At 71.5% G+C, this 41,863-nt stretch carries 38 protein-coding genes and 2 pseudogenes; 23 read left to right on the top strand and 17 right to left on the bottom strand.

The features are described 5' to 3' along the window. Positions 1–1,347: DUF885 domain-containing protein (locus tag VFO68_RS12075; RefSeq protein ID WP_325158326.1), on the top strand; the 1,347-nt coding region annotated here is incomplete at its 5' end. Here the strand turns inward: VFO68_RS12075 and VFO68_RS12080 are convergent. Together VFO68_RS12080 and VFO68_RS12085 are read right to left on the bottom strand one after the other, a co-directional pair. Continuing rightward, positions 1,344–1,913 carry a GNAT family N-acetyltransferase gene (locus VFO68_RS12080; protein WP_325158327.1) on the bottom strand — a complete coding sequence of 190 codons (570 nt, stop codon included), beginning with the start codon at positions 1,911–1,913 and terminating at the stop codon, positions 1,344–1,346. The two genes, VFO68_RS12075 and VFO68_RS12080, sit on opposite strands and share 4 nt — an antisense overlap. Beyond that, entirely contained in the window at positions 1,910–2,431 is a 522-nt protein-coding gene (locus VFO68_RS12085; protein ID WP_325158328.1) for a YbaK/EbsC family protein, read from the bottom strand. Before VFO68_RS12085 ends, VFO68_RS12080 begins: the two co-directional genes overlap by 4 nt. A 210-nt stretch (positions 2,432–2,641) precedes the next feature. Between VFO68_RS12085 and VFO68_RS12090 the strand changes: the two genes are divergently transcribed. From VFO68_RS12090 to VFO68_RS12100, 3 genes are all read left to right on the top strand, one after another. Continuing rightward, complete coding sequence (locus VFO68_RS12090; RefSeq protein WP_325158329.1) at positions 2,642–3,040, top strand: SAV_6107 family HEPN domain-containing protein; 399 nt, start codon at positions 2,642–2,644, stop codon at positions 3,038–3,040. Positions 3,041–3,187: 147 nt separating this feature from the next. Beyond that, the gene (locus VFO68_RS12095; protein ID WP_325158359.1) at positions 3,188–3,967 is read left to right on the top strand and encodes a maleylpyruvate isomerase family mycothiol-dependent enzyme; all 780 of its coding nucleotides are present in this window, start codon (positions 3,188–3,190) and stop codon (positions 3,965–3,967) included. A gap of 36 nt (positions 3,968–4,003) precedes the next feature. Beyond that, positions 4,004–4,768 carry a VOC family protein gene (locus tag VFO68_RS12100; protein WP_325158330.1) on the top strand — a complete coding sequence of 255 codons (765 nt, stop codon included), beginning with the start codon at positions 4,004–4,006 and terminating at the stop codon, positions 4,766–4,768. A gap of 5 nt (positions 4,769–4,773) precedes the next feature. On the opposite strand, the gene VFO68_RS12105 is transcribed toward VFO68_RS12100, so the two are convergent. The 3 genes and pseudogenes from VFO68_RS12105 to VFO68_RS12115 form a co-directional block, all read right to left on the bottom strand. Next, the gene (locus VFO68_RS12105) at positions 4,774–5,472 is read right to left on the bottom strand and encodes an SDR family oxidoreductase (protein WP_325158331.1); all 699 of its coding nucleotides are present in this window, start codon (positions 5,470–5,472) and stop codon (positions 4,774–4,776) included. Beyond that, positions 5,469–6,065 carry a Clp protease N-terminal domain-containing protein gene (locus VFO68_RS12110; protein ID WP_325158360.1) on the bottom strand — a complete coding sequence of 199 codons (597 nt, stop codon included), beginning with the start codon at positions 6,063–6,065 and terminating at the stop codon, positions 5,469–5,471. The genes VFO68_RS12105 and VFO68_RS12110 overlap by 4 nt, the downstream gene beginning before the upstream one ends. After that, a pseudogene (locus VFO68_RS12115) lies at positions 6,051–6,479 on the bottom strand (Clp protease N-terminal domain-containing protein); the annotation flags it as partial. The gene VFO68_RS12110 and the pseudogene VFO68_RS12115, both read right to left, overlap by 15 nt. Before the next feature lie 75 nt (positions 6,480–6,554). Here VFO68_RS12115 and VFO68_RS12120 point away from each other — a divergent pair. After that, positions 6,555–6,917: an excisionase gene (locus VFO68_RS12120; protein ID WP_325158332.1), complete on the top strand. Its 363-nt coding sequence runs from the start codon at positions 6,555–6,557 to the stop codon at positions 6,915–6,917. Positions 6,918–6,946: 29 nt separating this feature from the next. On the opposite strand, the gene VFO68_RS12125 is transcribed toward VFO68_RS12120, so the two are convergent. Continuing rightward, complete coding sequence (locus tag VFO68_RS12125) at positions 6,947–11,518, bottom strand: ATP-dependent helicase (RefSeq protein ID WP_325158333.1); 4,572 nt, start codon at positions 11,516–11,518, stop codon at positions 6,947–6,949. A gap of 108 nt (positions 11,519–11,626) precedes the next feature. Between VFO68_RS12125 and VFO68_RS12130 the strand changes: the two genes are divergently transcribed. The 4 genes from VFO68_RS12130 (at position 11,627) to VFO68_RS12145 (ending at position 15,676) form a co-directional block, all read left to right on the top strand. Continuing rightward, positions 11,627–13,546: an Hsp70 family protein gene (locus VFO68_RS12130; protein ID WP_325158334.1), complete on the top strand. Its 1,920-nt coding sequence runs from the start codon at positions 11,627–11,629 to the stop codon at positions 13,544–13,546. Positions 13,547–13,698: 152 nt separating this feature from the next. Then, the gene (locus VFO68_RS12135) at positions 13,699–13,893 is read left to right on the top strand and encodes a DUF3046 domain-containing protein (protein ID WP_325158335.1); all 195 of its coding nucleotides are present in this window, start codon (positions 13,699–13,701) and stop codon (positions 13,891–13,893) included. Between the two features lie 170 nt (positions 13,894–14,063). Beyond that, on the top strand, positions 14,064–15,104 hold the full coding sequence (recA, locus tag VFO68_RS12140) for a recombinase RecA (RefSeq protein WP_325158336.1): 1,041 nt from the start codon (positions 14,064–14,066) through the stop codon (positions 15,102–15,104). 35 nt (positions 15,105–15,139) lie between these two features. Beyond that, positions 15,140–15,676 carry a regulatory protein RecX gene (locus VFO68_RS12145; protein ID WP_325158337.1) on the top strand — a complete coding sequence of 179 codons (537 nt, stop codon included), beginning with the start codon at positions 15,140–15,142 and terminating at the stop codon, positions 15,674–15,676. A 79-nt stretch (positions 15,677–15,755) separates the two neighbouring features. On the opposite strand, the gene VFO68_RS34265 is transcribed toward VFO68_RS12145, so the two are convergent. Then, positions 15,756–16,184 (bottom strand): hypothetical protein, encoded by a 429-nt coding sequence (locus VFO68_RS34265; protein WP_414635490.1) that lies wholly within the window; start codon positions 16,182–16,184, stop codon positions 15,756–15,758. Between the two features lie 250 nt (positions 16,185–16,434). Between VFO68_RS34265 and VFO68_RS12150 the strand changes: the two genes are divergently transcribed. From VFO68_RS12150 to VFO68_RS12160, 3 genes are read left to right on the top strand one after another with little or no spacing between them, the layout of a single operon-like run. After that, on the top strand, positions 16,435–17,235 hold the full coding sequence (locus tag VFO68_RS12150; RefSeq protein WP_325158338.1) for a hypothetical protein: 801 nt from the start codon (positions 16,435–16,437) through the stop codon (positions 17,233–17,235). Positions 17,236–17,245: 10 nt separating this feature from the next. Further along, on the top strand, positions 17,246–19,156 hold the full coding sequence (locus tag VFO68_RS12155) for a fumarate reductase/succinate dehydrogenase flavoprotein subunit (protein ID WP_325158339.1): 1,911 nt from the start codon (positions 17,246–17,248) through the stop codon (positions 19,154–19,156). Between the two features lies 1 nt (position 19,157). Continuing rightward, entirely contained in the window at positions 19,158–19,919 is a 762-nt protein-coding gene (locus tag VFO68_RS12160; RefSeq protein WP_325158340.1) for a succinate dehydrogenase/fumarate reductase iron-sulfur subunit, read from the top strand. On the opposite strand, the gene VFO68_RS12165 is transcribed toward VFO68_RS12160, so the two are convergent. Beyond that, on the bottom strand, positions 19,911–20,984 hold the full coding sequence (locus VFO68_RS12165; protein WP_325158341.1) for a winged helix DNA-binding domain-containing protein: 1,074 nt from the start codon (positions 20,982–20,984) through the stop codon (positions 19,911–19,913). The genes VFO68_RS12160 and VFO68_RS12165 overlap by 9 nt on opposite strands. Positions 20,985–21,025: 41 nt before the next feature. On the opposite strand from VFO68_RS12165, the gene VFO68_RS12170 reads away from it, so the two are divergent. After that, a complete protein-coding gene (locus VFO68_RS12170; protein ID WP_325158342.1) occupies positions 21,026–21,607 on the top strand; it encodes a CGNR zinc finger domain-containing protein in 582 nt (193 codons plus the stop codon). Here VFO68_RS12170 and VFO68_RS12175 read toward each other — a convergent pair. The 5 genes from VFO68_RS12175 to VFO68_RS12195 form a co-directional block, all read right to left on the bottom strand. Beyond that, positions 21,604–22,023, bottom strand: coding sequence for a hypothetical protein (locus VFO68_RS12175; RefSeq protein ID WP_325158343.1), 420 nt, complete (start codon positions 22,021–22,023; stop codon positions 21,604–21,606). The genes VFO68_RS12170 and VFO68_RS12175 overlap by 4 nt on opposite strands. Positions 22,024–22,143: 120 nt before the next feature. After that, positions 22,144–23,040 carry an amino acid ABC transporter permease gene (locus VFO68_RS12180; RefSeq protein WP_325158344.1) on the bottom strand — a complete coding sequence of 299 codons (897 nt, stop codon included), beginning with the start codon at positions 23,038–23,040 and terminating at the stop codon, positions 22,144–22,146. Then, positions 23,037–23,687 (bottom strand): amino acid ABC transporter permease, encoded by a 651-nt coding sequence (locus VFO68_RS12185; RefSeq protein ID WP_325158345.1) that lies wholly within the window; start codon positions 23,685–23,687, stop codon positions 23,037–23,039. Before VFO68_RS12185 ends, VFO68_RS12180 begins: the two co-directional genes overlap by 4 nt. A gap of 72 nt (positions 23,688–23,759) precedes the next feature. Further along, entirely contained in the window at positions 23,760–24,647 is an 888-nt protein-coding gene (locus VFO68_RS12190; protein ID WP_325158346.1) for a glutamate ABC transporter substrate-binding protein, read from the bottom strand. Positions 24,648–24,700: 53 nt separating this feature from the next. Further along, positions 24,701–25,429 (bottom strand): amino acid ABC transporter ATP-binding protein, encoded by a 729-nt coding sequence (locus VFO68_RS12195; RefSeq protein ID WP_325158361.1) that lies wholly within the window; start codon positions 25,427–25,429, stop codon positions 24,701–24,703. Between the two features lie 187 nt (positions 25,430–25,616). Between VFO68_RS12195 and miaB the strand changes: the two genes are divergently transcribed. Then, positions 25,617–27,047, top strand: a complete 1,431-nt coding sequence (gene miaB / locus VFO68_RS12200; RefSeq protein WP_325158347.1) for a tRNA (N6-isopentenyl adenosine(37)-C2)-methylthiotransferase MiaB — start codon at positions 25,617–25,619, stop codon at positions 27,045–27,047. Then, complete coding sequence (locus tag VFO68_RS12205) at positions 27,044–27,517, top strand: hypothetical protein (protein WP_325158348.1); 474 nt, start codon at positions 27,044–27,046, stop codon at positions 27,515–27,517. Before miaB ends, VFO68_RS12205 begins: the two co-directional genes overlap by 4 nt. Positions 27,518–27,541: 24 nt before the next feature. Here the strand turns inward: VFO68_RS12205 and VFO68_RS12210 are convergent, their stop codons facing one another. Continuing rightward, positions 27,542–28,996, bottom strand: coding sequence for a DUF349 domain-containing protein (locus VFO68_RS12210; RefSeq protein WP_325158349.1), 1,455 nt, complete (start codon positions 28,994–28,996; stop codon positions 27,542–27,544). 238 nt (positions 28,997–29,234) lie between these two features. On the opposite strand from VFO68_RS12210, the gene VFO68_RS12215 reads away from it, so the two are divergent. Genes VFO68_RS12215 through dapF form a run of 3 tightly spaced genes read left to right on the top strand, consistent with a single transcriptional unit; the run spans position 29,235 to position 31,730 of the window. Beyond that, complete coding sequence (locus VFO68_RS12215) at positions 29,235–29,975, top strand: hypothetical protein (RefSeq protein WP_325158350.1); 741 nt, start codon at positions 29,235–29,237, stop codon at positions 29,973–29,975. Further along, entirely contained in the window at positions 29,972–30,865 is an 894-nt protein-coding gene (miaA, locus tag VFO68_RS12220; RefSeq protein WP_325158351.1) for a tRNA (adenosine(37)-N6)-dimethylallyltransferase MiaA, read from the top strand. The genes VFO68_RS12215 and miaA overlap by 4 nt, the downstream gene beginning before the upstream one ends. A 4-nt stretch (positions 30,866–30,869) precedes the next feature. Beyond that, on the top strand, positions 30,870–31,730 hold the full coding sequence (gene dapF, locus VFO68_RS12225; RefSeq protein ID WP_325158352.1) for a diaminopimelate epimerase: 861 nt from the start codon (positions 30,870–30,872) through the stop codon (positions 31,728–31,730). Here dapF and VFO68_RS12230 read toward each other — a convergent pair. Both VFO68_RS12230 and VFO68_RS12235 read right to left on the bottom strand, forming a co-directional pair. Continuing rightward, the gene (locus VFO68_RS12230; protein ID WP_325158353.1) at positions 31,677–32,534 is read right to left on the bottom strand and encodes an SWIM zinc finger family protein; all 858 of its coding nucleotides are present in this window, start codon (positions 32,532–32,534) and stop codon (positions 31,677–31,679) included. The genes dapF and VFO68_RS12230 overlap by 54 nt on opposite strands. Before the next feature lie 2 nt (positions 32,535–32,536). Then, entirely contained in the window at positions 32,537–35,431 is a 2,895-nt protein-coding gene (locus VFO68_RS12235; protein ID WP_325158354.1) for a DEAD/DEAH box helicase, read from the bottom strand. Between the two features lie 123 nt (positions 35,432–35,554). Here VFO68_RS12235 and hflX point away from each other — a divergent pair, with 123 nt between their 5' ends. Continuing rightward, positions 35,555–36,997: a GTPase HflX gene (hflX, locus tag VFO68_RS12240; protein WP_325158355.1), complete on the top strand. Its 1,443-nt coding sequence runs from the start codon at positions 35,555–35,557 to the stop codon at positions 36,995–36,997. 32 nt (positions 36,998–37,029) lie between these two features. Then, the gene (locus VFO68_RS12245) at positions 37,030–38,061 is read left to right on the top strand and encodes an LPXTG cell wall anchor domain-containing protein (protein ID WP_325158356.1); all 1,032 of its coding nucleotides are present in this window, start codon (positions 37,030–37,032) and stop codon (positions 38,059–38,061) included. Here the strand turns inward: VFO68_RS12245 and lexA are convergent. Next, positions 38,058–38,738, bottom strand: coding sequence for a transcriptional repressor LexA (lexA, locus tag VFO68_RS12250; RefSeq protein WP_325158362.1), 681 nt, complete (start codon positions 38,736–38,738; stop codon positions 38,058–38,060). The genes VFO68_RS12245 and lexA overlap by 4 nt on opposite strands. Before the next feature lie 265 nt (positions 38,739–39,003). Between lexA and VFO68_RS12255 the strand changes: the two genes are divergently transcribed. From VFO68_RS12255 to VFO68_RS12265, 3 genes and pseudogenes are all read left to right on the top strand, one after another. Then, the gene (locus tag VFO68_RS12255) at positions 39,004–39,420 is read left to right on the top strand and encodes a LysM peptidoglycan-binding domain-containing protein (RefSeq protein WP_325158357.1); all 417 of its coding nucleotides are present in this window, start codon (positions 39,004–39,006) and stop codon (positions 39,418–39,420) included. A 1,048-nt stretch (positions 39,421–40,468) separates the two neighbouring features. After that, the gene (gene nrdR, locus VFO68_RS12260; protein ID WP_325158358.1) at positions 40,469–40,918 is read left to right on the top strand and encodes a transcriptional regulator NrdR; all 450 of its coding nucleotides are present in this window, start codon (positions 40,469–40,471) and stop codon (positions 40,916–40,918) included. Between the two features lie 53 nt (positions 40,919–40,971). Next, a pseudogene (locus VFO68_RS12265) lies at positions 40,972–41,863 on the top strand (vitamin B12-dependent ribonucleotide reductase); the annotation flags it as partial.

The raw sequence follows: 41,863 nt of genomic DNA on the forward strand, positions 1-41,863 counted from the left end.
CCGACCGAGACCGCCGAGCAGTGGGCCGCCATCGCGGCGCGGCTGGCCGCCGTGCCGGCCGCGGTCGCCGGCTACCAGGCGGCGCTTTCGCACAGCGCCGACCGGGGGCTGGTCGCCGCGCTGCGGCAGGTGGAGAAGGTGGCCGAGCAGTGCGCGGGCTGGGCCGGGGGCAACGGCGGCGGCTCGTTCTTCAGCACGCTGGTCGCCGGGGCCGACCAGGTGGCCGGAGTGGATCAGTCACTGCGGGCCGAACTGGACGCCGGGGCCCGCTCCGCGGGCGAGGCCTACGCCGGGCTGGCCGCGTTCCTGCGCGAGCGGATCGCGCCGCGGGCTCCGGCCGAGGACGCCGTCGGGGCGGACTCTTACCGGCTGCACTCGCGGTTGTACCTCGGCGCCGAGATCGACCTGATCGAGGCCTACGAGTGGGGCTGGGCCGAGTTCACCCGGATCGAGGCGGAGATGAAGGAGGTGTCCGGCCGGATCAAGGCCGGCGCCACGCTGGCCGAGGCGGCCGCGTTCCTGGACACCGACCCGCGGTATCGGCTGTCCAGCCAGCGCGAGCTGACCGACTGGATGCAGCGGCTGTCCGACCAGGCGCTGGCCGACCTGAGCGGGGTGCACTTCGAGATCCCGGCCGAGCTGATGCGCCTGGACTGCCGGATCGCCCCGCCCGGCGGCACCCTCGGCGCCTACTACACCAGCCCCGCCGACGACTTCAGCCGGCCGGGCACCATGTGGTGGTCGGTGCCGGCGGACAAGGCGGAGTTCCTGACCTGGCGCGAGACCAGCACCGTCTACCACGAGGGTGTGCCCGGCCATCACCTGCAGGTCGCCACTGCCGTGTACGAGGCCGCCCGGCTCAACCGGTTCCAGCGCCTGCTCGCCTGGGTGCCCGGCTACGGCGAGGGCTGGGCGCTCTACGCCGAGCGGCTGATGCGGGAGTTCGGCTACCTCGACGACGACGGCGACCTGCTCGGCATGCTGGACGCGCACCTGTTCCGGGCCGCCCGGGTGATCATCGACATCGGGATGCACCTCAAGCTGGCGATTCCGGCCGGTACCGGGTTCTACGAGGGCCGGCGCTGGACGCCCGAGCTGGGGCTGGAGTTCATGACCACCCGGACGATCACCGACCCGGACCAGGTGCGCTCCGAGATCGACCGGTACCTGGGCTGGCCGGGCCAGGCCCCGGCGTACAAGCTCGGCGAGCGGCTCTGGCTCAGCGCCCGGGACGACCTGCGTGCCCGGCACGGCGCCGGGTTCGACCTGAAGCGGTTCCACATGGAGGCGCTGCGCATGGGCCCGATGGGTCTGGACACCCTGCGGGAGAACCTCGCCGCGCTTTAAGGATCCAGCGGCAGCGCGCGGCCGAGCACCCCGAACGGGCGGGGGTCGCCGGTGAACCGGTAGTGCCGCAGCACGTCGACGAAACCCATGCGGCCGTAGAGGTTCCAGGCCCGCGACGGCCCTTCCGGCGTGGACAGCAGCACGTTGGTCGCGCGCACCCCGGCCAGCAGGCGCCGTAACAGCTCCTCGCCGATGCCGCGGCCCTGGGTGTCCGGGCGCACGTGCACCTCGGTCAGCTCGAAGTAGTCGTCGAGCCAGGACTGCGCGGCGGCCGGTCCGGAGCGCTCGATGATGCCGCGCCGGACCTGCTCGTGCCACCACTGGCCGGACGCTCCCCGGTAGCCGTAGGCGATCCCGACCAGTCGTTCGTCGGTGTCCACCGCGGCGCAGCACCGCCAGCCGGCCCGCAGCATGTGCGCCAGCCACATCGGGGCCCGCTGTTCGGCCGTTCCCTTGGGGTAGCGCATGGCGGTGACGTACAACGCGAGCGCCTCATGCAGCCGGGCCCGCAACTCGTCGGCGGACAGCTCGACAAACCGTTCGACGCGGGGCGGCACGGACGTCACGGAAGTCCATCCTCCTCTTCGAGGCAAACCCGCGCAGCCACGCCCCCCGTCAGCGCGACCAGATCGTCGAACGTGGTGGGAAATATGGACTTCGGGTGACCGGCCGCGGCCCACACCACCGGGTGCCTGGCCAGCCACACGTCGACCAGCGTGCGCACCGGGCGCGGATGCCCGACCGGAGCGACCCCGCCGATGGCCTGCCCGGTGTGCTCCCGCACGAACGCCGGGTCCGCCTTGGTCACCCGCTCGGCGCCGACCAGTTCGGCCAGCCGCGCGGGATCGGCCCGGTGCGCCCCGGAGGTGAGGGCCAGCAGCGGCAGGTCCCGGTCACCGTAGGTAGCCCGGAACACCAGGCTGTTGGCGATCGCGCCGACCTCGACGCCGAGCGCCTCGGCGGCCAGCGCCGCGGTGCGCACGTCGTCGTCGAGGATCCGGATCCGCTCCGCCGCCTCGTGCAACCCGGCCTCCCGCAGAGCCACCGCCGACCTGCTGATCGAGGGGTGGTCGAGTGTACTCACGCCGACATCACATCACGCCCGTCGAGACGTTTACCGGCCTGGGGTTGAGCGGGTCAGCGGCGGGGGTTAAGCTCGACATGTTCGAACATGTGTTCGAGCGCAAGTCCGGTGGTGGGGTGGGGGAAGCGCCTCGCCACCGGACGCCGCCGGCTTCCCCACGGCTTGCTCTCGTCACACCTGGTGACGACCCGCGGCATCGGAGGAGGCCCGATGACAACGACTCTGGACTACCCTACGGCTCCGGCATCCGCTCTTCGGTTGCTGGTGGAGGCCGAGCAGGGGCTGGCCGAGGCGGAGCGCGAGGCCCATCCGGCATACCGGTTCGCCATGGCCTACCTGTGCGCGCTGCGGGCCGCGGCGGCGATGCTCGCCCTGCGCGGCCGCCCGCACCGGGGCCGGTCCCGGCCCACCAGCGTGTGGACGCTCCTGTCGGCCGTGGCTCCCGAGTTGCGGGAGTGGGCGGCGTTCTTCGCGGCCGGGTCGGCCACCCGCGCGTCGGTGCAGGCCGGCATCACCCGGGTGGTCAGCGAGCGCGCAGCCGACGATCTGGTCCGGCAGACCGGACAGTTCATCGGCCTGGTCCGGCGCGCCATCCGCACTACCCCATGAGCGAGCTTGCGAGCGAATCGATGGGCGCCGTGTCTGAGCAACAACACCGAGCCTGCGAGGGGTTGTTGTGAGCGAGCTTGCGAGCGAACCAATGTCACAGGGCGTCCGCTCGCGGCGGCTCCGAGCCTGCGAGGAGGCGACGTGAGCATGCCCGCGAGCGAGTCACTGACCGGTTCGATCGGCTACGGCCGCCTGCTGCAGATCATCCGGACCGAGGCCGAACTGCTGATCACGTCGGCCACCGGCGCCGACCACTCCTTCGACGTCCCGGGCTGTCCCGGCCTGACCATCGGCGAGACCGTGCGGCACGTCGGCAGCGTGTACCGCATGGTGTTGACCTGGCTGCGATCCGGCGAGCGGCCGGTGTCCTGGCAGCGGGAGCCGGACCGGGGCCAGCCGGTGGAGGAGTACCTGCGGACCGGGCTGCGCGCGGTGGTCGATCATCTGGCCGCGCACGATCCGGCCGAGCAGTGTCCGACCTGGTGGCCGGAGCGGCAGAACTACGGGTTCTGGTACCGGCGGCTGGCCCACGAGGCGACCGTGCACCGGGTGGATGTCCAGCAGGCGGCCGGGATCGACCGGAGCCCGGTGCCCGACGACGTCGCCATCGACGGGGTGAGCGAGGGTCTGTCGCTGTGGTTCACCCACCGGCTGGCCGTGTTGGGGGTGCGGGGCACCCGGCACGCGCGGGTCCGGATCCGCACCGGCGGGCGGGAGTGGCTGGCCAGGGCCACCCCCACCGGCACCTCGGCCTGGGCCGTGGGGGGCGATCCCGAACCGGCCGACGGCGCCGTGTCCGGCGAGCCGCAGGACGTCTATCTCTGGCTGTGGGGCCGGATTCCGCCGCAGACCCAGTCGTTGCAACGGGAGGGCAGTGAGGACGCCATCGCCCAGCTGTGGGCGCTGCTGCGACTCGCCACCCGGTGAGGGTCGGATGTCGGGTCGACCGGATAGCGTCTGGCCATGCCCGTGAGGCTGACCAGCATCGTGTTCGAGGCCGCCGACCCGGCCGCGCTCGCCTATTTCTGGACGGCCAACGTCGAGGGCTGGCACACCCGGGCGGTGGCCGGCGGCGAGGTCCGCGTCGTGCCGCCCGAGGACGACGGGTCCACTGTGGACCTGGCGTTCTCGCCGGTGTCCGTACGGGAGAAGACCGGCAAGAACCGGATCCACCTGGACCTGAACACCTGGGGCACGCACGACTACCAGTCGGCGCGGGAGGCGATGCCGCTGACCGGCGCGACGCCGGTGGACATCGGCCAGGGTGAGCTGGTCCCGTGGACCGTGCTGGCCGATCCGGCGGGCAACGAGTTCTGTCTGCTCAAACCGCGGGAGCGGTACGCCGGCGCGGGCGCGCTGGCGGCCGTGGTGGTGGACTGCGGCGACCCGGCCGGCCTGGCGGAGTTCTGGTCGGCGGCCACCGGGTGGCCCATCGTGGAGAACGAGCCCGAGTTCGCCGCGCTGCGCGCCCCCGGCCCGCCCTGGGGCGGCCCGTTTCTGGAGTTCTCCCGGGTGCCCGGGCGCAACCCCGAGCCGGGTCCGGTGTCGCTCGGACTCGAGTCGTTCTGGGCGCACCAGCACGACGACGACATCGCCCGGCTCGTGGAACTGGGCGCCCGGCCGATCGGCCGCACCGACGGTGCGCAGGCCTGCTCGACGCTCGCCGACCCGGAGGGCAACGAGTTCCGGGTCGTCATCCCGGTCTGGCCGCCGCCGGCCCGGAGCTGACGCGATCAGGCCCGTCCGTACACCGGAATGTGCCCGCCGCTGATCACCCCGGACTCCGTGCCGCACAGGAACCGGATCACCCCGGCGATCTCGGCCGGGGTGACCCAGCTGGCATGGTCGGCGTCCGGCATCGACGCCCGGTTGGCCGGTGTGTCGATCACGCTCGGCAGCACCGCGTTGACCCGGATCCCGTCCGGCGTGTACTCGGCGGCCAGCGCGTCGACCAGGGCCAGTACGGCGGCCTTGGCGGTGATGTAGCCGGCCGCGCCGGGGAACGGAGCGAGTGCGGCGCGGCTGGACACGCACACGATCGACCCGTCGCCGGCGGCGAGGAGGTGCGGCAGGGCGGCGTGGCAGGTCAGGTAGGTGGGCCGCAGGTTGAGCCGGAGTTGCTGCTCGAAGTCCTCGACCGGGGTCTCGTGCACCCGGCCGCCCATCGCGAAGCCACCCACCAGGTTGACCACGGCCCGCAGCGGCGCGTCCGGCTCGCCGGAGGCGAACGCGGCGACCCCGGCCGCCGAACCGGCGTCGAACAGGTCGGCCTGGATCGGATGCACCCCAGGGTGATCGTCGAGCCGGCTCAGCTCGGTCTCGGCGATCCACGGCACCACCACCCGCCAGCCGTCGGCCAGGAACGCCGCGGTCACGGCACTGCCCAGCCCGCCGGTGCCCCCGGTGATCAGCACGCTGCGCCCGGCCGTCATCCCTGGGTCCCCTCCGGCGGCAGGTCGCGCAGCCGGCGCAGCAGCCGGTCGCGCAGCACCCGGCGCATCATCAGCGATGCCTTGTTGAGCACGTCCTTCGTCTCGCCTTCGGGCTCGGGCTGCATGGTCCGCAGGAAGTTGAGCAGCATCTCGTTGGTCGACTGCCACAGCGGCACGAAGGTGCCGGAGACCGGCCCGGTGCCGACGATCGGGCCGCCGGCCAGCGCGGTGACCTTCGTGGCGAGGTCGAGCGTGTTCTCGTCCCGGAACACCAGGTGGACCTCCTGGTCGGCGACGCGGAGCTCCATCCGCCGGGCGGCGGTCTCCTCGGGCGTGGCGTCCGTGGTGCCCTCCGGGTCCAGCTCGTCGATCTTCGCGGCCACCGCCTCGGCGTCCACGCCGAGTTCGGCGAACACCCGCGCCGCCATGCTGCCCTCCGCGCGCACCAGGGCTTCGAGCAGGTGGTGGCTGCCGACCGGCGAACCCCCGGCGAGGGCTTCCGCGGCCGAGACGACCTCCTCGGCGGCGGTGGTCCCCTTCTTGCGCTGCGGTACCGGGGCCTCCGGTGGGGACGCGATGCTCAGCCGCGCCAGGACGACGCCGCGCACCGTGTTCAGGTCCGGCACCAGTTTGGCCAGGATCTTGGCCGCGAGCCCCTCGCCCTCCCGCACCAGCGCGAGCAGGATGTGCTCGGTGCCGATGTAGTTGTGCTTCATGCTCAGCGCCTCGCGCAGCGCCAGTTCGAGCACCTTCTTCGCGCGCGGGGTGAACGGGATGTGCCCGCTGGACGGCTTCTTGCCCGGGCCGACCGCGAGCTCGATCTCGGCGCGCACCGTCTCTTTCAGGACGCCGAGCTGGGCCAGCGCCGACGCCGCCGTGGTGTCCGGCACCGAGAGCAGGCCGAGCAGGACGTGCTCGGTGCCGATGTAGTTGTGCTGTAAGGACCGCGACTCCTCCTGGGCCTGCACGACGACCTCGCGGGCCTTGGCGGTGAACCTTTCGAACATGTTTCCATGGTGACAACCATGTCAATGCACTATCAGTGATATGGTGTCCGGGTCAGTGACCCTGGGAGGCTGGCAATGGCATCGGAGTGGGAGGAGCGGCTGGCGAAGTGGCGGGACGAGCTCGCCCTGTTCGCCCAGCTCGACGACACCCCGTGGGTCCCGCTGGCCCAGGCCGAAGCCGAGACCGGGGTTTCCCGGTCCGCCCTGCGCGCCTGGTACCGCAACGGCGAGATCGAGTCCCGGCTGGTCGACGGCCCCAACGGCCCGCAACGCCTGGTCCCCCTCGACGCCGTCGTCGATCGCGCCGCCAAGTCCCCCCGCATCCAACGCCGGGCCGAACGCGAGATCAGCCTGGAGGCCCAGGTGACCCTGCTCCGCCACCGGATCGACCAGCTCGAACTCCGCCTCGCCGCCCTGGAGCGCCGTCCCGCGCCCTAGGTGAGGGAACGCGCACCGCGAAGGAACCACTAGGCCCGCAGCCGCAGGCCGGTCGGGGTGGCGCGGAAGCCGGCGTCGCGCAGGATGGTGGCCAGGTGCGAGGTGAGGGCGACCTCGCCGTCGGCGCGTTGGACGGCGAGTTGGCCGAGCCAGCCGTCCCGGACGGCGTGGGACAGGGCCTGGGCCGCGGTGCGCAGCGGGGCCTCGTCCTCGGTGAAGGAGAGCAGTGAGCGGCCGCCGCGTTCGACATAGAGCACCGGCGTGCCGTCGACGAGCACCGCCAGCGCCCCGGCTTTCCTTGCTGGACGGTGCTTTCCGTCGCCGGCCGGGGCGGGCCAGGTGAGCGCCGCGCCGTAGGGCTGGGCGGGATCGGCCGCCGCGAGGACCACCGCGCGGAGGTCGCCGGACGGCGGCGCACCGTCCGAACGGGACAGTGCGCGCAGCCGGTCGACCGCGCCCCGGGCGGCGAACTGGGCCGCGCCCAGGCCTTCCACCACGTAGCCACGCACGATCTGGCCGGACTCCTCCTGGGCGCGCAGCACCCGGTAGACCGCGCTGAACCCGCCGGCGACCCGTTCGGTGTCCAGTGCTCCCCGGGTCAGCACCCCGTGCCGCTCAAGGAAAGCCTCGGCCCGGGCATGGGCGCGCCGGGTGGGGTCGGCCTCCCGTTCGGCCACCAGCGACCAGCGGCCGGCGACCGTCGGCGGACCGGTGCGGCTGGGCATGGCCGGCCGGGTGGCGCGCAGCCGGGCATAACGCCCGCGGGGCGCCGACCGGCGGGGCTTGTGCGCGGCGCCGCGGCCGGACACCAGGGCGCGCAGCGGGGTCAGCGTGTCGTTGGTGACCAACCCGGCCCACACCAGATCCCACAGTGCCGCAACGACATCCCCGTCGTCCGGGGCGGTGGCGCCGCCGTCGAGCAGCATCGCCGCGGCGCGGTCGGCGAGCTGGCGGAAGAACAGCGCCCCACCGTCCATCGCGGACACGATGGCGGCGTGCAGCGGCGAGGAGGGTACCGCGTCCTCCACGTCCGGCAGCAGCAGGTCGGCCACATCCGTTGGGGCGACGGCGATCCAGCCGTCCCCACCGGACAGCGGCCCGCACCCGCACCAGGTCACCTCGCCCGCCGCGGTCAGCTCGTCGAGCAGGGCGGGGGAGTAGCCCGGCAGCCGGGACGGCAGGATCAGCGACTCGAAACCGCTCGCCGGCAGCGGTGCGCCGGCCAACTGCTCGACCACGGCCAGCACGTCGTCGGCGGTCGGCGCGGACCGCAACCGCTTGCCCACCCCGTGCCAGGCCGGCAGGAACCGGCCGAGCGCGGCCGGTTCCACCGGCTCCACCTCGGCCCGCAGCCGGGCCAGCGAGGCCCGCCGCAGCCGCCGCAGCACGTCGGCGTCGCAGTACTCGGTGTGCGTGCCGCCCGGACGCAGCTCGCCGCGGACCAACCGGCCCAGCCCGACCATCCGGTCCAGCACCCCGGTCACCACCGACACGCCCAGCCCGAACCGGGCGGCCACCTCGACCGCCGCGAACGGCCCGTGCGTGCGGGCATAGCGGGACAGCAGGTCGGCCAACGGGTCCGCCACCGGCTCGGTGAACGCCTCGGGAACCCCGACCGGCAGCGCGACCCCGAGCGCGTCCCGAACCCGGCCGGCGTCCTCGATCGCCAGGTACCGCTCGTCCCCGGCGATCCGCACCCGGATCGCCCGCCGCGCGGACTCCAGTTCGGACAGCCACTCCGGCGCCACCCCCCGCGCCGCCGCCTCCTCGACCGACAGATCACCCAGGAACCGCAGCAGATCCGCGGCGTCCTCCGCGTGCCGGGCCGGCCGCGCCGGATCCAGCCGCTGCAGCGACCGCTCGATCTCGGCCACCACCTCGGCGTCGAGCAGCTCGCGGATCGCCTCGGAGCCGAGCAACTCGGCCAGCAGGGCCGAGTCCAGCGACAGGGCCGCCGCACGCCGCTCGGCCAGCGGCAGATCGGCGTCGTAGAGGAACATGCCGGCGTAGCCGAACATCATGCTGCGCGCGAACGGCGAGGCGGACTGGGTCACCACCTCGACCACCCGCACCCGCCGCGCGCGCACGTCGGTCATCAGCTCGCGCAGCCCGGCCACGTCGTACACGTCCTGCAGGCATTCCCGCATGGCCTCGAGCACCACCGGGAACCGCTCGTACTTCGCGGCCACCGACAGCAGGTGCGCCGAGCGCTGCCGTTGCTGCCACAGCGGGGTGCGCCGGCGCGGGTCGCGGCGGGGCAGCAGCAGCGAGCGCGCCGCGCACTCCCGGAACCGGGCGGCGAACAGCGCGGAGCTGGTCACCTCGGCGACCACCACCTGCTCCACCTCGTCCGGGTCGAGCAGCACGTCCTCGGCGCCCGCGACGATCTCCGAACCGGTGTCGTCCAACGCCTCCGGCAGCCGGATCACGATCCCGTCGTCGGAGTGCACGACCTGCGTCTCCAGGCCGCGCCGCTCCCGCAGCCGGGCACTGATAGCGAGCGCCCACGGGGCGTTGACCTGGCCGCCGAACGGCGAGTGCACGACCATCCGCCAGTCGCCGAGCTCGTCGCGGAACCGTTCGATCAGCAGCGTCCGGTCGTCCGGCACATGCCGGGTGGCCGCGCGCTGCTCGGCGAGATAGGCGAGCAGGTTGTCCACCGCCCACGGGTCCAGCCCGGCCTCCGCCATCCGGGTCCGGGCCGGCGCGTCGTCCATCGTGGACAGATCGCGGACGAACCTGCCGTAGGCCCGGCCCAGCTCCAGCGGCCGGCCGGGGGCGTCGCCCTTCCAGAACGGCATCCGGGCCGGCTCGCCCGGGGCCGGCACCACGATCACCCGGTCGTGCGTGATGTCCTGCACCCGCCAGGCCGTGGTGCCGAGCAGGAACGTGTCGCCCACCCGGGACTCGTAGACCATCTCCTCGTCCAGCTCGCCGACCCGGGAGCCGGGCGAACCCTCCGAGCCGGGCGTCATCACCGTGAACAGGCCGCGGTCGGGGATCGTGCCGCCGGAGGTGACCGCCAGCCGCTGCGCGCCGGGCCGGCCGTGCAGCTCACCGGTGATCCGGTCCCAGGTGATCCGCGGCCGCAGCTCGCCGAACTCCTCGCTCGGGTACCGGCCGGCCAGCATGTCCAGCACCGCGTGCAGGGCCGAGTCGGGCAGCGCGGCGAACGGCGCCGCCCGCCGGACCAGCGTGGCGATCTCCTCGACGGTCCACGGCTCCAGCGCCAGCATCGCCACGATCTGCTGGGCCAGCACGTCCAGCGGGTTGCGCGGATACTTCACCGCCTCGATGGCCCCGGCGGCCATCCGCTCGGCCACCACCGCGCAGGACACCAGGTCACCCCGGAACTTCGGGAACATCACTCCCTGGGACACCGCGCCGACCTGGTGGCCGGCCCGGCCGATGCGCTGCATCCCGGACGCGACGGTCGGCGGCGCCTCCACCTGGATCACCAGGTCGACCGCGCCCATGTCGATGCCCAGCTCGAGCGAGGAGGTGGCCACCACGCAGGGCAGCCGGCCGGACTTGAGGTCCTCCTCGACGGAGGTGCGCTTCTCCCGGGCCATCGAGCCGTGGTGGGCCCGGGCGATGGCCGGCGCCGCCACCCCGGCCGCCCAGCCGGACTCGGCGATCGCCTGGGCGGGGAACCGGCCGGTGTCGCGCGGGAGGACCGGGTTCTCCGCGTCCAGCTCGTTCAGCTTGGCGGTGAGCCGCTCGGCCAGCCGCCGCGAGTTGGCGAACACGATCGTCGACCGGTGCTGCCGGACCAGGTCGAGGATGCGCTGCTCGACCGAGGGCCAGATGGACGGGCGCGGCGCCTGGCCGGACTCCGGTTCCTGCTCGGTCACCGCGGTCATGTCCTCGACCGGGACCTCGACCCGCATCTCGATGGTCTTGCTGATCTTCGGCTGGACCACCCGCACCGGCCGGCCGCCGGCCAGGAACGCGCTCACCTCGTCGACCGGACGCACCGTCGCGGACAGGCCGATCCGCTGCGCCGGCCGGCCGAGCAGGGCGTCCAGCCGCTCCAGGGACAGCGCCAGGTGCGAGCCGCGCTTGCCGCCGGCCACCGCGTGCACCTCGTCCACGATCACCGTCTCGACGCCGCGCAGGGACTCCCGGGCGGCCGAGGTGAGCAGCAGGAACAGCGACTCGGGCGTGGTCACCAGTACGTCCGGCGGGGTGCGGGCGAACGACCGGCGCTCGTCGGCCGGGGTGTCGCCGGTGCGCATCCCCACCGTGATCGACGGCTCCGGCAGACCGAGCCGGTGCGCCGCCTGCCGGATTCCGGCCAGCGGCGCGCGCAGGTTGCGCTGCACGTCGAGGGCCAGCGCCTTCAGCGGGGAGACGTAGAGCACCCGGCACCGGAGGGTCCGCTCGGCCGGCGGCGCTGCCGCGGCCAGCCGGTCCAGCGCCCACAGGAAGGCGGCGAGCGTCTTGCCGGACCCGGTCGGCGCCACGACCAGCGCGTGCTCGCCCGCCGCCGCCGCCTGCCAGGCCCCGGTCTGGGCCTCGGTGGGCGCGGCGAACGCGCCGGTGAACCACTGCCTGGTCGCCGGCGTGAACAGCTCGAGCACGTCACTCACGGGAACCATCTTGACGCACCGCACCGACAATCCCCGGCGCCGCGATATGGCGGACCGGGCACACGACGATGGACAGTCATGGCAGCATCTCCGCCAAGCGGTAACGAGGGGAGCACTGTGAACGTCCTGTCCGTGGATCTCGGCACGTCCAATACCGTGGCCGTGCTGTCCGCGCATGGCCGGCCACCCCGCGTCGTCGATGTGGATGGCGCTTCCATGATGCCGTCCGCCGTGTTCGCCGCCGAAGACGGAACCCTCGTGGTCGGCCGCGATGCCGAGCGCCGGGCCCGGCTGGACCCCTCCCGGTTCGAGCCCAACCCCAAACGCCGCGTCGACGAGGGCACGCTGCTGCTCGGCGACGCCGTGGTGCCGGTGACCGACGCCCTGGCCGGTGTGCTCCGCCGGGTCGCCGACGAGACCTCCCGCCAGCTCGCCGGCAAGCGTCCGGACGAGGTCCGGCTGACCCATCCCGCCCAGTGGGGGCCGGTGCGCCGCAACACCCTGTTATCGGCGGCCCGCCAGGCCGGGATGGGCTCCAACCTGGTGCTGGTCCCCGAGCCGGTGGCCGCCGCCGCGCACTTCGCCTCCTTCCCCGGCCAGACCCTCGCGCCCGGCCAGGCGCTCGCCGTCTACGACCTCGGCGCCGGCACGTTCGACGTGGCCATCGTGGGCGCCACCCAGAAGGGGTTCGTGGTGCTCGCCGAGGCCGGCCTGCCCGACCTGGGCGGCATCGACGTGGACCAGGCGCTGCTCGAGCACGTCGGCCGGCAGGTCTCCCAGCGTGACCCGGTGCGCTGGCAGAACCTGCTGCGGCCACGGTCCACCGGCGACCGGCGGGCCCAGCGCTCGCTGCGCGAGGACGTGCGCGCCGCCAAGGAGTCGCTGTCCCGGCACCCGCAGACCGACCTGCCGCTACCCGAGCCGTTCGACGACGTGCTGGTCACCCGGGTCGAGCTGGAGGCCCTGATCCGTCCCGGCATGTTGCGCAGCGTCGAGCTGCTGGCCGCGACGATCCGGTCCACCGGGATGTCCCCGGACCGGCTGGCCGGTATCTACCTGGTCGGCGGCTCCAGCCGGATCCCGCTGATCGCCACGCTGATCGCCGAGCAGCTGCGGGTCGTGCCGACCAGCCTGGACCAGCCGGAGACCGCCGTCGCCCTCGGTGCGCACCACGTGCCGCAGGAGGGCATCACGATGCGCACCAGCGACATGAGCGGCACGATCGAGATCGTCCAGCGGACCCAGGCGATGGCCCCGTCCTCGGGCGGGTTCGCCGCGCAGGCCGGGCCGACCGTGCCCGGCCCGTTCCCCAACAGCGGCCCGCAGCGGGTGCCCCAGCCGGTGTCCCAGCCGCCGAGCGGCCCGGTGCCCACCGGTCCGCCGTCCCTGCCCGTGCCGACCGGTCCGCCTCCGGTCACCCCGCAGTTCATCGGCCACCAGCCGGCGCCGGCCCGGTCGGCCAACCGCAAACCGCTGATCGTCCTGGGCGCCATCGTGGCCGTCGCGGTGATCGCGGTGGCGGTCACGTTCTTCATGACCTCCGGTGGTGGCGGCGGTGGGGTCGCCGCCGACCAGTGCACCGACAAGAGTCCGGACAGCAAGGGCTTCAGCGAGTGCATGCGCACGCTGGCCGGCAAGGTGGTGGACAACAACGAGTGCCAGTCCGGCGTGGTCATGCCCACCGGCGGCAACGCGATTCCCGCGCCCGGCGCGACGGCGGCGACCTGCCGGCTCAGCGACGGCTACACGATCTTCTACTACCACTTCTCCTCACCGGACATCGCCCAGCAGAACGTCGACGTGTTCCTGGGCGCGTTCTCCAAGTCCAAGGAGGAGGCCGACAGCGGGGACTGGAGCGGCGGCGGCCTGTCCGGCAGGTACTACGCGATCGACCTCTACGCCGGCATCGGCGCGATGATGTTCACCGTGAACGACAGCCCGGTCATGGGCACCCTGATGAAGCTGACCGCGGACTCCTCCGGTGAGTCCATCACGGATTACTTCAACGAACACGTGAAGCCCGGATCCAACGGCTGACGCTCAGCGCCGCCGGTTCCGCAGCGCGATCAGGCCCACGACGATGCAGGCGATCAGGGTGCCGATCGAACCCACGATCAGCAGCGTCGACTCGAGCGCCGACGGTTCGAGGTCCATAGCCGTGGATCGTACGGCGCGTAGGGTGTCGCTCGATGCGTATCACGGTTTTTCGCAGGCTGATGACTGAGGAGTTCGGTGCGGTGCGTGCCGACATGCTCGCCCGGGACCACGTCTTCGGCGCGCTCGGCAGCCGCACGGTCGACCAGGCGCTGGAGGAGGGCGTGTCGGCCAAGGAGATCTGGCGGGTGGTGTGCGACGCGTTCGAGGTTCCGCCGGAGCGGCGCTGAGGGGCGTGCCGGCGTGTCGCCTCGTCCTCGAACATCAGTTCGGCTAGGGTGCTATCCACAACCCGCCCAGTTGTCCACAGATCGGCGCGGCGGGTCGGAAAACGTCAGACCCCGCACGTAGCGTCGGCAGCGTGAGTTCTCAGTCTCGAAGCAACCGAGGTGGATCCAAGATGGCAACAGCCCCCGACCGGGAGAAGGCGCTCGAGCTAGCCCTCGCCCAGATCGACAAGAACTTCGGGAAGGGATCGGTGATGCGCCTCGGGGACGAGGGGCGCGCGCCGATCGAGGTCATTCCCACCGGCTCCATCGCGCTGGACGTGGCGCTGGGCATCGGCGGTCTGCCCCGCGGGCGGATCGTGGAGATCTACGGGCCGGAGTCCTCCGGTAAGACCTCCCTCGCCCTGCACGCCGTGGCCAACGCGCAGAAGGCCGGCGGCATCGCGGCGTTCATCGACGCCGAGCACGCGCTCGATCCGGAGTACGCCAAGGCGCTCGGCGTGGACACCGACGCGCTGCTGGTCTCCCAGCCGGACACCGGCGAGCAGGCGCTGGAGATCGCGGACATGCTGATTCGCTCCGGCGCGCTGGACATCCTGGTGATCGACTCGGTCGCGGCGCTGGTGCCCCGGGCCGAGATCGAGGGCGAGATGGGCGACAACCACGTCGGCCTGCAGGCCCGGCTGATGAGCCAGGCGCTGCGCAAGATCGCCGGTGCGCTGAACAACTCCGGCACCACGGCCATCTTCATCAACCAGCTCCGCGAGAAGATCGGCGTGATGTTCGGCTCGCCGGAGACCACGACCGGCGGCAAGGCGTTGAAGTTCTACGCGTCGGTGCGGCTGGACGTGCGCCGGATCGAGACCCTCAAGGACGGCGGCGAGGCGGTCGGCAACCGCACCCGGGTCAAGGTGGTCAAGAACAAGGTCGCGCCGCCGTTCAAGCAGGCGGAGTTCGACATCCTGTACGGGCACGGCGTCAGCCGGGAGGGCTCGCTGATCGACATGGGTGTCGAGCAGGGCATCCTGCGCAAGTCCGGCGCCTGGTACACCTACGAGGGCGACCAGTTGGGGCAGGGCAAGGAGAACGCCCGGAAGTTCATGCGGGACAACCCCGACGTGGCCAACGAGGTGGAGAAGCGGATCAAGGACAAGCTGGGCATCGGCGCCAAGCTCGACGCCGAGTCCCCCGACCCCGCGCCGGTCGAGTTCTGACCTCGGGTCGCCCGTCAGTGAGCTTACGAGAACCGATGTCCCAGGGCGTGAGCGCTCAGCAGGCTGACGACCCGGTGCAGCGGGCCAAGGACATCTGTCTCCGGCTGCTGCAGTTCCGCCCCCGTACCCGTGCGGAACTGCAGCAGGCCTTGGCCCGCAAGGGGATCGACGCCGACGTGGCCGACGAGGTGCTCAGCCGGCTCGACGAGGTCGGCCTGATCGACGACAAGGCCTTCGCCGAGATGTGGGTTCGCTCCCGGCACACCTACGAGGGTCTCGGCCGGCGGGCGCTTGCCGCCGAACTGCGCCGCAAGGGCGTGGACGAGTCGGTGACCAGCGAGGCCGTCGCCACCGTCGACCCCGACTCCGAAGAGGCCCGTGCCCGCCAACTCGTCCGCAAGAAGCTCCGCGTCCTGCCGCCCACCACCGACACGGCCACCACGATCCGTCGCCTCGCCGGCCTTCTCGCCCGCAAGGGGTACCCCGAAAGCCTTACCTTCCGCATCATCCGCGACGAACTCGCCATCTCCGGCCGAGACACCACCCCCCTAGACCAAACCCCACTCGACTAACGCCTACCCACACCCCCCAACCCTCCACTGAGGACCGAGGAACCCGGCTTTCCCGGGTCGCGGGCCGACCACCGCAACCTCAGGGGACCGTGACGCCACCCAGCCACAATCCACCAGCCACCCGCACCACCCCCGGAACAACCACCACATCCACATTCCGGAGAGGCGGCACAGCACGTCGGCCACCAGGAAGCTCGACGTGCGCACCACCGCTTCGGAGTCGTAGCGCACCCGGACATACGGCGCAGATCGGCACCCCGGCCGGCACGCGGCGCGTTGTCCATTCCGGACTCCCAGCCGTGCACCAGCCCAGCCAGCCGTGCCAGCGGTACAGCCGCGGCCAGCAGTCCCGCAGCTGCCGCCGCACCCGGGCCGTGCCGGCGGCCGGCCCGCGGCGCCCGATGTCGACGACCCGGCGTAGCGCGATCGCGTGCACCGGCGGTGCGCGGCTGCCCGAGGTGCGCGGCGAGCACGAGCTACCGTCGCCGAACACGAGGTGCGGCAGCATCCCGGCCGGTCAGCACCCCGCGGCTCCCTCGGCCAGCCCCGAGAGGCCCGGTCGGCCCGCCTCGGCCACGAGGGAAGACACTATGAGGCGACGACCACACCACCAATAGGGCGCTTCCTGGCGTGCGCCCGGCGTGTGGTACTTGTCCTCCCGGAACCGGAAGGGCACAGTCAGCGGCGGTTACCAATGGTGACAGTGTTGAATCGTTGCACCGGCACGTGTCAGGTCTCGAGCTGAAGACGAGGACAAGATGACCGCAGGCGTCGACGCCCCCGGCCGCGCGGCAATCGCGGCGCGCACCCTTCGCACCGACAACTGGTGGCGTGCGCCGCTGACGACCGGCGCCGTCCTGGCGTTCTTCATCGTCTACGCCACGGTGCGCATCTTCATGAACGACTACTACTGGGTGGCGGACTACCACTACCTCACGCCGATCTACTCGCCCTGTCTGAGTGACTCGTGCGTGCCTGGATCGAGTCACCTGGGCACGCCGTTGCCGGCGATGCCGGTGTTCATCCCGATGGCGATCATCACATTCGTGGTCCTGGCCGGGTTCCGCGGCACCTGCTACTACTACCGCAAGGCCGGCTACCGCTCCTTCTTCCTCGCGCCGGCCGCCTGCGCGGTGCCCGAGCCGCACAAGAAGTACACCGGCGAGAGCCGGTTCCCGTTGGTGCTGCTGAACCTGCACCGCTACTTCTTCTACGGCGCGGTGCTGTTCGGTCTGCTCAACATCTACGACGGCGTGCTGGCGTTCATCGGCCCCGACGACAAGTTCGGTTTCGGTCTCGGCACCGTGATCATCTGGATCAACCTGGTGATGCTGTGGGGCTACACGCTTTCCTGCCACGCCTGCCGGCACATCGTGGGCGGCAAACTCAAGCACTTCTCCAAGCACCCGATGCGGTACCGCTACTGGGTGTTCGTGTCCAAGCTCAACGGCCGGCACGGCCAGTTCGCGATGATCTCGCTGTTCACCGTGATCCTGACCGACGCCTACATCATGGCGGTGTCCGCCGGCTGGATCTCCGACCTGCGCTTCGTCAACTAAGAAGGAACCCATGATTGAGGTTGAGCGGCACGCCTACGACGTCGTGGTGATCGGTGCCGGTGGCGCCGGTCTGCGCGCGGTGATCGAGGCGCGCCAGCGCGGTCACAGCGTCGCCGTGGTGTGCAAGTCGCTGTTCGGCAAGGCGCACACGGTGATGGCCGAGGGCGGCTGCGCTGCCGCGATGGGCAACGCCAACTCCAACGACAACTGGCAGGTGCACTTCCGCGACACCATGCGCGGCGGCAAGTTCCTGAACAACTGGCGGATGGCCGAGCTGCACGCCAAGGAGGCGCCGGAGCGGGTCTGGGAGCTGGAGACCTACGGCGCCCTGTTCGATCGCACCAAGGACGGCCGGATCAGCCAGCGCAACTTCGGCGGGCACACCTATCCGCGGCTGGCCCACGTCGGCGACCGGACCGGGCTCGAGCTGATCCGCACCATGCAGCAGAAGATCGTCTCCTTGCAGCAGGAGGACTACAAGGAGTTCGGCGACTACGAGGCGAAGATCAAGGTGTTCGCCGAGTGCACGATCACCGAACTGCTCAAGGACGGCGACGCGATCTCCGGGGCGTTCGGCTACTGGCGTGAGTCCGGCCGGTTCATCCTGTTCGAGACGCCGGCCGTGGTCATGGCGACCGGCGGGATCGGCAAGTCCTTCAAGGTGACCTCGAACTCCTGGGAGTACACCGGCGACGGCCACGCGCTGGCCCTGCGCGCGGGCGCCACGTTGATCAACATGGAGTTCGTGCAGTTCCACCCGACCGGCATGGTCTGGCCGCCGAGCGTGAAGGGCATCCTGGTCACCGAGGGCGTGCGCGGCGACGGCGGGGTGCTGAAGAACTCCGAGGACAAGCGGTTCATGTTCGAGTACATCCCGCAGGTCTTCAAGGGCCAGTACGCGGAGGTGACCGACGAGGCCGACCGCTGGTACACCGACCCGGACAACAACCGGCGCACGCCGGACCTGCTGCCCCGCGACGAGGTGGCCCGGGCGATCAACTCCGAGGTGAAGGCCGGCCGTGGGTCCCCGCACGGCGGGGTGTTCCTGGACATCGCCAGCCGGTTGCCGGCCGAGGAGATCAAGCGCCGGCTGCCGTCGATGTACCACCAGTTCAAGGAGCTGGCCGACGTCGACATCACCAAGGAGCCGATGGAGGTCGGCCCGACCTGCCACTACGTGATGGGTGGCATCGAGGTGGACCCGGACACCGGTTCCTCGGTGGTGGCCGGCCTGTTCGCGGCCGGTGAGTGCTCCGGCGGGATGCACGGCTCCAACCGGCTGGGCGGCAACTCGCTGTCCGACCTGATCGTGTTCGGCCGCCGCGCCGGCCTCGGCGCCGCGTCCTATGTGGAGGGCCTGGCGGCCCGGCCGAAGATCGACGAGTCCGAAGTGGACGCCGCGGCCCGGTTCGCGGTGCGGGCGTTCGACCCGCCGGGCAACGGCGTGCAGGCGGAGAACCCCTACACCCTGCACAGTGAGCTGCAGCAGACGATGAACGACCTGGTCGGCATCATCCGCCGGGCCGACGAGATCGAGCGGGCGCTGACGAAGCTGGCCGAGCTGAAGCAGCGGATGGCCAACGTGCTGGTCGAGGGCCACCGGCAGTTCAACCCGGGCTGGCACCTGGCGATCGATCTGCGGAACATGCTGATGGTCAGCGAGTGTGTGGCCAAGGCGGCGCTGACCCGCCGGGAGAGCCGGGGCGGACACACGCGCGACGACTTCCCGGAGATGGATCCCAACTGGCGCAACAAGTTGCTCGTGTGCCGGACGGACGGCGAGCAGGTGCCCGGGGTCACCGTCACCGAGCAGGAGCAACTGCCGATGCGCCCGGACCTGCTCGAGCTGTTCGAGAAGTCCGAGTTGGCCAAGTACTACACCGAACCGGAGCTGGCCTCCTACTCGGGAGAGAAGAGCTGAGATGGGCTACAAGGCCGAGTTCAAGGTCTGGCGCGGCGACGCCGACTCGGGTGAGCTGCAGGACTTCACCGTCGAGGTGAACGAGGGCGAGGTGGTGCTGGACATCATCCACCGGCTGCAGGCCACCCAGGCGCCCGACCTCGCGGTCCGCTGGAACTGCAAGGCGGGCAAGTGCGGCTCGTGTTCGGCGGAGATCAACGGCATGCCGCGGCTGCTGTGTATGACCCGGATGTCGGTGTTCGCCGAGGACGAGGTGATCACGGTCACCCCGATCCGGACCTTCCCGGTGATCCGCGACCTGGTGACCGACGTGTCCTTCAACTACGTCAAGGCGCGCGAGATCCCGTCGTTCACCCCGCCCGCGGACCTCAAGCCGGGCGAGTACCGGATGCAGCAGGTGGATGTGGAGCGCTCGCAGGAGTTCCGCAAGTGCATCGAGTGCTTCCTGTGCCAGAACACCTGCCACGTGATCCGGGACCACGAGGAGAACAAGGAGAACTTCGCCGGGCCGCGGTTCCTGATGCGGATCGCCGAGCTGGACATGCATCCGCTGGACACCGCCGACCGGGTGCCGGAGGCGCAGGCGGAGCACGGGCTGGGCTACTGCAACATCACCAAGTGCTGCACCGAGGTCTGCCCGGAGCACATCAAGATCACCGACAACGCGCTCATCCCGATGAAGGAGCGCGTCGCCGACGACCGCTACGACCCGATCGTCTGGCTGGGCAACAAACTCTTCCGAAAGTCCCGCGGGTCAAACTAACCCAACTCGCTTGATCTCGGCGGCGAGCGGCCCGTCGGGGATGTCCTCGAACGGTTCGACGGAAACCGTGCCACCGTCGGTGTTCCACACGCCGGCGACCCGGCCGCCGTAGAGGACCACGGGGGAGATCCAGCCGGCGGTGCGGCTGACCTTGGCGCGGTGCGGCGCGGGGATCAGGTCGCGGTTGACCGCGATCACGTACTGGTCGAACGCGGGCAGCAGCCGGACCAGCTTGTTCGGCCTGGTGTCGCGCAGTTCGGCGAGGTCGGCGGTGCGCACGTAGGCGGGCGTGCCGGCCACCTCCACCTCGGTGAGCTCGTCGCGCACGGCGGCGAGCCAGCCCTTGAGCAGCGATACCTTGGCCACGCCCCGGAACAGCCACTGCCCGAAGTCGGCGAGGGTGGCCGGACCGTAGGCGGCCAGGTAGCCGCGCAACAGCGCCGGCCCGGCCGTATCGGCGGTGACCGGCCGCCAGCCGGGCAACCAGGTGGCCGGGCTGGTGAAGGTGACCCGGTTCCCCTCGGCCGGTCCATGGCAGAGCAACCCGAGCCAACAGGCCGGCTTGAGCGCGGCGCCCCAGCCCGAGCGCAGCAGCTCGGCCAGGTGCGGCGAACCGGTGTGCTCGAGCACCGCCTCGGTGAGCTCCTCCCGGGTGAGGATCCGGCCGGGCAGCACCTCGGCGATCGCGTCGATGATCGCGGTGAAGTCGGCGAGGGTGATCCCATGGCCGCGCAGCACGCTGGGCCGCTCCCAGGACCGCACCGCAGCCAGCGCGGCGCCGTAGTTGGCCGCGTCGGCGGCGTCGTGCAGGTGCAGGGTGCCGCGCACCGACCAGCACCGGACCAGGGTCCGCTGCTCGCGTAGGGCCCGGCCCACCTCGCCCGGGTCCGGTGTGTCCTGCCGTACCGCGATGGCCTGCTCGGCGGCGGAGGGCACCTGGGCCTGTATCCCGCACAGCGTCCGGGCGAGCTCGACGGCGCTGGCGGCGCCGGGCTTGACCAGCTGGTGGCGGGCCATCCGCCAGGCCAGTACCTGGTCGGTGCGCAGCGTCAGCGGTTTCGGCATTTAACCTCCATAACCGGTGTCACACCAGTTATAGTGGTGGCATGGTGCGGGAGTCAAGCGAGCTGATCTTGCGCTGGGACAGCGGAGCGGTGTTCGGGTTCGACGCCGGCGCGCTGTGCCTGGAACTGTTGACCACCGGGGGCGTCGCCGCCCACCCCGGCACCGAGGCGCTGCATACGCCCGCGGACCTCGCCGGTTGGCTCGCCGAGAGCCGCCTGCGGCTCGCCGGCGCGCGGGTGGCCGCGGTGGACGTGCCCGCCACGCACCGGTTACGCGCGGCGCTGTGGGCGGCCGCGACCGCCGTGACCACCGGGCGACCGGTGCCCGAGGCGGCGGTCGCCACGATCAACGAGGCGGCCGCGACCACACCGCCGACCCCGGTGCTCGCGGCCGGGCGGCGAACCTGGGCCGAGGCGACCACGGCCGGCCAGGCGTTGTCGGCCATCGCACGGGATGCCGTGGAGTTGTTCGGCGGCCCCTACGCGGCGCGGATCCGGGAGTGCGCCGCGGCCAACTGCCTGCTGGTGTTCGTGGACCTGTCCCGTCCCGGGCAGCGCCGCTGGTGCTCGATGGAACGCTGCGGCAACCGGGCCAAGCAACGCACCCGGCACGGCCGGTCCTAGGCGGGATCCACCGGCTCCCAACGGATCCTGCGCTGGGCGGTCCGCTCCATGCCGGAGCCGACCACCGCGATCGTGCCGCCGACCAGGATCGCGATCAGCCCGCCGGAGCCGAGCGGGATGCCGGTGATCCGGATGCCGAACGGGTCGTTCGGGAGCACCCCGGAGCCGATCGCGCTGACCAGAGCCAGCAACAGCCACAGCCAGGCGGCGAAACCGGTCGCCAGGAGCACCAGGCCGACCACCTTGACCGCGCGGCCGGCGGTGCCCGGCGGCGCCGGGATCGGGTTCGGCAGGTCCTCGCCGGGCTCGGTCAGGCGGCGGTCGAAGTAGTCCCGGCCGGCGTACCGCCCGCCAGGTCTGAGTTCGGAGCGCTGCCAGGACGGGTTGTCCCGGTAACGGGTGTCACTATCAGTCATGAGGGCGCCTCTCATGCGTCACCCCACTGGACGAACATTAGCGAAATCGTCCGTAGCCTGGTTACTGTAACGGCTCAACAGGCTGAGGGAAGACCCAATAAAGAGACAAACCCGATCGGGTTACGCGCCGCCCGCGACACCTCCGGCGGCCATGCTGGACTCGGCCAGTGCGATGGTCTCGGCCGGCCCGCCCGCCACCGACTTCTTGCTCCGGCTCAGCCGCCGCTCGACGAAGATCGCCAGACGGCTCAGCGCGTAGTTCACGATGATGAAGATGACCGCGACGATCAGGTAGGTCTGGATCGGGTTCTTCAGGTTCTGCACGATGAAACCGGCGGTCCGAACCAGCTCGGGGTAGGAGATGATGAACCCGAGCGAGGTGTCCTTCAGGACCACGACCAGCTGGCTGATCAACGCCGGCAGCATGATCCGGAACGCCTGGGGGAGCAGCACCAGTTGCAGGGTCTGCCCGCGGGTCAGACCCAGCGACTCGGCCGCCTCCCGCTGACCCTTCGGCAGCGAGTTGATGCCGGCCCGCACGATCTCGGCGATGATCACCGAGTTGTACGCGGTCAGGCCGATCACCAGGAACCACAACGGTTCCAGGTCGACCCCCAACTCGGGCAGCGCCCGCGCCGCGAAGAAGATCGCGATGACCACCGGGATGCCGCGCAGGAACTCGATCACGCCCACCACCGCCCAGCGGTACCAGGCCGCGGCCGTGACCCGGGTGACCGCCAGCAGCGTCCCGATCACCAGGGAGAACAGCATCGCCCAGGCCGCCGCGATCAGCGTGTTCTGCAGGCCCTCGCCCAGCAGGTCCCACACCAGCGGGAACCTGGGGTCGGACGGATCGGTCAGCGGCGCCCACTTCTCCGACTCGAACTGGCCCTGCTGGTCCAGCTTGATGGTGACCAGGACCAGCACCACGACCGCCCCGGCCGCCGCGATCAGGCTGCCGACCAGAATCCGGCGCTTGGCCCGCGGCCCAGGCGCGTCGTACAACACCGAACTCATCGGGCGATCGCCACCTTCCGCTCCAGAAGGCCGAGCAGCAGCCCGACCGGGATCGTGATCGCGAGGTAGCCCAGGGCGACCCCGGTGAGCACCGGGACGGCCGCCAGACCCTGCGCCGAGGTCAGCACCTCGCCGACGTCGAACAGGTCGCCGGGAACCCCGAACGCGCCCGCGATGGCCGAGTTCTTGATCATTGCGATGATCACGCTGCCCAGCGGCGGAACCACGGTGCGAAACGCCTGCGGCATGATCACGATCGACAGCGACTGCTGGAACGTGAGCCCGACCGCCCGGGCCGCCTCGGCCTGTCCGGCGGGCACCGCGTTGATCCCGCTGCGCACCGCCTCACAGACGAACGCCGAGGTGTAGAGCACCAGGCCGAGCACGCCGAACCAGAAGTACTCCCCGTTGATCCCGAGCTCCGGCAGGCCGAACGCGCAGAAGAACAGCACCACGGTCAGCGGGCAGTTGCGGAACACGTTGACCCAGGAGGTGCCGAACCACCGCAGCGGTGGCACCGGCGAGACCCGGAACGCGGCGATGACCGTGCCGATGATCAGCGAGCCGACCAGGGCGAACGCGCAGAACTTGAGCGTGGTCAGGAACCCGTCCACGTACAGCGAGAAGTTGTCGAAGATGACACCCACAGATGCTCCCAGCCCGGTTAAGGCCGGGGGCGCCCACCGAGATGGCGGGCGCCCCGGACCGGAGGTAGTGGATCAGGCGCAGGTGGCCAGGGTCGGCAGCTTCGGAGTGTTGGGCGCGACGGTGCCGGCGGTGTCCTTCCAGGCCTTCTCGTAGCCGCCGTTGCCGGCCGCCTCTTCGAGGGTCTCGTGGATGAACTCGCAGAACTTCGTGTCGGCCTTCTTGATGCCGATGCCGTAGGGCTCCTTGGTGAACGGCTTGCCGACCAGCTTGAACTCTCCCTTGCTGGCGTCGACCAGGCCCAGCAGGATCACGTTGTCGGTGGTGACCACGTCGACCTGGCCGGTGCGCAGCGCGTCCGCGCACTTGGAGTACACGTCGAACAGCACCAGGTTGGCCGGGTCGATGTACTTCTTGATGTTCTCCGACGGGGTCGAACCGGTCACCGAGCACACCTTGGCGTTGGCCGCCTTGAGCGAGTCCGGCCCGGTGATCGCGGAGTTGTCCTTCTTCACCATCAGGTCCTGACCGGCCTCGTAGTACGGGCCGGCGAACGAGACGCGCTGCTTACGGGCGTCGTTGATGGTGTACGTGGCCACCACGAAGTCGACCTTGCCCTGCTCGATGACCTCCTCGCGGACCTTGGACGGGGTCTCCGTCCACTCGATCTTGTCCGCGGAGATGCCGAGCTTGGCCGCGATGATCTTCGCGATCTCGACGTCGAAGCCGACCGGCTTGCCGTCCAGGCCCTTCAGGCCGAACAGCGGCTGGTCGAACTTCGTGCCGACCTTCACCGTTCCGGCGTCGGCCAGCTTCTTCATCGTGGTGCCGTCCTCGAACGCCGCGCTGGTGGCCACCGGCGGGTTGCTCCCGCTGTTGCCGGAGTCCGAGCCGCCGCACGCCGCCAGCGGGAGGACCAGAGCAGCGGTTACGGCGCCAACCATCAGGCCCCGGAGTCGCATCGTGTGAGCTCCTTCTTTTCGTCGGCTGCTCTGGCAGCCGCTTCTCCAACCAATCAGTGAGTCAAGATCTTGCCGAGGAAGTCCTTAGCCCGGTTGGACTTCGGCGCGCTGAAGAACTCCTGCGGGGTGGTGTCCTCGACGATCTCCCCGTCGGACATGAACACCACCCGTTGGGCGGCGTTGCGCGCGAAGCCCATCTCGTGGGTGACGACGAGCATGGTCATGCCCTCCTCGGCGAGGCTGACCATGACGTCCAGCACCTCTTTGATCATCTCGGGGTCGAGCGCCGAGGTGGGCTCGTCGAACAGCATCACCTTGGGCCGCATGGCCAGTGCCCGGGCGATCGCGGCCCGCTGCTGCTGGCCGCCGGAGAGCTGAGCCGGGTACTTCTGCGCCTGGTTGGCGATGCCCACCCGGTCCAGCAACTGCATCGCGTTGCGCCGCGCGTCGGACTGGGACTCCCGGCGCACCTTTACCGGCGCGAGCATCACGTTCTCGACGATGGTCTTGTGCGCGAACAGGTTGAACGACTGGAACACCATGCCGACGTCCGCGCGCAGGCGGGCGAGCGCCCGGCCCTCGGCGGGCAGCGGCCTGCCGTCCACCTCGATGAGTCCCGCGTTGATCGGCTCCAGCCGGTTGATGGCGCGGCACAGCGTCGACTTGCCCGAACCCGACGGGCCGATCACGACCACCACCTGGCCCTGCGGCACCTCGAGGTTGATGTTCTTCAGCACATGCAGCGAGCCGAAGTACTTGTCGACCTCCACCATCCTGATCATGGGTGGTGCGTCGGCCGGATCGGTCACCAGGGCCTCCACGAGCACGTTTGTCGGTGGTTGACGAGACTAGCGAGGGGTCGTATTGGCGGAACCTACCCCCAACCCCATGTCTGGTTCGCCCCGTTTGCTCAAGCCGTAAGGTCTCAACTCTGTCACGGGAACGCGCAGCGTACGCTCGACGACTGAGATGAGCGAGCGTACCTATCAGGTCCGCACCTACGGGTGCCAGATGAACGTCCACGACTCGGAGCGGTTGTCCGGGCTGCTGGAAGATGCGGGCTACGTGCCGGCGACCGCCGACCAGACCCCTGACGTGGTGGTTTTCAACACGTGCGCGGTCCGGGAGAACGCCGACAACCGGCTGTACGGCAACCTCGGTCACCTGCGCGGCGCCAAGGCCGGACACCCCGGCATGCAGATCGCGGTCGGTGGCTGCCTGGCGCAGAAGGACCGGGGCGAGATCGTGCGCCGGGCGCCCTGGGTGGACGTGGTGTTCGGCACGCACAACATCGGCTCGCTGCCGGTGCTGCTGGACCGGGCCCGGCACAACCGGCGCGCCGAGGTGGAGATCCTCGAGTCGCTCGAGGTGTTCCCGTCGACGCTGCCGGCCCGGCGGGACTCCGCGCATTCCGGCTGGGTGTCCATCTCGGTCGGTTGCAACAACACCTGCACCTTCTGCATCGTCCCCTCGCTGCGCGGCAGGGAGAAGGACCGCCGGCCCGGTGAGGTTCTGGCCGAGGTCGAGGCGCTGGTCGCCGACGGCGTGCTCGAGGTGACGCTGCTCGGGCAGAACGTGAACTCCTACGGCGTGGAGTTCGGCGACCGGTTCGCGTTCGGCAAGCTGCTGCGCGCCTGCGGGGCGATCGACGGGCTGGAGCGCGTCCGGTTCACCTCGCCGCACCCGAAGGACTTCACCGACGACGTCATCGCGGCGATGGCCGAGACCCCCAACGTGTGCCATCAACTGCACATGCCGCTGCAGTCCGGGTCGGACCGGATGCTGGCGGCCATGCGGCGCTCGTACCGCTCGCAGCGGTACCTGGGCATCCTGGACAAGGTCCGGGCCGCGATGCCGGACGCGGCGATCACCACCGACATCATCGTGGGCTTTCCCGGGGAGACCGAGGAGGACTTCGCGGCGACCCTGGAGGTGGTGCGGGCCGCCCGGTTCGCAAGCGCGTTCACCTTCCAGTACTCCAAGCGGCCCGGCACGCCGGCCGCGTCGCTGGCCGACCAGGTGCCCAAGGCCGTCGTGCAGGAGCGGTTCGACCGGCTGGTGGCGGTGCAGGACGAGGTCGCCTGGGAGCTCAACCGCTCGCTGGTCGGACGGACCGTCGAGGTGCTGGTGTCCACCGGGGAGGGCCGCAAGGACGCCGCCACCCAGCGGATGAGCGGACGGGCCCGGGACGGCCGGCTGGTGCACTTCGTGCCGTCGCCGGGGGTGCGGCCGGGCGACGTGGTGTCCGCGACGATCACCTACGGCGCCCCGCACCACCTGGTCGCCGACGGTCCGCTGGTCGGGCACCGGCGTACCCGGGCGGGGGACAACTTCGAGGCGGGCATCCGGCCGAAGACCTCCGGGGTCGGCCTGGGGATGCCGGCGTTCGGGGCGCCATGACCGGCGGCGAACCGCCCGAACTGGCCGGCCTGCGCGAGGAGATCGACGAGGTCGAGCGGACCACCGTACGCACCGTGGACCTCGGCGTGCGCGGCCTGGTGATCGCCGTGGCCGTGTTCGTGCTGATGATCGGCGAGATCCTGCCGTGGATGGACGGCGCGAACGGCCTGGACGTGCTGCTCGGCCAGCACGACGCCACCGGTAAGGCCAGCACGGTCCCGCGCGTCTTCGCGATCACCTCGATCGCCTTCGGCATCCTCGCGTCCATGCTCGCCCTGATGACCCGCCGCTGGCGGCTGACCTGGGTGTGCGCCCTCGGCGGCTGGTTGGCCACCGTCACCGGCATCCTGGCCATCTGGTCCCGCCAGTCCGGCGGCGGCTCCGGCCCCGGCCCCGGCCTGGTGATCGCCGTGATCGCCACGGTCGTCATCGCCGCACTCTGGTTCCGCACCGCCTGGTCCCGCTCGTAACGTCCGGCGGGGCGGGTCAGTAAATCAGCGGCTGGCTACGGCGTTTTCGGCGGCGGCGAGCCATTCGCGCCATTGCGCGGCCTGGGCTTCGGCCTGTTCGGCGCGCCGCTTGTCGCCGGCGGCGCGAGCCTTGGCGGCCTGGGCCTCGAACTGCTCGACCCGCTCGCGGAACTGGGCCGCGCGGGCCTGGGCCTCCGGGTCGGTGCGGCGCCACTGGGCGTCGGCGGCGGCGCGGACCTTCTCCTCGACCGCGCGCAGCTTGCCCTCCAACTCCCGGATGCGCTCGCGCGGGACCTTGCCGACCTGTTCCCAGCGCTCCTGGATCCGGTGCAGGTGGGCCCGGGCCGCGTCCAGGTCACCGGCCGGGTTGATCTTCTCGGCCTCGGCGAGCAGTTCCTCCTTGCGCCGGGCGTTGTCGGTCAACTCGGCGTCCCGCTCGTTGAACACCGCCGACCGCCGGCTGAAGAACTTGTCCTGCGCGGCGCGGAACTGCTGCCACAGCGCGTCGTCGGCGTCCTTGGGCGCGCGCCCGGCCGCCTTCCACTCGTTCATCAGGTCCTTGTACCGGCTGGCCGTCGGGCCCCAGTCGTCCGAGTCGGACAGCGCCTCGGCCTCCTCGACCAGCGCCTGCTTGCGTTCCTTGGCCGTGGCGCGCTGCCGGTCCAGGTCGGCGAAGTGCGAGCCGCGCCGCCGGTTGAACGTGTCGCGCGCCTTGGAGAACCGCTTCCACAGCACGTCGTCGGTCTTCCGGTCGACGCCCTTGATCGTCTTCCACTCGTCGAGGATGGCCCGCAGCCGGTCACCGGCGCTCTTCCACTGGGTCGACTCCTCGCCGATCCGCTCCGCTTCCTCGACCAGTTCCTGCTTGCGGGCCACGGACCGGGCCCTGGCCTCGTCCCGGGCGTGCTTGGCGACCTCCAGTGCCTGCCCGGCCTTGGCCAGCACGTAGTCCACCCGGGCGTCCAACGCCGCCAGGTCGCCGACGACCGCGGCTTCGACCAGGCTTTCCTTGATGTGCTTGGCGCTGCTCACGGTGTGCTTGGGGTCGCCGGAGCCGGAGGCCAGCCGGGCCTCGAGCAGCTCGACCTCGGTGCGGATGTCGTCGAAGCGGCGGGCGTAGTGCGCGAGCCCCTCGGCCGGGGTGCCGGCCTGCCAGGACCCGACCGCGCGCTCGCCGTCCGCGGTGCGCACGAAGACGGTGCCGTCCGGGTCGACCCGGCCCCACCGGTCCGGGTGCGCGGACGCCTCGGCCACCGGAGGCGGCGGCCGCAGTTCGGCCTCGCCGGCGGCGGGCTCGGCGTGCGCGGCGGGCTCGCTCGGCGCCGCGACGGCGACCGGGCTCGGCACCGGCGCCGGTTCACTCGGATGCTCGCTCGGCGCGGCCCCGTTCGAGTTCTCGGTAATCGCGTTGCTCTCGGTGGCTTCCGCCGTGATGGCTGCGTTCGAGCCGACCTCGCGGCCCGGGTCGCTGTCCGTCATGACCCCGCTCCTCCCGCCCGTTGCCCGCATATTCGCGAGCGCCCCACTCTCGTGAGGCCCACAACCGCGGCTGCTCAGAAAAATTCTGATCCCCCGCGCGCATTCAAACAGGTTGAGACGCCGCTTGGTACTCCAAGGGCCGCAATGACGCCCGATCGTCGCGCCCTGTCACCCGCCGAGCTCGTAGCGTTCACGTAGTTGACTGCTCACAATCGGCCACTCGGTACATTCGACGGTCATGATCGCCAGAGTCGCCGTCGTGCCGCAGCCGCCGCTGCTGGTGCCTGAACTCGTCGCCGGCGAGGATCCGGACGCGCAGCGTGTGCGCGCCGAGTGTCTCGCGGTGGGCGCCAGGCTGGCCGAGGCGGCCCGGCGCTGGGTCGCGGTCGCGGTGGACTCGCGGGCGTCGGCGGATCTCGATGCGCCCACTGTGGTCGGTCCGCGGGCGGCCGGCACGTTCCGGGGCTACGGCGTCGACGTGCGGGTGCGGCTGGCCGCGGGAGCCGACCTGCCGCCCGATCCGGCACTGCCGCTGCCGGCGCTGATCGCCGGATGGCTGCGCGCGGAGGCCGGCGCCGACGAGGTTCGCGTGTGGATGGTGCCGCCCGGGCTCGCGGCGCCCGACTGCCGGGCCTTCGGCGAGCGGTTGGGCGCCGAACTGGCCGGCGACGAGCCGGTCGGGCTGCTGGTCATCGGCGACGGGTCGCACCGGCACGGCGAGCGCGCGGTCGGCCGCCCGGACGAGCGCGCGGCCGGGTTCGACGAGCAGGTGCGCCGGGCGCTGGCCGCCGCCGACCCGGATGCCCTGCTCGGCCTGGACGCCGGGCTGGCCGCCGCGCTCGGCGTGGTGGGCCGGGCGGCCTGGCACATACTGTCCGGTGTGGTGGCCAAGGACGGCCGGCCCTGGGAGTGCGTGCACAGCCGGCTGCTCATCCCGTTCGGTGTGGCGTACCACTTCGCGGTCTGGGATCCCCGGTGAGGCCGGTCGCGATCGTCGGCCCGACCGCCACCGGCAAGTCCGAGCTCGCCATCGAACTGGCGCTGCGGCTGGCCGGCGAGGTGGTCAACGCCGATGCCATGCAGCTCTACCGGGGCATGGACATCGGAACCGCCAAGGTGACCGAGGCGCAGCGCCGGGGCGTGCCGCATCACCTGCTGGACGTGCTCGACGTGCGGGACACCGCGACGGTCGCGGCCTACCAGCGCGACGCCCGGGCGGTGGTGGAGGGTCTGCTTGCCGGCGGCCGGGTGCCGATCCTGGTCGGCGGTTCCGGGCTGTACCTGCAGGCGGTGCTGGACGAGCTGGACTTCCCGGGCACGGATCCCGGGCTGCGCGCCCGGCTGGAGCAGGAGTTGGCCGCGGTGGGGGCGGCGGTGCTGCACGAGCGGCTGGCGCGCAGCGATCCGGACGCGGCGCGGGCCATCCTGCCCAGCAACGGCCGCCGGATCGTGCGGGCGCTGGAGGTGATCGAGCTGACCGGCCGGCCGTTCTCGGCGTCCCTGCCCCGGCCGGGTCCGGCCCGGTACGACACAGTGTTGATAGGGATAGATGTGGACTCCACGCACCTGGACGCCCGGGTCGACGCGCGGGTGACCCGGATGTTCGCCGCCGGCCTGGTCGACGAGGTGCGCGAGTTGGCGGGGCGGGGCCTGCGGGAGGGCCGCACCGCCTCCCGGGCGCTGGGCTATCAGCAGGTGCTGGCCGCCCTCGACGGGGAGTACGACCTGGCCGCCGCCGCCGAGCACACCGCCCGGGCCACCCGCCGGTTCGTCCGCCGGCAACGCTCCTGGTTCCGCCGGGACCAGCGGATCACCTGGCTCGACGGGACCCGGCCGGACCTGGTCGATGCGGCCCTGCAACTAGTCTGACGGGGTGGGCATCCCGTTTCTGAAGGGGCACGGCACGGAGAACGACTTCGTCGTGCTTCCCGACCTCGACGCGAGCCTGGACCTGACCGCGGAGCGGGTTCGGGCGCTGTGCGACCGGCGCCGCGGCCTCGGCGCGGACGGGGTGCTGCGGGTGGTGCGCGCCAAAGCGGTCCAGGATGCGCCGTCCGATGTGGATGACGACACCTGGTTCATGGACTACCGCAACGCCGACGGGTCGATCGCCGAGATGTGCGGCAACGGGGTGCGGTTGTTCGCCCGCTACCTGGTCGAGTCCGGCCTGGAGCGGGCGAGCGAGTTCACGGTCGGCAGCCGGGCCGGCGCCCGCCCGGTCGAGGTGCGCCCGGACGGGGACGTGACCGTCCACATGGGACCGGTCCGGGTGTACGGCCGGTCGGTGGCGTCGGTCGGCGGCGCCGAGCATTCCGGTGTCGCGGTCGATGTCGGCAACCCGCACCTGGTGTGCGTACTGGACCATGGGCTCGACGCCCTGGACCTGACCGTCCAACCCGGATTCGACGCGACGCTGTTCCCGAACGGGGTCAACGTCGAGTTCGCCGTCCCGGCCGCTCCGGACCACGTGCGGATGCGGGTGCACGAACGGGGAGTCGGGGAGACCCGGTCGTGTGGCACCGGCACGGTCGCCGTGGCCGCCGCCGTGCTGCGCCTGGCCGGCGCGCCGGATGGCCGGGTCACGGTCGACGTTCCGGGCGGCCGGGTCCGGGTCGGCATCGACGGCGGTCGGGGCACGCTCACCGGCCCCGCCGTGTTCGTGGCCCGGGGGGAGTTGGACTCAGTCTGGTGGCACGGTCTCGCCGGCCATGGCCAGGTAGGCGGGGTGGAGTAGCCGCACCACCGGCGTGCCGCGTACTTCCACGGGTAACGGGTCACGTTCGCGCAGCACGGCGTCCGGCACGACGATTTCCGCCGGCTCCCGCTCCAGCCGGCTTACCCGGCCCTGGCAGTCGAAGTAACCGTCCAGGCAGTCGGCCAGGTCCCGTTGCGGGGCACGCAGTTCGTCCAGCGGTGACCGGCGCGGCCGGGGCTCGTCCACAGTGGACATCAGGCGCAGGTTGGACAGCAGCGTGGTGCGGTCCCGCCCGCGCCAGGCCAGCACCAGGAACGGATCCCGGTCGAAGGCCTCGGCCAGCAGGTACAGCGCCGCCGCGATGTGCTTGCACGCCACCGAGTCGTCCGGACAGGTGCACCGCATGGACAGTTCCCCGGCGCTGGCCGGGAACAGCGCGATCCGCAGTCCGGCCAGCACCGACTCCAGGTCCTCCGGCAGCTCGCCGGCGAGCAGCTTCGCGCTGAAGATCACCTGACCGGCCAGGGCCTGCTCGATCCGCGTCCACTGCAGCGCCCCGATCACCGGCAGTTCGATCCGCACCCGGTACGGCCGCGGCCGCGAGCCCTGCACCACGGCGGCCACCGCGCCGGCGCTCACCTCCAGCGAGACCACCTGACCGGACCGCGCGTAGGCCCGCGCCTTGGTCAGCCGCCCGCCCAGGTCCAGCGTCTCCAGCACGTCCAGGAACCGCCTGGACCACCAGGTGCTGCCGATGTCCCCGCGCCGGCTGCGCGCCCGGATGCCGTTGTCCACCCGGATCGGGCCACCGCGCGGGTAGTCGGGGTCGTCCCAGAACGGCATGGCTACTCCGAGATCGCGTCGGGGGACAGGGCGATGACCTCGCGCAGTTCGTCCACGGACAGTTCGGTGAGCCAGTTCTCGCCGGCGCCGACGGTCATCCGGGACAGCGCCTTCTTCTGTTCGATCATCTCGTCGATCCGCTCCTCGAGCGTGCCGACCGAGACGAACTTGCGCACCTGCACGTTCTTGCGCTGGCCGATCCGGAACGCCCGGTCGGTGGCCTGGTCCTCGACCGCCGGGTTCCACCACCGGTCGACGTGGATCACATGGTTGGCCGCGGTCAGGTTCAGGCCGGTGCCGCCGGCCTTGAGGGACAGCAGGAAGATCGGCGGGCCGTCGGGGGCCTCGAACGCGGCGACCATCGCGTCCCGCCGGCGTTTGGGCGTGCCGCCGTGCAGGTAGAGCACCTCCCGGCCGAACCGGTTGGTCAGATGCCGCTCCAGCATCCCGCCGAACTCGGCGAACTGGGTGAAGCACAGCGCCTTGTCGCCCTCGGCCAGCACCTCCTCCAGGATCTCCTCGAGCCGGGCCAGCTTGCCGGACCGGCCGGACACCCGGGTGCCGTCCTTGAGCAGGTGCGCCGGGTGGTTGCAGACCTGCTTGAGCTTGGTCATGGTGGCCAGCACCAGGCCCCGGCGCTCGATCCCCTCGCTGTTCTCGATCTTGGTCAGCATGTCGTCCACCACGGCCTGGTACAGCGAGGCCTGCTCGGCGGTGAGGTTGCACAGGACCTTCATCTCGATCTTGTCGGGCAGGTCGCCGATGATCGCGGGGTCGGTCTTCACCCGGCGCAGCAGGAACGGCTGGGTGATCGTCCGCAGCCGGCGCGCCGCCTCCTCGTCGCCGTGCCGCTCGATCGGGACGGCGAACCGCTCCCGGAACGCCGAGAGCGGGCCGAGCAGGCCGGGGTTGACGAAGTCCACAATGGACCACAGCTCGGCCAGCCGGTTCTCCACGGGTGTTCCGGTCAGCGCGATCCGTTGCCGCGCCGGCAGACCGCGCACCGCGATGCTCTGCCGGGTGGCCGAGTTCTTGATGTTCTGCGCCTCGTCCAGCACCACCCGCCGCCAGTTGATCCGGCTCAGCAGACCGGCGTCCCGGGTGGCCACCGCGTAGGTCGTGATCACCAGGTCGGCGTCGTCCAGCGGTTGCCGGTCGCGGGACCGCTCGGCGCCGTGGTGCACCCGCACGGACAGCCCGGGGGCGAACCGGGCCGCTTCCCGCTGCCAGTTGCCGACCACGGACATCGGGCAGACCAGCAGGGTCGGACCGGACCGGTCGTGCAGCAGCAGGGCGAGGGTCTGCACGGTCTTGCCCAGTCCCATGTCGTCGGCGAGCACCCCGCCCAGGCACAGGCCGTCCAGGAAGGCCAGCCAGGACAACCCCCGGCGCTGGTAGGGCCGCAGGGTCGCGGTCAGCCCGGCGGGTTCGGCCAGCGGCTCCAGCCGGCGGTCGAGCTGCCCGGAGAGCAGGTCGCCGACCCAGCCGGTCGTGTCGACCCCGACGACCGGCAGGTCGACCGGAGGTTGCTGGACCCCGGCGGAGATCCGCAGCAGGTCGGCGACGGACAGCGTCTCGCCGGCCCGCCGGGTCACGAATGCGAGCGCCTTGCGCAGCCGGAGGTGATCCACCTCGACCCACTGGCCGCGCAGCCGCACCAGCGGGGCCTTGGCCCGGGCCAGCTCCTCCAGTTCCGCACCGGTCAGCACGTGCTCGCCGAGCGCGACCTCCCACCGGTAGTCGACCAGCGCGTCGAACCCCACCGCGCTGCGGGTCTGCACCACACCCGGCGTGCCCGGGCTGGACCCGGACAGCCGCAGGCCGACCCCGCCGGGCTGCCAGCTCGCCGGCAGCAGCACACCGAAGCCGGCCTGGGCGAGCAGCGGCGCCCCGGACCGCAGGAACCGGTGCGCGGCCACGGTGTCCAGGACCAGGTCGACCGGTTGGGCGCAGCGCAGCGCGTCGTCCAGTTCCGGCCACAGACGGCTGGCCCGGCCCAGCTCGGCGAGCAGCGCCTCCCTGGGCCGCTCGACGTGCCGGTCGAACAGCGTCATCGCGGTGGCGGAGCGCCAGATCTCGGCCGCGCCGACCACCAGGCTGGGCTCGGCCACGTCCTGGACCAGGAACTCCAGCCGCCAGGCGTCCGTGTCCCCGTCCGGTTCCCCGAGCCGGAAGCAGACCCGCACCTCCTCGGAAGCCTCCGCCGCCGAACCGTGCCAGACCTCCAGCGCCTCGCGCAGCTCGGCCAGTGCCGGCCCGGGTGCGGCCACGACGGCGTCCGGCCCGGTCAGCGCGGCCAGCCAGGCGTCGGCCGGACCGTCCCGGCCGAGGGTGATCGGGCCGAGCACGCCGCGGACCACGCCGTCGGTGAGTGCGGTCAGCGCCTCCGCGAGGGCGTCGCGGCCGCCCTCGGCACGCAGGACCGGGGGAGCGGCCTTGGCAAGCGCGCGCAGCCGGTCCCGGTCGGTGGCCGCCGGCGCCGGGATCCACCGGGCGGCCAGCCCGCCGGGCTCCTCGGCCAGCGCCGGCAGCACCCGCCTGCGCCGCACGAAATCGGCCGCGACCGCGGCGAGCTCGGCCAGGAATCGGACCGAGTCGCCCAATGGCAGATGGACGACCGCCGTATCGCCCTCGCACTCCAGCGACAGTTTGCCGCGCACCGCGTCGAGCACGCCCAGCGCCGCGTCGACGTCGAACGACACCACCGGAACAGCCACCGGCTCCAGCCGACCGTCCTCCGGCAGCAGCAGCTCCAGCTCGGACAGGGTCGCCTTGTGCGCCAGGCCGTTGACGGCCGAGGCGGCCAGCAGCTCCATCAGCGCCTCGGCGGGCCCGGCGTTCTCCGACCACAGCGCCAGCCGGTTGCCCGCCGACCAGATCGCGTGCACGACCACCACGCGGCAAACCGTAGCCGCCCGGTCCGACAGACCGTGGAATAACTCGGTCGATGGCATCGCTGGAATCGTGCGACTATGGATTTGTCGGAATTCACGGCGACCAGGAAGGGACGGGTTCACGAGGTGACGGAGGATCTTTACCGGCGGGCCGACGACGACGATTCCCGCGACCTCTCCCTCGGCGAACTCGAGCTCTCCGACCGGGCGGCGCTGCGGCGGGTGGCCGGGCTGTCGACCGAGCTCGCCGACATCACCGAGGTCGAGTACCGGCAGCTGCGTCTGGAACAGGTCGTGCTGGTCGGCGTCTGGACCGAGGGCAGCGCGGTGCAGTCCGAGGCCTCGCTCAGCGAGCTGGCCCGGCTGGCCGAGACCGCAGGTTCCGAGGTGCTCGAGGGCCTCATCCAACGCCGGGACCGGCCGGACCCGGCCACCTACATCGGCCGGGGCAAGGTCGACGAGCTGGCCGGCGTGGTCACCGCGACCGGCGCCGACACCGTGATCTGCGACGGCGAGCTCTCACCGAGCCAGCTGCGCCAGCTGGAGTCCCGGCTCAAGGTCAAGGTGATCGACCGGACCGCGCTGATCCTGGACATCTTCGCCCAGCACGCCCGGTCCAAGGAGGGCAAGGCCCAGGTCGAGCTGGCCCAGCTGCAGTATCTGCTGCCCCGGCTGCGTGGTTGGGGTGAGGCGCTGTCCCGGCAGGCCGGTGGCCGGGCCGGCGGCGCCAACGGCGGCGTGGGTCTGCGCGGTCCGGGTGAGACCAAGATCGAGACCGACCGGCGCCGGATCCGGGCGCGGATCTCCAAGCTGCGCAAGGAGATCACCGCCATGGCGGTGGTCCGGGAGACCAAGCGCGGCCGCCGGGTGGCCAACGCGGTGCCCAGCGTGGCGATCGCCGGCTACACCAACGCCGGGAAGTCCAGCCTCCTCAACGCGCTGACCGGCGCCGGAGTGCTGGTCGAGGACGCGCTGTTCGCCACCCTGGACGCCACCACCCGACGGTCCACCACCGCCGACGGACGCACGTACACGCTCACCGACACGGTCGGGTTCGTCCGGCACCTGCCGCACCAGCTGGTCGAGGCGTTCCGGTCGACGCTGGACGAGGTGGCCGACGCCGACCTGATCGTGCACGTCGTGGACGGGTCCGACCCGATGCCCGAGTGGCAGGTCGGCGCCGTGCGCGAGGTGCTCGGCGACATCCAGAAGCGCCGCGACGTGGCCATGCCGCCGGAGCTGATGGTGGTCAACAAGGTCGACGCGGCCAACGACGTGTCGCTGGCCCGGCTGCGGCACCTGCTGCCCGGCGCGGTGTTCGTCTCGGCCCGGACCGGGGCGGGCATCGAGGACCTGCGCGAGCGGATCGCCGAGCTGCTGCCCCGGCCGGACCGCGAGGTCGACGTGCTGGTGCCGTATGCCCGCGGCGAGCTGGTCGCCCGCGTGCACCGGGAGGGCGAGGTGCTCACCGAGCGGCACACCGCCGAGGGCACGGCGCTGCGGGCCCGGGTCAAGCCGGACCTGGCCGGTGTGCTGGTGGACTACGGGGTCAACGGCACGTCGGCCTGAGGTAGCCGCGTTCGGCGGCTACCGTGGGTGCCGTGCGCGCGGTCCTGGGTGTCCTGCTGACGGCGGGCCTGCTGGTCGGCGCCGTCCCGGCGGCGGCCGTCGACCAGCAGGAGCCGGTCGTGGTGTGCTCGCTGGCCGACCAGCGACTGACCGAGGTGTCCGGACTGGTGGCCGACGGGGAGCGCTGGTACGCGATCAACGACGGCGGCACCAAGTCCGTCGTGTACGTGCTGCGGCGGGACTGCGCCGTCGAGAAGACGATCACCGGGCCGACCGACCCCTACGACGTGGAGGACCTGGCCAGGACGCCGGACGGCACCTTCTGGCTGGCCGACACCGGCGACAACGACAAGAAGCGGGACACGGTCGCGCTGATCGCGCTGACCCCGGCCGGCAAGTCGAAGCTGTACCGGTTGACCTACCCGGACGGGCCGCACGACACCGAGGCGCTGTTGGTCGACCGGGCCAACGTGCCGTACCTGATCACCAAGAACCCGCTGGGCACCGCCGACATCTACCGGCCTACCGCCGAACTCGCCAGCCCGGGTCCGACCGCGCTGCAACACGTCGGCCAGCTCCGCCTGACCAGCACGAACACCCCGGGCGGGCCGGTCACCGGCCTGGTCGGCTCGGTGCTGGTGACCGGTGCGGCCTCGATGGCCGACGGGTCGGTGGTGGCGGTGCGCACCTATACCGAGGCTTATCTGTGGGCGGTGCCGAACGGCGATCTGCTGGCCGCCCTGGCGAGCGAGCCGGTGCGGGTGCCGCTGCCCAACGAGCAGCAGGGCGAGGCGATCGCCTTCGAGCCGGACGGGTCGCTGGTGTCGGCGTCGGAGGGCGCCGGAACGCCCGTCCGCATCGTGTCCGGAGCCGCCGCGCTGGTCGCGCCGGAGCCGCCTCCGGTGACCGAGACCCCAGCGCCGCAGGCCGCCGGCGGTAATGGTGAGGCCGGCGCGGGGGAGCAGGACGGGGACGGGCTGCCCACCCTTCCGGCCATCGGGCTCACCGTCGTCATCATCGGCGGCTCGCTGCTGTTCCTCCGGCGCCGTCGCCGCCGCGGTTAGAGGCGCCGCAGTACCGCGACCACCTTGCCGAGGATGGTGGCGTCGTCGCCGGGGATCGGTTCGTAGGCGTCGTTGTGCGGCATCAGGAGGACGTGCCCGTCGCGGCGCTTGAACGTCTTCACGGTGGCCTCGCCGTCGATCATGGCCGCGACGATCTCGCCGTTGTCGGCGGTGGGCTGCTGGCGGACCACGACCCAGTCGCCGTCGGCGATCGCGGCGTCGATCATGGAGTCGCCGGCCACCTTGAGCAGGAACAGCGAGCCGTCGCCGACGAGTTCCTTGGGCAGGGGGAAGACGTCCTCGATGGCCTCCTCGGCGAGGATCGGCCCACCGGCGGCGATCCGGCCGAGCACCGGCACGTAGGTGGGGTGCGGGCGGACCGGCTCGGCCTGCTCGACCGCGGTGCTGACCAGGGTGGCCGGGTCGGCGTCCGGAGGCAGCACGCCGATGGCGCGCGGCCGGTTGGGGTCGCGCCGCAGGTACCCCTTCTGTTCCAGGGCGCGCAGCTGGTAGGAGACCGAGGAGGTCGAGGTGAGGCCGACCGCCTCGCCGATCTCGCGGACGCTGGGCGGGTAGCCGAACCGTTCGACCCAGGCGCGGATCACCTCGAGCACCTCGCGCTGCCGGATCGGCAGTTCCTCACTCTCGGGCTGCTCGACGTCGGGGAAGCTCCGCAGGTTCCCCTTGAGCGGCTTGCGCTTGGGGATGCCCTTGGGCACTCCGCCAGGTTTGCGTGGCACTGCTGTTCCTCTCCTCGGTCCCGGTGCTGGTCTGCTGTTTTGACGCTAGCCCTCGGCCGGTACTAGATCAAACACCTGTTCGACGACACGCCGGGCGATTCTCGATTTTGTCGGTGCCGCGTGATAGACATTCGCACGAAGGTTCGATCGAACCAGTGTTCGATGCTCGAGCAGGTGTTCGACGACAGGCGAGGAGGTTGTCGTGGCTGTTCTGGACGTCCCGGCGAACCGGTCGGTCACATCCCCGGCGCGGCGCGTGGGGGAGATCGAGCGCCCACCATCCCGCCCCCGCCCGGCATCGGCCCCGCGGGTGCTCGCCCCGGTGGCGTGCGACCATCGCCGCGCCCCCGTCCCGATGTACCTGGTGGTCCTGCTGGCCCTGGCCACCTGCCTGGCCGTGTTCGCCCTAGGCATCCTCTCCAACGTGTCGGCCCCCGCCGTCCCCGAGCGCACCGCCGTGGTCCGCGTCGAACCCGGCGAGACCCTCCTCGACGTCGCCGAACGCATGGCCCCCTCAGCCGACCCCACCGCCGTCGTCGCCCGCATCCGCGAGCTCAACGCCCTCCCCAACTCCACCGTCCACCCCGGCCAACCCCTCCGCGTCCCCACCGACCACTAACCCCACCCACCCGCCCGAACCCCCACGCCCCGCCCCTCCCAGCCCGCGAGTTCCAGTGGGGGCCGGCGAACTCCGTTGGGGGTCGGCGAGTTCCGGTGGGAGGCCGGCGAGTTGCGCTCCGAGCCCGGCCGAGTACCCGGCCCGGCGAGTCCCCCCTTCCAGCCCGGCGAGTCCCCCCTTCCAGCCCGGCGAGTCGCCACTTCCAGCCCGGCGAGTTCCCGGTTGGGGGTCCGGCGAGTTGCCGCTCCGAGTTCGGGTGAGTCCCAGGCCCGGCGAGTTCCCCTTCCAGTCCGGCGAGTCGCCCGTTCCAACCTGGCGAGTTCCGGTTGGGTCCGGCGAGTTGCCGCTGGGGTTCGGGTGAGTCCCGGGCCTAGCGAGTTCCTCGTTCCAGTCCGGCGAGTCGCCACTTCCCGCCTGGCGAGTTCCCGGTTGGGGGTCCGGCGAGTTGCCGCTGCGAGAGCGGGTGAGTCCCTGGCCCGGCGAGTTCCCGTTCCAGTCCGGCGAGTCGCCACTTCAGCCTGGCGAGTTCCCTTTCCAGCCTGGCGAGGTCCAGTGGGGTCCGGCGAGTCGCCACTTCCAGTCCGGTGAGTCGCCACTTGCAGCCCGGCGAGTCGCCACTTCCAGCCCGGCGAGTTCCCGGTTGGGGGTCTGGCGAGTTGCCGCTCCGAGTGCGGGGGAGTTTCCCGGCCCGGCGAGTCGCCCGCTCGGGTCCGGCGAGTTGCCGGTTTCAGCACCGCGAGTCCCGGGCTGGGGGCCGCGTTCGGGCTCGGCGAGTTGGCTGGGGTGCGGCGGGTTACCGGTCTGGTGCCGGGGCGAGGTCCCTGGCGAGTCGGTTCTTGGGATGTGCGGTTGTCCTCTCGCGGGCCCGAGGGGCGGGCACGAGGCTGGCATCCTTGATGGGCGCGGTCGTCGTGTCGGCTTGCATCATGTGGCGTCTCGGCATAGCGTGCACCCCTAGATGTAGTAGTTACATCGCTGTAGTTAGTCCACAGGTTGGGGCGGGTTGTCCACCGCTCATCCACAAAATGATCACCAGAGGGGGTCTGCGATGAGGTGTCCGTTCTGCCGTCACCCTGACTCCCGGGTGGTCGACTCGCGCGAGGTCGACGAGGGTCAGGTGATCCGGCGGCGGCGGTCGTGCTCGAAGTGCAGCCGGCGCTTCACCACGGTCGAGGAGGCCGTGCTCGCCGTGGTCAAGCGGTCCGGGGTGACCGAGCCGTTCAGCCGCGAAAAAGTCGTCACCGGGGTACGCCGGGCCTGCCAGGGCCGGCCGGTCGACGAGGACGCACTGCAGCAGCTTGCCCAGCGGGTCGAGGACTCGATCCGGTCGACCGGGTGCGCGGAGGTTCCCAGCCACGAGGTGGGCCTGGCGATCCTGGGACCGCTCCGGGAGTTGGACGAGGTCGCGTACCTCAGGTTCGCCAGCGTCTACCGCTCCTTCAGCTCGATCGAGGACTTCGAGAAGGAGATCGCGGACCTGCGGGCCACGGAGAACTGACCACGGGGTGGCGACACCCCAACCAGGAACATTCGAAATACGGGGAGAGATCGATGACGGAAACCGTCGGGACACCGGCGGCGGGGCGCCGCGCGAAGGTGAACGGGTCGCGCCTGAACGTGCGGCGGGTGTACACGACCGAGGGCGTGCACCCATACGACGAGGTCACCTGGGAACACCGCGACGTGGTGATGACCAACTGGCGCGACGGCACCGTCAACTTCGAGCAGCGTGGCGTGGAGTTCCCCGACTTCTGGTCGGTCAACGCCACCAACATCGTCACCAGCAAGTACTTCCGCGGCGCCGTGGGCACCCCGGTGCGCGAGTACTCGCTCAAACAGTTGATCGACCGCGTGGTGCGGGCCTACGTCGCCGCGGGCACCGAGCACGGCTACTTCGGCTCGCCCGCCGAGGCCGAGATCTTCGAGCACGAGCTGACCTGGATGCTGCTGCACCAGGTGTTCAGCTTCAACTCGCCGGTCTGGTTCAACGTCGGCACCAACTCTCCGCAGCAGGTCAGCGCGTGTTTCATCCTCGCCGTCGACGACACGATGGACTCGATCCTGAACTGGTACCGCGAGGAAGGGCTGATCTTCAAGGGCGGTTCGGGCGCGGGGCTGAACCTGTCCCGGATCCGGTCCTCCAAGGAGCTGCTTTCCTCCGGTGGCACGGCTTCCGGGCCGGTGTCGTTCATGCGCGGGGCGGACGCGAGCGCGGGGACGATCAAGTCCGGCGGGGCCACCCGGCGGGCGGCCAAGATGGTCGTGCTGGACGTCGATCACCCCGACATCGAGCAGTTCATCGAGACCAAGGCGCGCGAGGAGCACAAGATCCGCGCGCTGCGCGACGCCGGGTTCGACATGGATCTCGGCGGCAACGACATCACCTCGGTGCAGTACCAGAACGCCAACAACTCGGTGCGCGTCACCGACGAGTTCATGCGCG

Source organism: Actinophytocola sp. (assembly GCF_035712165.1).
In the GTDB taxonomy this organism is placed as follows: Bacteria; Actinomycetota; Actinomycetes; order Mycobacteriales; family Pseudonocardiaceae; genus DASYTH01.

Excerpts from the sequence above, each read along its gene's own strand:
- VFO68_RS12090 (WP_325158329.1), top strand. The coding sequence starts at position 2,642 with ATGACAACGACTCTGGACTACCCTACGGCTCCGGCATCCGCTCTTCGG.
- VFO68_RS12095 (WP_325158359.1), top strand. The coding sequence starts at position 3,188 with ATGCCCGCGAGCGAGTCACTGACCGGTTCGATCGGCTACGGCCGCCTG.
- VFO68_RS12100 (WP_325158330.1), top strand. The coding sequence starts at position 4,004 with ATGCCCGTGAGGCTGACCAGCATCGTGTTCGAGGCCGCCGACCCGGCC.
- VFO68_RS12105 (WP_325158331.1), bottom strand. The coding sequence starts at position 5,472 with ATGACGGCCGGGCGCAGCGTGCTGATCACCGGGGGCACCGGCGGGCTG.
- VFO68_RS12120 (WP_325158332.1), top strand. The coding sequence starts at position 6,555 with ATGGCATCGGAGTGGGAGGAGCGGCTGGCGAAGTGGCGGGACGAGCTC.
- VFO68_RS12125 (WP_325158333.1), bottom strand. The coding sequence starts at position 11,518 with ATGGTTCCCGTGAGTGACGTGCTCGAGCTGTTCACGCCGGCGACCAGG.
- VFO68_RS12135 (WP_325158335.1), top strand. The coding sequence starts at position 13,699 with ATGCGTATCACGGTTTTTCGCAGGCTGATGACTGAGGAGTTCGGTGCG.
- recA (WP_325158336.1), top strand. The coding sequence starts at position 14,064 with ATGGCAACAGCCCCCGACCGGGAGAAGGCGCTCGAGCTAGCCCTCGCC.
- VFO68_RS12145 (WP_325158337.1), top strand. The coding sequence starts at position 15,140 with ATGTCCCAGGGCGTGAGCGCTCAGCAGGCTGACGACCCGGTGCAGCGG.
- VFO68_RS34265 (WP_414635490.1), bottom strand. The coding sequence starts at position 16,184 with ATGCTGCCGCACCTCGTGTTCGGCGACGGTAGCTCGTGCTCGCCGCGC.
- VFO68_RS12150 (WP_325158338.1), top strand. The coding sequence starts at position 16,435 with ATGACCGCAGGCGTCGACGCCCCCGGCCGCGCGGCAATCGCGGCGCGC.
- VFO68_RS12155 (WP_325158339.1), top strand. The coding sequence starts at position 17,246 with ATGATTGAGGTTGAGCGGCACGCCTACGACGTCGTGGTGATCGGTGCC.
- VFO68_RS12160 (WP_325158340.1), top strand. The coding sequence starts at position 19,158 with ATGGGCTACAAGGCCGAGTTCAAGGTCTGGCGCGGCGACGCCGACTCG.
- VFO68_RS12165 (WP_325158341.1), bottom strand. The coding sequence starts at position 20,984 with ATGCCGAAACCGCTGACGCTGCGCACCGACCAGGTACTGGCCTGGCGG.
- VFO68_RS12170 (WP_325158342.1), top strand. The coding sequence starts at position 21,026 with ATGGTGCGGGAGTCAAGCGAGCTGATCTTGCGCTGGGACAGCGGAGCG.
- VFO68_RS12175 (WP_325158343.1), bottom strand. The coding sequence starts at position 22,023 with ATGACTGATAGTGACACCCGTTACCGGGACAACCCGTCCTGGCAGCGC.
- VFO68_RS12180 (WP_325158344.1), bottom strand. The coding sequence starts at position 23,040 with ATGAGTTCGGTGTTGTACGACGCGCCTGGGCCGCGGGCCAAGCGCCGG.
- VFO68_RS12190 (WP_325158346.1), bottom strand. The coding sequence starts at position 24,647 with ATGCGACTCCGGGGCCTGATGGTTGGCGCCGTAACCGCTGCTCTGGTC.
- VFO68_RS12195 (WP_325158361.1), bottom strand. The coding sequence starts at position 25,429 with ATGATCAGGATGGTGGAGGTCGACAAGTACTTCGGCTCGCTGCATGTG.
- miaB (WP_325158347.1), top strand. The coding sequence starts at position 25,617 with ATGAGCGAGCGTACCTATCAGGTCCGCACCTACGGGTGCCAGATGAAC.
- VFO68_RS12205 (WP_325158348.1), top strand. The coding sequence starts at position 27,044 with ATGACCGGCGGCGAACCGCCCGAACTGGCCGGCCTGCGCGAGGAGATC.
- VFO68_RS12210 (WP_325158349.1), bottom strand. The coding sequence starts at position 28,996 with ATGACGGACAGCGACCCGGGCCGCGAGGTCGGCTCGAACGCAGCCATC.
- VFO68_RS12215 (WP_325158350.1), top strand. The coding sequence starts at position 29,235 with ATGATCGCCAGAGTCGCCGTCGTGCCGCAGCCGCCGCTGCTGGTGCCT.
- VFO68_RS12230 (WP_325158353.1), bottom strand. The coding sequence starts at position 32,534 with ATGCCGTTCTGGGACGACCCCGACTACCCGCGCGGTGGCCCGATCCGG.
- nrdR (WP_325158358.1), top strand. The coding sequence starts at position 40,469 with ATGAGGTGTCCGTTCTGCCGTCACCCTGACTCCCGGGTGGTCGACTCG.